This window comes from Methylobacterium ajmalii (assembly GCF_016613415.1).
Classification (GTDB): Bacteria; Pseudomonadota; Alphaproteobacteria; order Rhizobiales; family Beijerinckiaceae; genus Methylobacterium; species Methylobacterium ajmalii.
Window position 1 is genome coordinate 1 of the sequence record NZ_JACWCT010000027.1, and the last position, 55715, is coordinate 55715.

The 55715-nt window shown below is 72.8% G+C and carries 53 protein-coding genes (1 of these 53 running past the window's edge); 25 read left to right on the top strand and 28 right to left on the bottom strand.

From position 1 onward, the window contains the following. Nucleotides 1–47: 47 nt before the first annotated feature. Genes HPY23_RS05090 through HPY23_RS05100 form a run of 3 tightly spaced genes read right to left on the bottom strand, consistent with a single transcriptional unit; the run spans nt 48 to nt 1923 of the window. On the bottom strand, nt 48–974 hold the full coding sequence (locus HPY23_RS05090; protein WP_236012973.1) for a GGDEF domain-containing protein: 927 nt from the start codon (nt 972–974) through the stop codon (nt 48–50). Beyond that, complete coding sequence (locus tag HPY23_RS05095) at nt 971–1357, bottom strand: DUF1987 domain-containing protein (protein WP_060849936.1); 387 nt, start codon at nt 1355–1357, stop codon at nt 971–973. The genes HPY23_RS05090 and HPY23_RS05095 overlap by 4 nt, the downstream gene beginning before the upstream one ends. A gap of 11 nt (nt 1358–1368) precedes the next feature. Then, on the bottom strand, nt 1369–1923 hold the full coding sequence (locus HPY23_RS05100) for a SiaB family protein kinase (protein WP_060849937.1): 555 nt from the start codon (nt 1921–1923) through the stop codon (nt 1369–1371). A gap of 462 nt (nt 1924–2385) precedes the next feature. On the opposite strand from HPY23_RS05100, the gene HPY23_RS05105 reads away from it, so the two are divergent. The 11 genes from HPY23_RS05105 (at nt 2386) to HPY23_RS05155 (ending at nt 12584) form a co-directional block, all read left to right on the top strand. Then, the gene (locus HPY23_RS05105) at nt 2386–2889 is read left to right on the top strand and encodes a universal stress protein (RefSeq protein ID WP_060849938.1); all 504 of its coding nucleotides are present in this window, start codon (nt 2386–2388) and stop codon (nt 2887–2889) included. Nucleotides 2890–3014: 125 nt separating this feature from the next. Further along, a complete protein-coding gene (locus HPY23_RS05110) occupies nt 3015–3581 on the top strand; it encodes a NifU family protein (protein ID WP_060849939.1) in 567 nt (188 codons plus the stop codon). A 270-nt stretch (nt 3582–3851) separates the two neighbouring features. Continuing rightward, nucleotides 3852–4550, top strand: coding sequence for a tRNA (adenosine(37)-N6)-threonylcarbamoyltransferase complex dimerization subunit type 1 TsaB (gene tsaB / locus HPY23_RS05115; protein WP_060849940.1), 699 nt, complete (start codon nt 3852–3854; stop codon nt 4548–4550). A gap of 13 nt (nt 4551–4563) precedes the next feature. Continuing rightward, nucleotides 4564–5046: a GNAT family N-acetyltransferase gene (locus tag HPY23_RS05120; protein ID WP_060849941.1), complete on the top strand. Its 483-nt coding sequence runs from the start codon at nt 4564–4566 to the stop codon at nt 5044–5046. A 356-nt stretch (nt 5047–5402) separates the two neighbouring features. Next, on the top strand, nt 5403–6275 hold the full coding sequence (locus HPY23_RS05125) for a lysophospholipid acyltransferase family protein (RefSeq protein WP_060849942.1): 873 nt from the start codon (nt 5403–5405) through the stop codon (nt 6273–6275). 77 nt (nt 6276–6352) lie between these two features. Further along, nucleotides 6353–7705 carry a tRNA (N6-isopentenyl adenosine(37)-C2)-methylthiotransferase MiaB gene (gene miaB / locus HPY23_RS05130; protein WP_091887861.1) on the top strand — a complete coding sequence of 451 codons (1353 nt, stop codon included), beginning with the start codon at nt 6353–6355 and terminating at the stop codon, nt 7703–7705. A gap of 11 nt (nt 7706–7716) precedes the next feature. Beyond that, nucleotides 7717–8847 (top strand): PhoH family protein, encoded by a 1131-nt coding sequence (locus HPY23_RS05135; RefSeq protein WP_091887860.1) that lies wholly within the window; start codon nt 7717–7719, stop codon nt 8845–8847. Continuing rightward, on the top strand, nt 8844–9326 hold the full coding sequence (gene ybeY / locus HPY23_RS05140) for an rRNA maturation RNase YbeY (protein WP_060849945.1): 483 nt from the start codon (nt 8844–8846) through the stop codon (nt 9324–9326). Before HPY23_RS05135 ends, ybeY begins: the two co-directional genes overlap by 4 nt. 30 nt (nt 9327–9356) lie before the next feature. Next, entirely contained in the window at nt 9357–10397 is a 1041-nt protein-coding gene (locus HPY23_RS05145) for a hemolysin family protein (protein WP_091887858.1), read from the top strand. Between the two features lie 52 nt (nt 10398–10449). Next, nucleotides 10450–12162: an apolipoprotein N-acyltransferase gene (lnt, locus tag HPY23_RS05150; RefSeq protein ID WP_200602097.1), complete on the top strand. Its 1713-nt coding sequence runs from the start codon at nt 10450–10452 to the stop codon at nt 12160–12162. Next, complete coding sequence (locus tag HPY23_RS05155; protein ID WP_060849948.1) at nt 12159–12584, top strand: helix-turn-helix domain-containing protein; 426 nt, start codon at nt 12159–12161, stop codon at nt 12582–12584. Before lnt ends, HPY23_RS05155 begins: the two co-directional genes overlap by 4 nt. 72 nt (nt 12585–12656) lie before the next feature. Here HPY23_RS05155 and HPY23_RS05160 read toward each other — a convergent pair whose 3' ends face one another. The 6 genes from HPY23_RS05160 to HPY23_RS05185 form a co-directional block, all read right to left on the bottom strand. Beyond that, entirely contained in the window at nt 12657–13625 is a 969-nt protein-coding gene (locus tag HPY23_RS05160) for an alpha/beta hydrolase (RefSeq protein ID WP_091887854.1), read from the bottom strand. A gap of 75 nt (nt 13626–13700) precedes the next feature. After that, complete coding sequence (locus HPY23_RS05165) at nt 13701–14912, bottom strand: acyl-CoA dehydrogenase family protein (protein ID WP_060849950.1); 1212 nt, start codon at nt 14910–14912, stop codon at nt 13701–13703. A 384-nt stretch (nt 14913–15296) separates the two neighbouring features. After that, a complete protein-coding gene (locus tag HPY23_RS05170) occupies nt 15297–15803 on the bottom strand; it encodes a hypothetical protein (protein WP_060849951.1) in 507 nt (168 codons plus the stop codon). Next, nucleotides 15800–17602, bottom strand: a complete 1803-nt coding sequence (locus tag HPY23_RS05175) for a PQQ-dependent dehydrogenase, methanol/ethanol family (protein WP_091887852.1) — start codon at nt 17600–17602, stop codon at nt 15800–15802. The genes HPY23_RS05170 and HPY23_RS05175 overlap by 4 nt, the downstream gene beginning before the upstream one ends. 221 nt (nt 17603–17823) lie before the next feature. Next, complete coding sequence (locus HPY23_RS05180) at nt 17824–18393, bottom strand: QcrA and Rieske domain-containing protein (RefSeq protein ID WP_063920147.1); 570 nt, start codon at nt 18391–18393, stop codon at nt 17824–17826. 168 nt (nt 18394–18561) lie between these two features. Continuing rightward, nucleotides 18562–19143: an SCO family protein gene (locus tag HPY23_RS05185; protein ID WP_175539994.1), complete on the bottom strand. Its 582-nt coding sequence runs from the start codon at nt 19141–19143 to the stop codon at nt 18562–18564. A gap of 281 nt (nt 19144–19424) precedes the next feature. On the opposite strand from HPY23_RS05185, the gene HPY23_RS05190 reads away from it, so the two are divergent. Continuing rightward, a complete protein-coding gene (locus tag HPY23_RS05190) occupies nt 19425–19904 on the top strand; it encodes a cupin domain-containing protein (RefSeq protein WP_091887848.1) in 480 nt (159 codons plus the stop codon). Between the two features lie 303 nt (nt 19905–20207). On the opposite strand, the gene HPY23_RS05195 is transcribed toward HPY23_RS05190, so the two are convergent. The 4 genes from HPY23_RS05195 to hisC form a co-directional block, all read right to left on the bottom strand. Next, nucleotides 20208–20936 (bottom strand): SDR family oxidoreductase, encoded by a 729-nt coding sequence (locus tag HPY23_RS05195; RefSeq protein ID WP_091887846.1) that lies wholly within the window; start codon nt 20934–20936, stop codon nt 20208–20210. 23 nt (nt 20937–20959) lie between these two features. Then, nucleotides 20960–22156 (bottom strand): patatin-like phospholipase family protein, encoded by a 1197-nt coding sequence (locus tag HPY23_RS05200; RefSeq protein ID WP_175539993.1) that lies wholly within the window; start codon nt 22154–22156, stop codon nt 20960–20962. A gap of 107 nt (nt 22157–22263) precedes the next feature. Beyond that, nucleotides 22264–23196, bottom strand: coding sequence for a prephenate/arogenate dehydrogenase family protein (locus HPY23_RS05205; RefSeq protein WP_060849955.1), 933 nt, complete (start codon nt 23194–23196; stop codon nt 22264–22266). Further along, on the bottom strand, nt 23189–24301 hold the full coding sequence (gene hisC / locus HPY23_RS05210) for a histidinol-phosphate transaminase (RefSeq protein ID WP_091887844.1): 1113 nt from the start codon (nt 24299–24301) through the stop codon (nt 23189–23191). Before hisC ends, HPY23_RS05205 begins: the two co-directional genes overlap by 8 nt. A 281-nt stretch (nt 24302–24582) precedes the next feature. Between hisC and HPY23_RS05215 the strand changes: the two genes are divergently transcribed. Continuing rightward, the gene (locus tag HPY23_RS05215; protein ID WP_091887842.1) at nt 24583–25362 is read left to right on the top strand and encodes a DUF1499 domain-containing protein; all 780 of its coding nucleotides are present in this window, start codon (nt 24583–24585) and stop codon (nt 25360–25362) included. A gap of 14 nt (nt 25363–25376) precedes the next feature. Here the strand turns inward: HPY23_RS05215 and HPY23_RS05220 are convergent, their stop codons facing one another. Next, complete coding sequence (locus HPY23_RS05220; protein ID WP_091887840.1) at nt 25377–26369, bottom strand: aldo/keto reductase; 993 nt, start codon at nt 26367–26369, stop codon at nt 25377–25379. Nucleotides 26370–26465: 96 nt separating this feature from the next. On the opposite strand from HPY23_RS05220, the gene HPY23_RS05225 reads away from it, so the two are divergent. Continuing rightward, nucleotides 26466–27359: a LysR family transcriptional regulator gene (locus HPY23_RS05225; protein ID WP_060849959.1), complete on the top strand. Its 894-nt coding sequence runs from the start codon at nt 26466–26468 to the stop codon at nt 27357–27359. A 22-nt stretch (nt 27360–27381) separates the two neighbouring features. Here HPY23_RS05225 and HPY23_RS05230 read toward each other — a convergent pair whose 3' ends face one another. Both HPY23_RS05230 and HPY23_RS05235 read right to left on the bottom strand, forming a co-directional pair. Further along, the gene (locus HPY23_RS05230; RefSeq protein ID WP_091887838.1) at nt 27382–27642 is read right to left on the bottom strand and encodes a hypothetical protein; all 261 of its coding nucleotides are present in this window, start codon (nt 27640–27642) and stop codon (nt 27382–27384) included. Between the two features lie 273 nt (nt 27643–27915). After that, nucleotides 27916–28119, bottom strand: coding sequence for a hypothetical protein (locus HPY23_RS05235; protein ID WP_048426219.1), 204 nt, complete (start codon nt 28117–28119; stop codon nt 27916–27918). 249 nt (nt 28120–28368) lie between these two features. On the opposite strand from HPY23_RS05235, the gene HPY23_RS05240 reads away from it, so the two are divergent. Then, the gene (locus HPY23_RS05240; RefSeq protein ID WP_060849961.1) at nt 28369–29043 is read left to right on the top strand and encodes a spermidine synthase; all 675 of its coding nucleotides are present in this window, start codon (nt 28369–28371) and stop codon (nt 29041–29043) included. Between the two features lie 98 nt (nt 29044–29141). On the opposite strand, the gene HPY23_RS05245 is transcribed toward HPY23_RS05240, so the two are convergent. Next, on the bottom strand, nt 29142–30125 hold the full coding sequence (locus HPY23_RS05245; protein ID WP_091887836.1) for a Hint domain-containing protein: 984 nt from the start codon (nt 30123–30125) through the stop codon (nt 29142–29144). 593 nt (nt 30126–30718) lie between these two features. Then, nucleotides 30719–36031, bottom strand: coding sequence for an alpha-2-macroglobulin family protein (locus HPY23_RS05250; protein WP_091887834.1), 5313 nt, complete (start codon nt 36029–36031; stop codon nt 30719–30721). Between the two features lie 237 nt (nt 36032–36268). On the opposite strand from HPY23_RS05250, the gene HPY23_RS05255 reads away from it, so the two are divergent. After that, the gene (locus tag HPY23_RS05255) at nt 36269–37738 is read left to right on the top strand and encodes a peptidoglycan-binding domain-containing protein (protein ID WP_091887832.1); all 1470 of its coding nucleotides are present in this window, start codon (nt 36269–36271) and stop codon (nt 37736–37738) included. Nucleotides 37739–37750: 12 nt separating this feature from the next. Here HPY23_RS05255 and HPY23_RS05260 read toward each other — a convergent pair whose 3' ends face one another. After that, nucleotides 37751–38545: a glycosyltransferase family 2 protein gene (locus HPY23_RS05260; protein ID WP_091887830.1), complete on the bottom strand. Its 795-nt coding sequence runs from the start codon at nt 38543–38545 to the stop codon at nt 37751–37753. A gap of 291 nt (nt 38546–38836) precedes the next feature. Here HPY23_RS05260 and HPY23_RS05265 point away from each other — a divergent pair, with 291 nt between their 5' ends. Both HPY23_RS05265 and HPY23_RS05270 read left to right on the top strand, forming a co-directional pair. Beyond that, nucleotides 38837–40120, top strand: a complete 1284-nt coding sequence (locus tag HPY23_RS05265) for an alpha/beta hydrolase (protein WP_091887828.1) — start codon at nt 38837–38839, stop codon at nt 40118–40120. Nucleotides 40121–40227: 107 nt separating this feature from the next. Beyond that, a complete protein-coding gene (locus tag HPY23_RS05270; RefSeq protein WP_091887826.1) occupies nt 40228–41235 on the top strand; it encodes a TRAP transporter substrate-binding protein in 1008 nt (335 codons plus the stop codon). 11 nt (nt 41236–41246) lie between these two features. Here HPY23_RS05270 and HPY23_RS05275 read toward each other — a convergent pair whose 3' ends face one another. From HPY23_RS05275 to HPY23_RS05285, 3 genes are all read right to left on the bottom strand, one after another. After that, nucleotides 41247–41738, bottom strand: a complete 492-nt coding sequence (locus HPY23_RS05275) for a GNAT family N-acetyltransferase (RefSeq protein WP_244537612.1) — start codon at nt 41736–41738, stop codon at nt 41247–41249. Further along, nucleotides 41735–42904: a mandelate racemase/muconate lactonizing enzyme family protein gene (locus HPY23_RS05280; RefSeq protein ID WP_091887824.1), complete on the bottom strand. Its 1170-nt coding sequence runs from the start codon at nt 42902–42904 to the stop codon at nt 41735–41737. The genes HPY23_RS05275 and HPY23_RS05280 overlap by 4 nt, the downstream gene beginning before the upstream one ends. Before the next feature lie 80 nt (nt 42905–42984). Continuing rightward, nucleotides 42985–43296 (bottom strand): hypothetical protein, encoded by a 312-nt coding sequence (locus tag HPY23_RS05285; RefSeq protein ID WP_060849969.1) that lies wholly within the window; start codon nt 43294–43296, stop codon nt 42985–42987. A gap of 507 nt (nt 43297–43803) precedes the next feature. Between HPY23_RS05285 and HPY23_RS05290 the strand changes: the two genes are divergently transcribed. After that, complete coding sequence (locus HPY23_RS05290) at nt 43804–44091, top strand: hypothetical protein (RefSeq protein WP_091887821.1); 288 nt, start codon at nt 43804–43806, stop codon at nt 44089–44091. A gap of 18 nt (nt 44092–44109) precedes the next feature. On the opposite strand, the gene HPY23_RS05295 is transcribed toward HPY23_RS05290, so the two are convergent. The 3 genes from HPY23_RS05295 to HPY23_RS05305 form a co-directional block, all read right to left on the bottom strand. Beyond that, the gene (locus HPY23_RS05295) at nt 44110–44769 is read right to left on the bottom strand and encodes a sigma-70 family RNA polymerase sigma factor (protein ID WP_091887819.1); all 660 of its coding nucleotides are present in this window, start codon (nt 44767–44769) and stop codon (nt 44110–44112) included. A gap of 109 nt (nt 44770–44878) precedes the next feature. Then, the gene (locus tag HPY23_RS05300) at nt 44879–45697 is read right to left on the bottom strand and encodes a polyamine aminopropyltransferase (protein WP_175539992.1); all 819 of its coding nucleotides are present in this window, start codon (nt 45695–45697) and stop codon (nt 44879–44881) included. 71 nt (nt 45698–45768) lie between these two features. Further along, nucleotides 45769–46938, bottom strand: a complete 1170-nt coding sequence (locus tag HPY23_RS05305) for an MFS transporter (protein ID WP_200649565.1) — start codon at nt 46936–46938, stop codon at nt 45769–45771. Nucleotides 46939–47236: 298 nt separating this feature from the next. Here HPY23_RS05305 and HPY23_RS05310 point away from each other — a divergent pair, with 298 nt between their 5' ends. From HPY23_RS05310 to HPY23_RS05320, 3 genes are all read left to right on the top strand, one after another. After that, on the top strand, nt 47237–48256 hold the full coding sequence (locus HPY23_RS05310; protein WP_091887814.1) for an aldo/keto reductase: 1020 nt from the start codon (nt 47237–47239) through the stop codon (nt 48254–48256). Nucleotides 48257–48424: 168 nt separating this feature from the next. After that, complete coding sequence (locus HPY23_RS05315; RefSeq protein WP_060849975.1) at nt 48425–48841, top strand: SWIB/MDM2 domain-containing protein; 417 nt, start codon at nt 48425–48427, stop codon at nt 48839–48841. 109 nt (nt 48842–48950) lie between these two features. After that, nucleotides 48951–49124 (top strand): hypothetical protein, encoded by a 174-nt coding sequence (locus tag HPY23_RS05320; protein WP_175539991.1) that lies wholly within the window; start codon nt 48951–48953, stop codon nt 49122–49124. Nucleotides 49125–49300: 176 nt separating this feature from the next. Here HPY23_RS05320 and HPY23_RS05325 read toward each other — a convergent pair whose 3' ends face one another. Then, nucleotides 49301–49681: a hypothetical protein gene (locus tag HPY23_RS05325; RefSeq protein ID WP_139234985.1), complete on the bottom strand. Its 381-nt coding sequence runs from the start codon at nt 49679–49681 to the stop codon at nt 49301–49303. 371 nt (nt 49682–50052) lie between these two features. Between HPY23_RS05325 and HPY23_RS05330 the strand changes: the two genes are divergently transcribed. Together HPY23_RS05330 and HPY23_RS05335 are read left to right on the top strand one after the other, a co-directional pair. Then, nucleotides 50053–50364 (top strand): chorismate mutase, encoded by a 312-nt coding sequence (locus HPY23_RS05330; protein ID WP_091887810.1) that lies wholly within the window; start codon nt 50053–50055, stop codon nt 50362–50364. A 236-nt stretch (nt 50365–50600) separates the two neighbouring features. Next, complete coding sequence (locus tag HPY23_RS05335) at nt 50601–51917, top strand: MFS transporter (protein ID WP_091887808.1); 1317 nt, start codon at nt 50601–50603, stop codon at nt 51915–51917. Between the two features lie 77 nt (nt 51918–51994). Here HPY23_RS05335 and HPY23_RS05340 read toward each other — a convergent pair whose 3' ends face one another. Next, nucleotides 51995–53644 carry an OFA family MFS transporter gene (locus HPY23_RS05340; protein ID WP_091887806.1) on the bottom strand — a complete coding sequence of 550 codons (1650 nt, stop codon included), beginning with the start codon at nt 53642–53644 and terminating at the stop codon, nt 51995–51997. Between the two features lie 163 nt (nt 53645–53807). Next, nucleotides 53808–55181 carry an MFS transporter gene (locus tag HPY23_RS05345; RefSeq protein WP_091887805.1) on the bottom strand — a complete coding sequence of 458 codons (1374 nt, stop codon included), beginning with the start codon at nt 55179–55181 and terminating at the stop codon, nt 53808–53810. Nucleotides 55182–55543: 362 nt separating this feature from the next. On the opposite strand from HPY23_RS05345, the gene HPY23_RS05350 reads away from it, so the two are divergent. Then, nucleotides 55544–55715, top strand: the 5' portion of a protein-coding gene (locus HPY23_RS05350) for a hypothetical protein (RefSeq protein WP_091887803.1). The gene runs 29 nt beyond the window's last position; only the first 172 of its 201 coding nucleotides appear in the window; it begins with the start codon at nt 55544–55546; its stop codon lies beyond the right edge, outside the window.

The window sequence follows — 55715 nt, forward strand, 5'->3', positions numbered from 1 at the left end:
GCCGCGGCGGGGGCTGCCCGGAGCGGCCGCGTCGAGGGTCTCGCCGCTCACCGGGCGGTCGCCGCCGTGACCGCTGGGGCCAGCTCCACCCGGTTGCGGCCGCCGTGCTTGGCGGCGTACAGCGCCGCGTCGGCCCGGCGCATCGCGTCCTGCAGGGTCTCCCCGGGCCCGGCGGCGGCGAGCCCGATGCTGACCGTGATGCCGATCGGCCCGGCCTCGGCCGCGACCGGCATCGCCGCCACGGCGGCGCGGATCCGCTCGGCCACCGCCGCCCCGTCCTCGATCCCCGTCCCGACGAGCAGCACCGCGAATTCCTCGCCGCCGAGCCGCCCGATCGTGTCGAGGGAGCGCAGGGCCGAGCGGCAGGCGGTGACGAAGGCGATCAGCGCCGCGTCGCCCGCGGCGTGGCCGTGGCTGTCGTTGACGAGCTTGAACCGGTCGAGGTCGAGCATCAGCAGGCAGGCCGCCTGGTCGTCGCGCCGCCGCCAGTCCCGGGCGCAGACCTCGAGGAAGCGCCGGCGGGCCAGGGCCCCGGTCAGCGGGTCGGTATCGGCGAGGCGGCGCAGCTCCGCCTCCAGGCGGGCGCTGGTCTCGATCTCGCCCGACAGCGCGGCGTTCAGGGATTGCAGGTCGCGCTGCTGCTCGGCCAGGCGCTTGTTGGCGTTCTGCAGGTCGGCCTGCATCCGGTCGCTCAGGCGCACCAGCCGGCGCTGCTCGCGGTAGCCCCGGCGATAGGCCTCGGCCAGCACCTTGACCCCGTCCGCCACCGCGGCGAGCTGGGTCAGCATCACCTCGGTCCGGTCGAGGACGGCCTCCTCGTTGTCGAACAGGCTGAAGACGTTGCCGGCGCGCTTGCGCCCGCGCGGCTCGTCGCGCCCGCCCTCCGGGGGATGCGCCTCGGGCTCCGGGGGGACGTCGCCGTCCGTCATCGCCGCGGGCTCGGGAGCCGGCCTGCCCGTCACGCCTTTGGTCATGCCGCCGTCTCCTGCACCATCTCGAACCGGGCGTGCGAGAAGTCGGCGGCGAAATCCTCGCCGGCCTCCGCGATGGTGTCGTCGCCCTCGGCGTAGAGCCAGCGGACCGTCACGTCGCGGCCCTCCTCGGCGGCGTCCTCGAGCGGCATGAACAGGTTCATCAAGGCCTTGGCGCTCGACGAGTTGAAGTACGACAGGGCGACCTCGAAGGTCAGCGGGCCGTCGCCGTCCTCCAGATGGCCGCGCAGGGCCTGGAGCAGCGGGCCGTAGAAGGCGGCGGCGTCCTCGGGATAGGATTCGCCGCGCAAGGTCAGGCGGCCGGCGGGGAAGTCGAAGTCGACCAGCGGCGAGCGGCTGGTGGCGGGGATCTGGATCCGGTCCATCGTCGGGTGCTTCAGATGAAGGCTTTGAGGCAGAAGAAGCTGCGGTCGTCGCCGCGGGCCTGGAAGTCGTACTCGACCGGGGCGCTCGAGCGCCGGGCGATCTCGATCAGCCCGATGCTGCCGCCGAGGCTGCCCTCGTCGGCGGGCTGGCGCAGCCGCTCGCGGTAGTAGTGCTTCAGCTCCTCGCCCGACAGCCCGACGATGTGGTCGAGCCGGGCGCGCAGGGCCGGGACGTGCTCGCCCGGCACCTCGTTGCCGCAGGCGACGAAGAAGCGCCCGCCTTCGACGCCGACCACGATCAGGCCGGCGCTCACCATCCCGCCCTGGGGGGCGCCCGGCGGCACGAGCTTGTCGGCGGAGTAGCGGATCACGTTCTGGGCCTGCTCGACGAAGATCGAGAAGACCCGCTTCGACACCGTGGCGTCGGCGGCGCCCTGCTGCATGCGCAGCTTCAGCACCTCGCCGAGGGAGAACAGGACGTTCTCGGACAGGTCGCCGCCGAACGACAGGATGATGCCGTTGCGGCGGGACGCCTCGTGGAAGGCCATGAAGTCTTGAGCAAGCACCAATCTCTCCCGCCCGGGCACCGCCGGCCTAGGCCATTCGTCCAACGTCATGGGTCCGGCAGCAGGCCGGTCGGACGATAGGCTACGACACCGAAGCTCACCAGAGCGTTACATCGTTCTTCGGCGGAAGTCTCTTGCAACCGTGAGTAAAAATCAGCCTCTGGTTCCGCGGGCGACGAATTGACATCGAAGTCGTGCCGAAAATGCTCGCGGGATGCCTGCCCCATGTGCAATCGATCACGCGAACGGGTGCGATCTGTCTCTCGGACAATTCAATCGCGTCGGCATCGTGTCCGAAATGGTTCCGGGGCCTGCCTGCGGTATCGCGTCGCATTCGGATGGTTCGGTCGGGTGCGCGCATCCCGGGTCGCACCGGGCCCCGGTTCGCCGGGCGTCCGCGCGGGGCGGCTTGCGGCCGGCGCACGGCGCGGGCAGCATCGGTCGGTGGGAGCGCGTCCGGACATGGTCGAGATCAAGCGGCGGCAATCCTTCGAGGCCGGGCATCGGCTCAAGTTCATGGTGCTGGTCGACGAGACGCCGGAATGCGACCGGGCGGTGCATTTCGCGGTGCGGCGGGCCGCCCGGCTCGGCGCCCGGGTGGTGATGCTGGCGGTGGCCGAGCCGCCCGAGACGATGGAGTGGCTCGGGGTCGGCGACGCGATGCGGGCCGAGGCCGAGGCCGAGACCCGGGCCCGTCTGGAGGTCCTGGCGGCCTCGGCGCGCCAGGCCGCGGGCGTCGATCCCGAACTCGTGGTGCGCACCGGCGAGCGCGCGGACGCGATCCTGCGACAGATCGAGGCCGACGAGGACATCGCCTTCCTGGTGCTGGGTGCCGCCGCCGGCACCGACGGGCCGGGCCCGCTGGTCACCTCGATCGCCGGGCGCAGCGCCGGCAGCTTCCCGGTGCCGGTGGTGATCGTGCCGGGCGCGCTCAGCGAGGCGGAAATCACGGCGCTCGCCGGATGAGGCCCCTCCATTGAGCTTTGGCGCGTTCGGGTCCACATCTGCCGGCAGGCGAGGGGGCGCCCGACCGCCCCGCGCCGTTCCCGGCCGGCCTTGAACCGGCGCAGAGAACTTTTCGAGGATCACCGATGTTCATCCAGACCGAAGCCACCCCCAACCCCGCCACCCTGAAGTTCCTGCCCGGCAAGGTCGTGCTGCAAGAGGGGACCTTCGAGGCCCGGGACGAGGGTGCCGCGGCCCGCTCGCCCCTCGCCCGCGCGCTGTTCGGCGTCGAGGGCGTGTCCGGCGTCTATCTCGGCCACGACTTCATCTCGGTGACGAAGGCCGAGGGCGAGCCCGGCTGGCCGCAGGTCAAGCCCGCGGTGCTCGGCGCCATCATGGAGCACTTCATGTCGGGCGCTCCGGTCATGGAGGCCGGCCACGCCCCCGAGGAGGCGGCGGAGGAGTTCTACGACGAGGCCGACGCCGACACGGTCGTGACCATCAAGGACCTGCTCGAGACCCGGGTGCGCCCGGCGGTGGCGGGCGACGGCGGCGACATCACCTTCCGGGGCTTTCGCGACGGCGTGGTCTACCTTGAGATGAAGGGCGCATGCTCGGGCTGCCCGTCCTCCACCGCCACCCTGCGCCAGGGCGTGCAGAACCTCTTCCGCCACTTCCTGCCCGACGTGCGCGAGGTTCAGGCCGTCTCCTGAAGCGGGTGCGGTCCGCCGGGGGAGGCGAGGGTATCTCCGCGCGGCGCATTTGCGCCGCCCGGACGGTTCCTCGGGCCCCCCGGATGATCTAAAGGCTGAACCGGACCGGGCCGCCCCGCCTGACGCGGGGCGGTCCTTCTTGTGTTAACCTGTCCGTGCCAGGCTGGGACTGAAGCGGCGGGCCGACGACCGGCCCGGCGCGGCCGGCGGTACGGGCCCGGCCGCGACGACGGAACCGCGGGCGGGAACGAGGGCGGAGCCTGAAGAGACGTGCGGATCCTGGCGATCGATACGGCGCTCGAGCGCTGCGCCGCCTGCATCATGGCGGACGACGCTCCCGAGCCCCTGGCCCAGGAGAGCATGGATCTCGCGCGCGGCCATGCTGAGGCGCTCCTGCCCCTGGTCGAGCGGGTGACGGCCCGGGTCGAGGGCGGGTTCGAGAGCCTGGACCGGGTCGCCGTCACGGTGGGCCCTGGCTCCTATACCGGCCTGCGCGTCGGCCTGTCGGCGGCGCGCGCCGTGGGGCTGGCCTGCGGCATCCCGGTCGTCGGCGTCACCACCCTGTCGGCGCTGCTGGCGCCGCTGCTCGCCGCGGACGAGGATTACCTCGGCCGGGGCTACCTGCTCGCCGCCGCCATCGATGCGCGGCACGGCCACGTCTATTTCCAGGCTCTGAGCCAGGACGGCGGCATCGCGGTGCCTCCGAGCCTGCTGCCGCTGTCCGAGGCGCTGCGCCTCCTCGGATCCGGTCCCGCGGCGCTCGCCGGCTCGGCCGGCCCGGCGCTCGCGGCCGCCGCCGCCGCGCAGGGTCAGCGCGCCGTCGTGCCCGAGGGCCACACCGCCCCGCAGATCGCCTGGGTGGCGTCGCTGGGCCTCGTCGCCGACCCTGCCCACGCCCTTGCCCGCCCCCTCTACCTGCGGGGGCCGGACGCCCAGCCCCAGGACCACATGCGGCTTCCCCGCCGCTGACGGAGTTTTTCCGATGAAGTGGATGCCGTTCCGCTCCCCCCCGACCGCCCATGTCGCGCCCCTGACTTCGGCCGACCGGGCCGGGGAGCTGGCGGCGCTCCACGCCACCGCCTTCGCGCGGCCCTGGGAGGCGGACGAGTTCGAGCGCATGCTGTGCGAGCGCGGCCACGTCGCCCACGCCCTGATGCTCGGCACGGTGCTCGGCGGCTTCGTCCTCTCGCGCCAGGTGCTCGACGAGGCCGAGATCCTCACCGTCGTCCTCGGGCCGGCCTCCCGCGGCGCCGGCCTGAGCCGCCAGCTCCTGCGCGCCCACCTCGTCGCCCTGGAGGATTTGGGCGTGCGCCGGGTCCACCTCGAGGTCGACGACGGCAACGCCCCGGCGCTCGCCCTCTACCGCCGCCACGGCTTTGCCGAGACCGGCCGCCGGGCGAGCTACTACGCCCGGCCCGACGGCGGGCGCGCCAACGCGATCATGATGCAGGCGGCGCTGGGGTAGGGGCTGCGGGTCGACGCGCGATCCGGGAAAAGAATGGCGCGGGTTTTCCCTCTGCCCGCGGGCGGCTATCCGGATACACGCATCTCCTCGGAGCCAACCCTTCGTGAATGTTCGCGCCTTCCCCTCCCCACAAGGGGGAGGGGCGGGACCTCCGACGGGGGCATCGCTCGGACCGAGACCTGTGGATGCGATAGCCGTGGGCGGGGAGAGGGAATACCCGCGCCATCTCCTTCCCCGGTCAGCCCTGCCGGCGGCGGAGCAGCCCGGGCGGTGGACGCTCCCGGCCGGACTTGATATGCGGCTCGAACCTCACCGCAAGACGTTTCCCCCGTGCCGAGCGCCCCGCCGTCGAACCCATGACGTATCTCGTCGCCGGCCTGCGGCTCCTCGCCTACGCCCTCGTCTTCGCGCTCCTCGCCGGGCCGCACTGGCTGGCCCTGAAGCTCGGGCGGGGGCGGTTCGCCGGCCACGCACCGGTCTGGCTGCACCGGGCCTTCCTCCGCCTGTTCCAGGTGCGCCTGACCGTGACCGGCACGCCGCCGGCGCCGGGCGAGGCGGCGCTCGTCATCGCCAACCACATCTCCTGGCTCGACATTCCGGTGCTCGGGGCGGTGCGGCCGCTCTCCTTCGTGGCGAAGTCCGAGATCGCCGGCTGGCCGGTGATCGGCACGCTCGCCCGGCTGCAGCGCACGGTGTTCATCGATCGCGCCCGCAAGCGCCATACGGCGGTGGTCAACACCGAGATGAGCCGGCGGCTGCGCGCCGGCGACCTGATCGTCCTGTTTGCCGAGGGCACCACCGGCGACGGCACACGGCTCCTGCCGTTCCGCACCTCGCTCGTCGGCGCGGCGCGGGCGGCGATCACCGAGGGCGGCCTCGACCGGGTGCGGCTCCAGCCCCTGTGCATCGCCTATACGCGCCGCCACGGCCTGCCGCTGACCCGGGCCGAGCGGCCGGACATCGCCTGGTACGGCGACATGGAGCTCGGCCCCAGCGTCAAGCTGTTCTTCGAACGCGGCCCGATCGACGTGTCGGTCACCTGGGGCGAGCCGGTCGCGTTCGCGGCCGGCACCGACCGCAAGGCCGCGACGGCGCTCGCCGAGGCCTCGGTGCGACGCGCCCTCCAGGAGGCGGTGACCGGCCGCCCGCCGGTTCCAGAAACTCCGCGCGCCGATGCCCCGCCCGTCGCGGCCGCGCCGCCTATTCTCATTCCGGCCGCGACGGCTTAAATGACGGAGGACGGCCCGCAGTGGGCGGCCGCCGCGTCCGATCATCCACTCGATCTTTTCCTGGCAGGGCCGGTTCGTTGAAGAAAGCGTTCGTCAAATCCTACGGCTGCCAGATGAACGTCTACGACGCCTCGCGGATGGTCGACCTGCTCGGCCGCGAGGGCTTCGTCGAGACCGGCACCGTCGAGGAGGCCGACGTCGTCGTCCTCAACACCTGCCACATCCGCGAGAAGGCGGCGGAGAAGGTCTATTCCGAGCTCGGCCGCCTGCGGGTGCTGAAGGGCGAGCGGGCGGAGGCCGGCCAGGACACCACGGTGGTGGTGGCGGGCTGCGTCGCGCAGGCCGAGGGGCGCGAGATCCTGAACCGCGCGCCCGGCGTCGACGTGGTGGTGGGCCCCCAGAGCTACCACCGCCTGCCGCAACTGCTCGCCGCCTCGAAGGCCAGCCGCGTCGTCGACACCGAATTCCCGGTCGAGGACAAGTTCGACCATCTGCCGGCGCGCCGCACCCCCGGCGTCTCGGCCTTCCTCACGGTGCAGGAGGGCTGCGACAAGTTCTGCGCCTTCTGCGTCGTGCCCTATACCCGCGGGGCCGAGGTCTCGCGCGCGGTCGACAAGATCGTGGCCGAGGCCGAGCGGCTGGCGGCGGCGGGCGCCCGCGAGCTGACCCTGATCGGCCAGAACGTCAACGCCTTCCACGGGCCGGGGCCCGACGGGCGCGACTGGACGCTCGGCGAGTTGCTCCGCCGCGTCGCCGCGATTCCCGGCGTCCTGCGCCTGCGCTACACCACGAGCCATCCGCGCGACATGGACGAGGCGCTGATCGCGGCCCATCGCGACCTGCCGGCCCTGATGCCCTACCTGCACCTGCCGGTGCAGTCGGGCTCCGACCGGATCCTCGCGGCGATGAACCGCAAGCACGACGCCGACACCTACCGCCGCCTGATAGACCGGGTGCGGACGGCGCGGCCCGACATCGCGCTCTCCTCCGACTTCATCGTCGGCTTCCCGGGCGAGACCGATGCCGACCACGCCGAGACGATGCGGCTCATCGCCGATATCGGTTTCGCCAGCGCCTTCTCGTTCAAGTACAGCCCGCGCCCCGGCACGCCGGCGGCCGAGAGCGAGGACGCGGTGCCGGAGGCGGTGAAGAGCGAGCGCCTGGCCGAGCTGCAGGCCTTGCTCGAGCGCCAGCGCCAGGACTTCAACCACGCCACGGTGGGCCGGACCGTGCCGGTGCTGCTCGAGAAGCCCGGGCGCCATCCGGGCCAGGTCGCCGGCAAGTCGCCCTACCTCCAGGCGGTGCAGATCGACGGCGACGTCGCGGCGATCGGCACGGTGGTGCCGGTGCGGATCACCCGGGCCGGCTCGAACAGCCTGTTCGGCGAGGCGATCGGCGAAGCTGCCGCGGCCGCGACGGCCGCCGCGTGAGGAACGACAGAATGGCGACCGGAGAGGCGGGCGGGCGCGGCCCGAAGGGGCGCGATCCCGCGCGCGAGCGCGAGATCCCCCCGCGGGCGGTGGCGGGCCTGAGCGAGGCGGCCGAGATCGCCCTGACCTTCGACGACAACCGCCTGGCGAGCCTGGTCTTCGGCCAGTTCGACCAGAACGTCGCCCATCTGGAGCGGCGCCTCGGCGTGGTGGCGACCGCGCTCGGCAACCACGTCGTGGTCAAGGGCCCGCCGGATTCGGCCGAGCGCGCGCGCCGGGTGCTGGAACTGCTCTACGCCCGCGTCCGCGACGGAGGCGGGGCGCCGCTCAGCCTCGGCGACGTCGACGGGGTGATCCAGGAATCCTCGCTCCAGGGCAACCTGTTCTCGCCCGCCGAGGCGCCGGCGAACGGCGAGCGCCCGTCCTTCGACCAGATCGCCACCCGCCGCCGCGGCGGCGTGCGGGCCCGCAACGCCGCGCAGGACGCCTACATCAAGGCGTTGCGCGCCCACGAGCTGGTCTTCGCGGAAGGCCCGGCCGGCACCGGCAAGACCTGGCTCGCGGTCGGCTACGCGGTCTCGCTCCTCGAGCAGGGCCATGCCGAGCGGCTGATCCTGTCGCGCCCTGCGGTCGAGGCCGGCGAGCGGCTGGGCTTCCTGCCCGGCGACATGCGCGAGAAGGTCGATCCCTACTTGCGGCCGATCTACGACGCCCTCTACGACTTCATGGAGGCGCGCCACGTCGATCGCGGCTTGCAGACCGGCATGATCGAGATCGCGCCGCTCGCCTTCATGCGCGGGCGGACCCTCACCAACGCGGTGGTGCTCCTCGACGAGGCGCAGAACACCACCTCGATGCAGATGAAGATGTTCCTGACCCGGCTCGGCGAGAATTCCCGGATGATCGTCACCGGCGATCCGAGCCAGATCGACCTGCCGCCGGGCCAGAAATCCGGCCTCGTCGAGGCGGTGCGGATCCTCGACGGCGTCGAGGGCGTCGGCCGGGTCACCTTCCGCGACGTCGACGTGGTGCGGCACGACCTCGTGCGCCGGATCGTCACGGCCTACGAGACCGATGCCCGGGAGAACCCGGAGGTCGCGCCCCAGCGGCCGAGCCCCTCGCGCCGGGGGCCGCTGCCGTGAGCGACAACGAAATCGACGTCTCGGTCGAGGACGAGCGCTGGGAGGCCGTCGCGCCCGATCTCGAGGCCTTCATCGCCCGTGCGGTGGAAGCGGCGCTCGCCGTCGTGCCGCCCGGCGGCCCGATCGAGATCAGCCTCGTGCTCACCGACGACCCCTCGGTGCAGGAGCTGAACCGCGCCTGGCGGGGCAAGGACAAGCCGACCAACGTGCTGTCCTTCCCCAACGAGCAGCCGCATGGCGGCGGCCCGCGCCTCCTCGGCGACGTGGTTCTTGCGTATGACACAATGCTGCGCGAGAGTGGGGAGCAGTCGAAGCCCCTCGGCCACCACCTCGCCCACCTCGTGGTTCATGGCACGCTGCACCTCCTCGGTCACGACCACGAGCTCGGCGATGCCGAGGCCGACGCCATGGAGGCGTTGGAGGTCGAGGCCCTGCGGCGCCTCGGCGTGCCGGACCCGTACGGCGATGCGGCCGAGTGAGCCGCCGCTCCCATCCCAGACGCGAGAGACATGAGCAACGATCGAAGTCGCAGCGCCGCCGCGACCGCGCAGGCGATCCCGGAGGATGACAGTCCGGGGCGCGAACCCTGGTATGATCGCCTCCTCAACATCTTCCACCTGAAGGCCCGCGACGCCCAGCGCGACGGCCTCTCGGACGCCCTCGACGAGGTGCGGAACGGCGACCACGCCGTCTCCCCGGTCGAGCAGGCGATGCTCAAGAACGTGCTGAGCCTCCACCGGGTGCGGGTCGACGACGTGATGATCCCCCGGTCCGAGGTGGTGGCGGTCTCGATCGACACCGCGCTCGGCACCCTGCTCAAGGTGTTCCGCTCGGCCGGCCATTCCCGCCTGCCGGTCTACGGCGAGAGCATGGACGACCCCCGCGGCATGGTCCACATCCGAGACTTCGTCGACTACATGGCGAGCCGGGCCGAAGCCGAGGGCGACCGCCTGCCCGACCTCGCCGGGGTCGACCTCGCGGCGACGCTCGCCACCACCCGCATCCTGCGCCCGGTGCTGTTCGTGCCGCCGTCCATGCCGGCGATCGACCTGCTCGCCCGGATGCAGGCGAGCCGCACCCACATGGCGCTCGTCATCGACGAGTACGGCGGCACCGACGGCCTGATCTCGATCGAGGACCTGATCGAGGTCGTGGTCGGCGACATCGAGGACGAGCACGACGTCGCCGAGGGCCACCGCGTCCTCAAGGTCGACGGCGAGAGCGAGATCTTCGTCGCCGACGCCCGCGCCAGCCTCGACGACGTCGCCGAGGCGACCGGCGTCGACCTCGCGGCGGCGGTGGGCGAGGCGGCCGACGAGGTCGATACGCTGGGCGGCCTGATCGTCACCCTGGCGGGCCGCGTGCCCGCGAGGGGCGAGGTCATCGCCATGCCGGGCGATTTCGAGGTCGAGGTGCTGGACGCCGACCCGCGGCGGATCAAGCGCCTGCGCATGCATCGCGGCCTCGCCCGGCTCGAGGGACCGGAGGCGCCGCTCGCCCTGCCGCCCCCCGGCGCCGAGGCCGGCCTCCGGGCGGATTCCGCCGCCTGACCCTCTCCCGCGGCGCCCGTGCGGCGCCGCGCGCGCCCTCGCGAGCCCGCCGATGCAGCACACCGACACGAACGGGGCGGCCCGCGCCGTCCCGGCGACGCCCTTCGGCCTCACGCCGCTCGCCCACCGCGTCGCCCTGACCTCCGGCTGGGTGCGGCTCGGCCTCGCCTGGCTCGCGGGGGCCTGCGGCGCCCTGGCGATGCCGCCCTTCGGGTTCCTGCCCGCCCTCTGCCTCGCGCTCGTCCCGGCGGTCTGGCTCCTCGACGGAGCCGCCACCGCCTCCTCGCGCCTCGGCAGGCGGGCTGGCACGGCGCTCGCCGCGGGCGTGATCGGCTGGGCCTGGGGCTTCGGCTACCTCACGGCCGGGCTGTGGTGGCTCGGCGCCGCCTTCCTGGTCGAGGCCGACCAGTTCGCCTACCTGATGCCGCTCGGCGTGCTCGGCCTGCCGGCGGCGCTGGGACTGTTCTACGGCGCGGGGTTCGCCGTCGCGCGCCTGCTCTGGTCGCCGGGGCCCGCCCGCATCGCCGCGCTCGCCTTCGGCATCGGTGGCGCCGAGTGGCTGCGCGGGCACCTGTTCACCGGGTTTCCGTGGAACACCCTCGGCATGGCGCTCGGCCAGAACCTCTGGCTGATGCAGGCCGCCTCGGTCGTCGGCCTCTACGGGCTCACCGTTCTGGCGGTGCTGATCTGCGCCGCGCCCGCCACGCTGGCCGATCCGGGCGGTCCGGGGCGCGCGGCGCTGCGGCGGCTCGGGCCGCCCGGCGCCGCGCTCCTGCTGCTCGCAGGCCTCGCCCTCGGGGGCGCGCTGCGGCTGCCCTCCGGCCCGATGCCGGAGGTGCCTGGCGTGCGCCTGCGCCTCGTCCAGGCCGCCATCCCGCAGGATGCCCGCTTCAACCCGCGCAACCGCGAGGGCATCCTCGAGCGCTATCTGGGCTTGAGCGACAGCGCCACCGCGCCGGACCGCCAGGGCCTGCGCGACGTCACCCACGTGATCTGGCCCGAATCCTCGTTCCCGTTCCTGATCCAGCGCGATCCCCAGGCGCTGCGCCGGATCGGGAGCGCGCTGCCGCCCGGGACGCTCCTCGTCACCGGCGCGGCCCGGGCCGACGAGCCGCTGCCGGGCGAACGCCTGCGCTTCTACAACTCCATCCTGATGATCGGGCAGGACGGGATCGTCGGCGGGGGCTACGACAAGCTCCACCTCGTGCCCTTCGGCGAGTATCTGCCGGACCCGGTCGACGGCCTGTTGCGGGCTTTGGGCCTCAAGCAGTTCGTCGCGGTGCCGGGCGGCTTCACCCCGGGCGAGGCGCAGGAGCGCCTCCCCCTCGCCGTGCCGGGGCTGCCGCCGGTGGCGCCCTCGATCTGCTACGAGGCGATCTTTCCCGGAGCGGTCGCGCCGCACCGCGAGCGTCCGGGGTTGCTCCTCAACGTCACCAATGACGGCTGGTTCGGCGACACGCCGGGTCCGCGCCAGCACTTCGCCCAGGCGCGGCTGCGCGCGGTAGAGGAGGGTATTCCTCTCGTGCGGGCCGCGAACACCGGCATCAGCGCGGTCGTGGACCCGTATGGCCGGGTGACCGGCATGTTGTCGGTCGGGACCGAGGGCGTGCTCGACCGGCCGCTGCCCAGGAACCTTAGGGAAAGCCCGCCATACGGACGATTCGGTGATGTTCTTTTCTGTGCCATGCTCCTAGGGTGCCTGTCGCTGGCCGTCGTGGCGCGGGTCCGCCGCGCATCCGGCCAGTCCCGCGGAGCGTTATTGTGAAGAAGGCACCGGATCCGGTCGATCGGCATGTCGGGCATCGTGTACGTGTTCGGCGGCTCCTGATTGGCGTGAGCCAGGAACGGCTCGGCGACGCCCTCGGGGTGACGTTCCAGCAGATCCAGAAATACGAGAAGGGCGCCAACCGTATCAGCGCCAGCCGGTTGAACCAGATCTCCGAGATGCTGGGCGTGCCGGTGAGCTTCTTCTACGAGGGCGCGCCGCGCCAGGACGGCATGCGGAGCGAGGAGGGCGGGGCCGAGGCCGCGGCCGATCCCGTCGCCCACGACGTGCTCTGGACCAGCCAGGACCTGCAGCTCGTGCGCGCCTTCCAGCGCATCGGCGACAACCAGGTCCGCCGCCGCATCATCAGCCTGGTCGAGGCGATCGGCGCCGGCGAGGCGCCGCCCGACGACGCGCCGTGACCATCCCGACGCCCGGCCGGTGATCCGGCCGGCGGGCGGGCCCTGCCTGTGCGGGCCGCGGGTGCGCGCCCGTCAGCGCGCCCCGCGGCCGCCCTCCAGGCTCCAGCGCTCCAGCAGGGCCTCGGCCACGAAGCTCAGGATCGTCGCCGAGGTCCGCACCAGCCGGCTCATGGTCAGGATGCCGTGGGTCTGGTCGGAGAGGTGCAGCGCCGTGACCGGCACGCCGTCGCGCTCGAGGCGGTGGGCGTAGGCCCGCGCCTCCTCGCAGAGCGGGTCGTGGCCGCAGGTCAGCACCAGGGCCGGCGCCGTCCCGGCGAGGCTGGCGGCGCGGGCCGGCGAGGCGCGCCAGTCGGTGCGGTCGCGGATCTCCGGCACGTAATGGTCGACGAAGTAGCGCATCGTGCCGGCCGTCAGGGGCTGGCCCGCGACGATGCGCTCGTAGCCCTCGCTGGTCATCGCGAGATCGACGGCGGGGTAGAGCAGCACCTGCATCGCGGTGCGCGGCAGGGCGCCGTCGCGGCCCATCAGGGCCAGCACCGCCGCGAGGTTGCCCCCGGCGCTGTCGCCGCCCACCGCCAGCCGGGCCGGATCGACGCCGAGCCCCTCCGCCCGCTCGACCACGAAGGCGAGCGCCGCCGCCGCGTCCTCGACCGCCGCCGGGAAGGGATGCTCGGGGGCGAGCCGGTAATCGACCGAGATCACGCTGGCGCGCGTCAGGTTGGCGAGCCGCCGGCAGACCCAGTCGTGCGATTCGACGTTGCCGAGCACCCAGCCGCCGCCGTGCAGGTAGACGAGGCAGGGCAGCCGCTCCTCCGGCGCCGTGCCCTCGCCGCGATAGAGCCGCAGCGGCACCGGCCCGGCCGGGGAGGGCGCGGCGAGGTCGCGGATCTGCGCCACCTCGTCCGGTGGCGGCTGCAGGGCCCGGCGCCCGGCGAGATAGCTGCGCCGCGCCGCCTCGGGTGGCAGCGATTCGAGGGGCTGCGCGTCGGCAGCGCGCAGCATCGCCAGCAGGGCCTGGACGTCGGGATGGAGGGCGGGCATCGGGCGGCTCGAACGGGACCGGGGGCGGAGACCCTTAGCAGACCTCCGCCCGAAGGGAGTCTCAGACCTTGGACCTCACGCCTCCCCAGTCGGCCAGGCGAAGAAGCCGCGGCCCTCCGATTCGAGGTGCCGGTTCAGCACCATGCGGTGGACCTCGTCGGCGCCGTCCACCAGCCGGGCCTGGCGGGCGTAGCGGTAGATCCACTCCAGCACCGTGTCCTTCGAGTAGCCGCGGGCGCCGTTGATCTGGATGCCGATATCGGCCGCCCGGTGCAGGGTGTTGGCGACGTGCACCTTCGCCATCGACACCTCTTTGCGGGCGAACCGGCCCTGGTCGAGCTCCCAGGCGGCGCGCATCACCAGGAGCCGGCCGATCTCGATATCCATGGCGAGGCCGCCGAGCATCAGCTGCACGCTCTCGCGCTCGGCGAGGCGCACGCCGAAGCCCTCGCGGGTGGCGGCATATTCTTGCGCGATCTCGACGCAGCGGCCGGCGAGCCCGAGCCAGCGCATGCAGTGGGTGAGGCGGGCGGGCCCCAAGCGGACCTGCGTCACCTTCAGGCCCTTGCCCTCGCCGCCGAGCACGTCCTCGGGCTTGATGGTCAAGCCGTCGAAGGCGAGCTCGCAATGGCCGCCATGCTCCTCCGGCCCCATGATCGGGATGCGGCGGACGATCTCCCAGCCCGGCTGGTCGCGGTGGAACAGGAAGGCGGTGAGCCCGTAGCGCGGATCGTCGGAGGTCCGGGCGATCAGGATGAAGTGGGCCGCGTCCTCGGCGCCGGTGATGTACCACTTGCGGCCCGAGATCCGCCACGAGCCGTCCGGCTGGCGCTCGGCGCGGGTCTTGATCATCGACGGGTCGGAGCCGCCGCCGGGATGCGGCTCGGTCATCGCGAAGGCCGAGCGCACCTCCCCGGAGACGATGGGCGCGAGCCAGCGCGCCTTCTGCTCGGGCGTGCCCAGCGCTTCCAGCACCATCATGTTGCCGTCGTCGGGGGCGGCGGAGTTGAACACCACAGGCCCGAAGATCGAGCGGTTCATCTCGGTGTAGCAGGCCGCCATGCCGACCTTGCCGAGCCCCTGGCCGCCGGTCTCGGGCTTGAGCTGCAGGCACCACAGGCCGGCGGCCTTGGCCTTGGCGCGTAAACGCGCCAGGGCCTCGGGTCCGATATTCTCGTGCTCGTCCCAGGTGCTCCGGTCGGCCTCGACGGGCAGGATCTCGCTCTCGACGAAGGCCGCGATGCGGGCGCGGTACTCCTCGATGCGGGGAGAGAGCGTGAAGTCCATGGCCGAATCCCTCGGGCGGTGGAATTATAATTCCAAACGCTTGCGCCACCCGGGGGCTGGGGTCAAGCGTGGACATTTTCCGGGCAGCCCGGAGCATGCGTTTGAAGGCACGCTGCACGACAGGAGCGCGAAAATCGCGGTGATGGTTGTCCCACCTGCGGCCTCATCCTGAGGTGCTGCCGCTTGCGGCAGCCTCGAAGGAGGGTTCCAGGTCTCGCCGAGACTTCTGGAGCCCTCCTTCAAGGTCAGTCGATCTTCAATCGACTGACACCTCAGGATGAGGTCGGGAGTGGGAAGCGCCGCACGTGAAATGTCATGCCGTGTGCTCTGCGGCCTGTAAGATCATTTGCCCAAGATCATTTGCCCAAGATCATTTGCCCAAGATCATTTGCCCCTCGGCGGCCCGGTCGGAACCAGGAGGGCGATCCGGTAGGTCCCGCCCTCGCGGCCGACCAGGAACACGCTGGTGGGGGCGGCGTCGCCCTCGACCGGCGGCTCGTCGAACACCACCCGCAGCCGCTCGGTCACGGGCATGTTGGCCTTGAGCGTGCCGCGGGCGGTCGCCTCGGCGAGGCCGTCCTCCGGCATCGGCTCCAGGGCCGCGGCCTTGATCGGCCGGCCGAAGCCGGAGCGGATCTGGTAGAGCGTCAGGCGCTTGCGCTGCGCCCTTGTGCCGGTCCAGTTCACCAGCCGCTCGAAGGCGGCGATGTCGTGGTCGGTCATGGCCTTCGTCACGTAGGCGACGAGGGCGTCGGGTCGGGCGGGGAGGGGAGCGCCGCTCCCGGCCGTCGCCTCCGGTGCGGGCTGCGCCGCGGCCGGCCCCGCGAAGAGGCCGGCCACGAGCGCCAGGGCGGCGAGACGCAGCCCCGGCTTCGCCGAGCGGCGGGTCACTTGGCCGTCGCCTCCTCGCCCATCACCCGGAAGACCCAGATCACCCCGCCCTGCGGCAGGACGCTGACCCGGCGCTCCTCGGGGATGAGCGCGTTGATGCCGGTCAGCATCCGCTCGGCGTCGACGCCCCAGCCGGCCTGGACCGCGACGTACTGGATCCCGTCGACCATGTAGCTCGACGGCACGCCGGTGACTCCGGAATTGAGCCGCGTCTCCCACAGCACCTTGCCGGTGGTGCCGTCGAGCGCCCGGAACTTCCGGTCGCTGGTGCCGCCGGCGAAGATCAGCCCGCTGCCGGTGGTGAGCAGCGGCCCCCAGTTCGCCGAATCCTGGAAGTCGTGCTGCCAGGCCTTCTTGCCGGTCTTCGGATCCCAGGCCTGGATCGCCCCGATGGCGAAGGGCTTCGACTTGTCGACCCCGTCGCGCAGGCGCAGCGAGTTCAGCACCTCGTCGATCGGGATGCCGATATAAAGTTCGCCCGGCTTGCGTGTGCCGGCCTGGGCGCCGGCCAGCTCCGAGCACAGGTTGTCGTTGGACGGGATGTAGAACAGCCCGGTCTTCGGGTTGTAGGCCTCCGGTGGCCAGTCCTTCCCGCCCCACAGGCCGGGGCAGAAGGCGGCGCGCCGGTTGATGCCCGGGATCTTGGACTGGTCGTAGGTCGGCCGGCCGGTCTTCGGATCGAGCGAGGCGAAGACGTCCTGGTGCACGAACGGCTTGCCGTCGACGAAGCTCAACGGCCCGTCCTTGCTGCGCTCGAGCGTCCAGAGGTAGCCGTTGCGGCCGGCATGGATCGCGGCGGGGATCTTCCTGCCGTCGCGCTCGATGTCGATCAGCACCGGCGCCGAGACCTCGTCCCAGTCCCAGGCGTCGTTCCAGTGATACTGGTGGTGGCCCTTGATCTTGCCGCTGTCGAGGTCGAGCGCGACGACCGACGAGGTGTAGAGGTTGTCGCCCGGCCGCGCGTCCGGCGTCCAGGGCCCGCCGTTGCCGGTGCCGAAATAGGCGAGGTTGGCGGCCGGGTCGTAGCTGCCCTGGATCCAGACCGAGCCGCCGCCGGTCTTCCAGGAATCGCCCTTCCAGGTGTCGGCCGCCGGGTCGCCGGGGCCGGCGACCGTGTAGGTCTTCCAGGCCTCGTGGCCGGTCTCGGCGTCGAGCGCCGTGATGAAGCCGCGCACGCCGTACTCGCCGCCGGAGACGCCGACGACGACCTTGCCCTTGGCCACCAGCGGCGAGAGCGTCATGTAGTAGCCGTCCTGCCAGGGGGCGACGCACTTCTCCCACTTCACCTTGCCGGTGGTGGCGCCGAGCGCGACCACGCAGGCATCGGTGGTGGTCATGTAGACGCTGTCGCCGTAGAGCCCGACGCCGCGGTTGGTCGGATGGAGCTGGGACAGCTCCGGCGGCAGCTCCTTCTGGTAGCGCCACAGGATCTCGCCGGTGCGGGCGTTGATCGCCATCACCTGGGCCTGCGGGGTTGTGACGAACATCACCCCGTTGTTGACGATCGGCGGGGCCTGGTGGCCTTCGCTGACGCCGGTCGACAGGCTCCAGGCCGGGACGAGCTTGGTGACGTTCTTGGCGGTGATCTGGTCGAGCGGGGAATAGCCCCAGCTCTGGTAGTTGCCTCGGTATTGCAGCCAGTTCTCCGGCTCGGGATTCGCGAGCCGCTGGTCGGTGACCGGCTTGTAGTCGACCTTGTCGGCCGGGCCGGCCTTGGCCGGCGCACCGGCGAGCGCGAGGGCCACCGCACAGGGCGCGACCGCGGTGAGCCAGTGCCTGGCCCGAACGAGACGTGACATGCTGCTCTCCTGACAGACGGGGACGGGCAGGGGCCGGCCCGGCATTTCCTCGATCTCGGTGCTTTTGCCCGATTGATTGTCCGGACCCGCGTCGTTGCTGCGCGAGCCCCGGTCTCTCCTCGGCGAGGACCGACAGGGTTGCCGTCCTCGTCTAGGGTCGGACAGCGCGGCGGCGCTGCCGTTCTCATCGCGAGGCGGCGCGGGCGCCGCCTCGAACCCGCTCAGGCGGCGCCCGGCCCCGGCTTGCCGATGAAGCCGCCGGCCACCATGAGCGCGCCGCCCTCGCCCCTGGCCAGCGGCAGGACCGGCAGGCGCTTGCGCGCCGGCCCCTTGGCGACCCGTCCGCCCTCGGCGGGCAGGAACTCGGAATGGTGGCAGAAGCAGCTCAGGCGCTTCGTCTCGTGGTTCCAGCCCGAGATGGTGCAGCCCTGGTGCGTGCAGACGCCAGAGAGCGCCACGACGCCCTCGACCGCGTGGGCGCGCTGGTCCTCGGCGACCTGATCGGGGGCGACCCGCACCAGGATGATCTTGGAAAAGCGCGAGCCCTCGCGCCGGACGCCCTGCGGATCGACCGCCACCGCCTCGATGAGTTCGCCGCCGACCGGCAGGCCGTCGAGCGTCACGGCCTGCCCCGCCTTCGCCCCGTCGGCCAGCACCAGCCGGTCGCCCTTCTGCGGCAGCGTGTCCTCCGGCCCCGCGAAGGCGGCGCCCCCGGCCGCGCAGCAGGCAACGGCTCCCATCACGACGCTGCGCCGGTCGAGACCGGGCGCGCGCTGCCCCTCACGAGCCATCTTTCCTCCCGTTACACGTTCTTATGTTTTTCTAATTTCACCTATGAGTAGCCGACAGGGTGCGGGCGTCAACCCGCTTCGTGTCGGGATGTCGTCGTTTCGACGTGGCGCGACGCACGCTCTACTTGGTGCGACGCGAGAGCGACTTGTGCAATGCAATAGAGCGCGTCAGCGGGCCAGGGCCGCCCGGAGCGTCGCGGCCAGGGCGTCCGGGTCGATCCCGTTCGGCAGCCGCGCCATCACGTCGCCCGCCGGGCCGACGAGGAAGAGGTCGCCCGGATGGTCCACCACCCCGTCGTGACGCCGGATCGGGGCCGCGACCGCGGCCGCGAGGGCGTCGATCACCGCGACAGGGCCGGTCACCGCCACGATGGCGGGATGGAAGGTGTCGAGGTAGCGGGCGAGCGCCGCGGGACCGTCGCGCTCGGGATCGGCCGCGACCAGCACCGGCACCAACCGGGCCAGCAGGGCGGGGGGCAACTCGTCGAGGGCCTGGGTCACGGTCATCAGCGCGGTCGGGCACAGGTCCGGGCAGCGCGTGTAGCCGAAATAGACCAGGCGCAGGCGCCCGGCGAAGCGGGCCTCGTCGAGCACGGCGCCGGTCTGGTCGACGAGACCGTGCCCGGCCGGCCAGGCCAGGGAGCCGGAGGCGGGACGCGCGGCGGGCGCGCCGACGGCCCCGCCCGCAAGGAGCAGCGCCAGCGAGAGCACCCGGGCCACCGGCCGCACCCTTGCCGAGACGGAAAACATGGCTTCGACCCTGCACCCCGCCATGACTTAAAGCGTCTCCGCGGGCCGGCGCCAGCGACCGGCAGACGATGTCGCGGGGTTATTCCCGCACCTCGCAGGGTCGTGATGGCGCGATGTGAGCCGGGAGACGACACGCGATGCCACGCTGATCGCGAAAGGACTTCCTTAACCGCTCCATGCCGCCCCGGCGGCATTCGGGCGGATTCGCACGATCGTCGCAGGTCGCCGTTAAGGCTGCCTGGCCCAATGTTGCTGGAGCGGAAACAATCGGCGGCGAGGCCATGGCGATCATCAAGCAGCTCATCACCACCTCCGGGCCGCTCCTGGCCTATCTCGGTGCGATGCCGCTCGCGCGGATGATCCCGTTCCGATCGCGCTCCGCCCCGCCGCTCCTCGACGGCCCGGTGCAGCGCACCGTCGACTTCCCGGCGGTGCAGCCGCCGGCCGAGCCCTATGCCTGGCCGCGCTCGCACATCCTGTCGGGCGATCCGGTCCAGACCGCGACCTATATCTACACCAGCCCCGACGGCCTGTTCGCCGCCGGCATCTGGACCTGCGCGATCGGCAAGTTCCGCATCGATTTCGGCCGGGCCGAGTTCATCCAGATCCTGGAGGGCGAGGTGATCGTCACCGACGCCGAGGGCACCGCCCGCACCTACCGGGCCGGCGACGCCTTCGTCACGCCGAAGGGCTTCTCCGGAACCTGGGACGTGATCGCACCGATCAAGAAGCACTTCACCTGGTACGGCTCTGGGGAGTGAGTCAGCGTTGCCGGACGGGCGCGATACCGCTTCGGGAGACAAACGGCCGATCCGGTTCGGCATCCCAGGGTGAGGCTGCCGAATGGGTATAACGTTCCGGCGATGAGAAAAATATCAGAGCCTGTTTGAGAAAAAATTGATGTAACTGAGACTATCCTACCCTGCCACCTCAGGATGAGGTGATAGGGTAGGATATCTGAAGATCGCTGTCGGCGTTGGCCAGTCACAATCAAACAGACAGGCTCGCAGCTGACTAGCTTCGCACAGCAATCGGCAAGTGCGGCCCCAACCCCGGGGCGGCGATCACAGATCGAAGTTCGTCGGCAGCATCACCACGTCGCGGATGGTCATGCCGCGCGGGCGCGTCAGCATGAACATCACCACGTTCGCCACCTCCTCTGGCTCAAGCAGGCTGCCGGAGGCGCGGGCCTCCGCCAGCTTCTCGGGCGGCCAGTCGGCGAGGAGCGCGGTGACGACCGGGCCGGGCGAGATCGCGCCGACGCGGATGCCGTGCTTGAACACCTGCCGGCGGGTCGTCTGGACGAAGCAGTTGATCGCCCATTTCGACGAGGCGTAGACCGGCTCCCACGGCGTCGGGTAGTGGGCGGCGAGCGAACTCGTCAAGATGATGTCGCCCGAGCCGCGCGCGATCATGTGCGGCAGCACGTCGTGGACGTTCTTCATCACGACGTTGACGTTGAGATTCAGCATCCGGTCGATCGCCGCCGACTCGTTGTCCACGAGGTCGCCGCCGACGTACGTGCCCGCGTTGGCGTGCAGGATGTCGAGCCGGCCGGCGGCGTCCAGGATCCGCGGCAGCAGACCGGCGCAGGCGGCGGGATCGAGGAGGTCGAGGGGCAGCGCGAGCGCCGCCGCGCCGTGCCGGGCGCACAGGCCGGCGAGCGCCGCCTCGTCCCGGTCGACGAGGACCACGCGGGCACCCGCCGCCAGCATCGCCTCGGCGCTCGCGAGCCCGATGCCCGACGCCGCGCCGGTGACCGCCGCGACCTTGCCGTCCAGTTCGCCCGCCACGGTAACTCCCCCCGTCGTTCGCGTTACCGCAGCGCCAGCGCGGGCACCGCCGGCTCGCCGTCGCGCGGCAGGTTCGTCTGCCACACCGTGCCGCTGCTGCCCTTCTGGTATCCGTCGTCGTAGAGCTTGCGCATGTAGGCGGTGTCGAAGCCCTGCGAGGCCGGGACCTCCGGAATGCGCCGGTCGATGTAGGTCAGGTTGAAGCCCATGCCGTTGCGGCGGGCGAAGGCGTAGGTGCTGGCGAGTGTGGCCCGTGCGCGGGAGCGCCCGACGGTCGAGAGCGAGCGCACGGCGATCGGCAGGGTGCCGTTCTGGACGAGGTCGAAGCTCGGCTCGATGCGGCCGTTGATGACGACGTAGATGTTGGGCTTGCCGCGGCTCTCGGCGATGCGCCCATCCTGGGTCAGGAAGGCCTCCGGCAGGGTGAAGACCGGGGTCACCACCGAGCCGTCGACATGCATCTCCTGGAAGGCGTGGTTGCCGGCCTGGGCGTCGATCAGCATCGGCGGGAAGACCGCCGGCACGCTGGCCGAGGCGGTCAGCACGTCGCGGAAGAGGTCGCGGGCGTTGGGCTGGCCGCTCGCCGCGATGGCGCCCATGTCCCAGATCACGGCGCGCTGCGAATCGAGGTTGGTGGTGACGACGAGGAGGCGCCGTCCCTTGTTATGCTCCTCGGCCACCGCCGCGATCAGGTCCGGGGTGACGTAGCGCCCGACGAGGTCGCGCAGGCGCGCGTCGCCGAACAGGCCGTCGCCGGTCAGCACGTTGAGGGGGTTGGGCGAGCGAACGAGCGTAGCGGCCTCGCCGCTGGTGTAGATCTCGCGCAGGTACCCGTCATAGGCGGGGCCCAGGAAGGCGAAGGGCGCGATGAGCGCGCCGGTCGAGACGCCCGAGACCATGGTGAAGTTCGGCCGCCGGCCGGTCTGGCTCCAGCCGTTGAGCACGCCGGCGCCGTAGGCCCCGTCGCCGCCGCCGCCCGAGAGGGCGAGGTAGCTGAACGGCTCGCGCGAGCCCTTCACCTGGTCGGCGACCGCGGCGAAGCTGCGGGCCGAGCCGTCGGCCCAGAACCGCACCTCGGGGGCCTGGCCCGGCACGGTGGCGATGGCGGCCTCCGCGGCCGTGTAGGGCGCGCGCGGCAGCGACGCGCAGGCGGCGGCCTGCGCCCCGATCAGGGCGACCGCGAGGCCGCGCATCCAGGTCGATCGATGGGACACGATCATTGCACCACGAGTTTCACCACGCCGCCCTCGCCGGGGAGTATCCGACGAAGACGACGAAACGGCAACGCTTATGGCAAAGCTCGAGCGGTGGAACGGTTCCGCCGTCTCTATTCCGCCGCCTTGGGTCCACCGCCGCGGCGGCCGAAATCCGGCTCGGCGGTCTCCTGGCCCATGGCGACGATGCCGCGGCGGATGGCGCGGGTGCGGGTGAACAGGGCGTGCAGCGCCTCGCCGTCGTCCCAGCGGATGGCGCGGGCGAGCGCCGACAGGTCCTCGTTGAAGCGTCCCAGCATCTCCAGCACCGCCTCCTTGTTGGTGAGGAAGATGTCGCGCCACATCGTCGGGTCGGAGGCGGCGATGCGGGTGAAGTCGCGAAAGCCGCCGGCCGAGAACTTGATCACCTCGGACTGGGTCACGGTCTCGAGGTCGGCGGCGGTACCGACGATGTTGTAGGCGATGAGGTGCGGGACGTGGCTGGTGATCGCCAGCACCAGGTCGTGATGGGCCGGCGTCATCGTCTCGACGACCGAACCCAGCCCCTCCCAGAAGCCGCGCACTCGCGCCACCGCCGCCGGGTCCGTGCCCTCCGGCGGGGTGAGGATGCACCAGCGGCCGTGGAACAGGGCGGCGAAGCCCGCATCCGGCCCCGAATGCTCGGTGCCGGCGACCGGGTGGGCGGGCACGAAGCTCACGCCCTCGGGCAGATGCGGGGTGGCGGCCGCCACCACCGCGGCCTTGACCGAGCCGACGTCGGACAGGATCGCGCCGGGCGCGAGCGCCCCGGCGATCTCGGCGGCCACCGCCCCGATGGCGCCGACCGGCACGCACAGGATCACGAGGTCGGCCCCCGCCACCCCGGCGGCGAGGTCGGTCGTCACGGTGTCGGCGAGGCCGAGCGCCCGCACGCGGTCGATCACGCCCTCGTCGCGGTCGACCGCGACGATCTCGCGGGCGAGCCCGCCCGCCCGGGCGCCCCGGGCGAGCGAGGAGCCGATCAGCCCGAGGCCGACGAGCGCCAGGCGCCGGAACGGCTCAGCCACGCGGCTCGCCCTTCATGAAGGCGGTGAGGGCCGCCACCAGGGCCTCGTTGGATTCGGCGGCGCCGATCGTCAGGCGCAGCGCGTTCGGCAGGCCGTAGGCCGCCACCCGGCGCAGGATCATCCCGCGGGCGGTGAGGTAGGCGTCGGCGTCGGCCGCGGTGCGGCCGGCCTCCTCGGGGAAGTGGATCAGCACGAAGTTGCCGACGCTTGGCGTCACGGTCAGGCCGAGGCCTTCCAGCGCCTGCGTCACCTTCGGCAGCCAGGCGTCGTTGTGGGCGACCGCGGCGGCGATGTGAGCGTCGTCGGCCATCGCGGCGGCGCCGGCGGTGATCGCCGCGGCGCCGAGGTTGAACGGGCCGCGGATGCGGTTGACCGCGTCGACGATGGCGGCGGGCGCCACCATCCAGCCGATGCGGAGCGCGGCGAGCCCGTACGCCTTCGAGAAGGTGCGGGTCATCACGACGTTCTCGGATTCGGAGACCAGCTCCAGGCCGGCCGCGTAGTCGTTGCGCCGGACGTACTCGGCATAGGCCGCGTCGAGCACCAGCAGCACCGACTTCGGCAGGCCGGCATGGAGGCGGCGCACTTCGTCGAACGGCAGGTAGGTGCCGGTCGGGTTGTTGGGGTTGGCGAGGTAGACGATGCGGGTCTTGTCGGTCACCGCCGCCAGGATCGCGTCGACGTCGGCCGTATGGTCGCGCTCGGGCACCACCACCGGCGTGCCGCCCGCCGCCAGGATGGCGATGCGGTACACCAGGAAGCCGTACTGCGAATAAACGCCCTCGTCGCCCGGGCCCATATAGGCGTAGGTCAGGAGAGACAGCAGCTCGTCCGAGCCGGCGCCGCAGACGATGCGCTCCGGATCGAGGCCGTATTTCTGGGCGATGGCCTGGCGCAGCTTGGTCGCCGAGCCGTCGGGATAGAGCTCCAGGTGCCCGGCCGTCTCCTGCATCGCCGCGATCGCCGCCGGGCTCGGGCCCATCGGGTTCTCGTTCGAGGACAGCTTGTGGAGCTTCACGCCGGCCGGCGCCGCGCTCTTGCCCGGGACATAGGCCTCGATCGCGAGGACACCGGGGCGCGGGACGGGGCGAAGGGCGGCGGACATGGGCGGACCTGGGTTCGGGGGAGGATGGGGAACCTGAAGCCGTCTAGAACAAGTCGGCGGTTTGGGAAACGGCGCCGGAGCGGGGGAGGGCTGCATGCGCGCACGCTTCCGCGGACGGGGCTGTGCGCTCCCGCCCGTTTCGCCGGCCAGCCGCCGGGCGCCCGGTAGCGCGGGCGGCCGGGGAGCGATAAACCGGGCCTCAGCGATGCCGCCCGCCCCGGCGCGGCCGAGACCCGCCGGATCATGCGCCGCCAGCCCCCCCGCTCCCTCCGCTATCCGACATGCGCCGCCTGATCCTCGAGGAGCCCGTCACCCGGGCGGCGCCGTGGTCGCTGCGCCTCGCCTGGTTCTCCCTCGCGGTAGTCGCCATCGCCCTCGTGCTGGTGCGCGACCCGCGGGCCGAGACCGACGCGGCGATGACGGTGCTGGTCTCCGGGGTCGGGCTCGCGGCGCTCGCGGTCCTGCTCGCGCTGGCGGCCTTCGTGCGGATCTGGCGCGAGGGCGCGCAGGGCCTGCGCACCGCGGTGGGCGGGCTGCTGCTCGCCGCCCTGGTCCTGGCCTATCCGGCCTACATGACCGCGCGCGGCGTGATGCTGCCCCCGCTCACCGATGTCTCGACCGACATCGAGAATCCTCCGGCCTTCTCGCGTTCGCGCGCCGCCTGGGAGGCCCGGAACTGGCGCCTGCCGCGGGATTCGAGCCCCGCCGCCCGTGCGCTCCAGCGCGAGGCCTACCCGCAGATCGCCCCCCTGACCCTCGATCTCGGCCCCGACGAGGCCTTCGCGCTCGCCCTCAAGGCGGCGCAGAACCGCAAGTGGCAGGTGGTGGAATCCTACCGGCCCGGCGGCCGGGTGGGGAACGGCCGCATCGAGGCGGTGGTGCGCTCGCGCCTGCTCGGCCTGCCCTACGACGTGACGGTGCGGCTGCATCCGCGGGCCGACGGCACCCGCATCGACGCGCGCTCCTCGACCCGCTTCGGCGACCGCGACTACGGCCAGAACGCCGACCACATCCGCGCCTATCTCGACGAGATCGGCAACCTCGCCCTCGCTGTGAAGTGAGGCGCCGGACCTGCCTATCCGGCCGCGCTCTCGATGCCCGCCATCCCGCCCTCGGGGTAGCGCGCCCCGGCCGCTGCACCGGGCGCGAACAGGGCGTCGAGCGCCGCGATGTCGGCCGGGGTCAGCGTCAGGTCGGCCGCGCCGGCGTTCTCGGCCAGGCGCTCGGGCCGGCGCGTGCCGGGGATCGGGATGACGTGCGGGGCCCGGGCCATCAGCCAGGCGAGCGCGACCTGGCCGGCCGTGGCGCCGTGCGCGCCGGCGAAGGCGCACAGCGCCTCGGCGAGGAGGCGGTTGCGGTCGAGCGCCTCGCCCTGGAAGCGCGGGTTGCTGCGGCGGAAATCGTCCGGCGCGAGCGCCGCGACGTCGACTTGGCCCGTCAGGAAGCCGCGGCCGAGCGGCGAATAGGCGACGAGCGCGACACCGAGCTCCCGGCAGGTCTCGATCAGGCCGCATTCCGGCTCCCGGCTCCACAGCGAGTATTCGGTCTGCACCGCGGCGATCGGGTGGACCGCGTGGGCGGCCCGCAGGGTCTCGGGCGAGACCTCCGACAGGCCGAGCGCCCGCACCTTTCCGGCCTCGACGAGGCGCGCCATGGTGCCGATCATCTCGGCCACCGGCACCGCCGGGTCGCGGCGGTGGCAGTAGTAGAGGTCGATGATCTCGACGCCGAGGCGGCGCAGGGATCCCTTGCAGGCCGCCGTGAGGTAGGCCGGGCTGTTGTCGATCCGTCGCGCGCCCGAGCCCGGCTCGCGCACGATGCCGAACTTCGTCGCGACGACCACCCGGTCGCGGCGGCCCCGCAGCACGCCGCCGATCAGGGTCTCGTTGCGGCCGTGGCCGTACATGTCGGCGGTGTCGAGGAAATCGTAGCCGAGGTCGAGGGCGGCCGCGAGGGCGTCCGGCGCCGCCGCCGCGTCGGTCGGGCCGTAGAATTCCGAGAAGCCCATGCACCCGAGGCCGGGGGCGGAGACGGTGAGGCCGGAGCGGCCGAGGGAACGTCGCAGCATGAATGGATCCTCCTGTCGGACCGCCCCGATCTGGCGTTCCGGCACCCGGCGGATAAGCTGCGCCGCTCCGCATGAGCCGATGAGCCAGGCTCACCAATGGTCCGCGCCGACCTCTCCGACCTCGCGGCCTTCGCGGCGGTGGCCCATCACCGCAGCTTCCGGCGTGCGGCGGCCGCGCTCGGCCTGTCGCCCTCGGCCCTGAGCCACGCCCTGCGGGGCCTGGAGGAGCGGATGGGCGTGCGCCTCCTCAACCGGACCACCCGCAGCCTCGCCCCGACCGAGGCCGGCGCCGCCCTGCTGGCGCGGCTCGGTCCCGCCCTCGACGAGATCGCGCAGGCGGTTGCGGCGGCCTCCGCGTCGGCCGGGCGGCCCGCCGGGACCCTGCGGCTCAACGCGCCGCACAGCGCCTGCCGGCTGGTGCTGCGGCCGCTGCTCGCTCGCTTTCTCGCGGCGCATCCGGATGTCCGGGTCGAGATGGCGAGCGACGACGCGCTCAGCGACATCGTCGGGGAGGGGTTCGATGCCGGGGTGCGGTTCGGCGAGTGCCTGGCCCTCGACATGGTGGCGGTGCCGCTCGGCGGGCCGCAGCGCTTCGCCGTCGTCGCGGCGCCGGCCTACCTGGCGGCACGCGGCACGCCGCGGGAGCCGGAGGACCTCGCCGGCCATGCCTGCCTGCGCCAGCGTTTTCCCGGCGGCGGCCTGTTCGCGTGGGAGCTGGAGCGCGACGGCGTCGTGCCGGTGCTCGACCTCGACGGACCGCTGATCCTCGGGAGCCAAGACCTCATCCGGCTCGCTGCCCTCGACGGGATCGGCAACGGGTTCGTCTTCGAGGCCGAGGTCGCCGCCGACCTCGCAGCCGGCCGCCTGGTGCAACTCCTGGAAGCGTGGTGTCCGCCCTTTCCGGGCTTCCACCTCTACTATCCGGGGCGCCGGCAGGTGCCGGCGCCGCTCAGGGCTTTCCTCGACCTGGTGCGGCGGGCGGAGCCGTGACGGACGCGCCCGCGCGCAGGATCTAGTCGGCGTCCTTCTCGGCGTTCTCCGCGCCCTCGCCCTCGGCGGAGGCCTCCGAGGTGTCGTCCGTCTCGGACGGCTCCTGCGCGTCGGCCGTGTCCTGGGGGAACGACTTGCCGAAGCCGGGCTTGGCGGGGCGGTTCTTGCGGGCATTGGCCGGCGAGGCGGTGTGGGCCGGCATCGCCGAGAGCCGCGCGATCCGCGCCTTGAACTCCTCGGTCGAGGGGCTCTGGGCGGAGCCGGTGATGAACATCTTGGCCACGGTGGGTCCTCCGGTGGCGGAAATGCGGACCCGCCCGGGGGCGCTCTGCCCGCGATCGGTGCCGCTGGACAGATTTCGCGATCACGTCGGAAGGATGTTTCGGAGCAGGCGCCCCGTCGTCGGGGCGATGAGATCCAAGAAAACCCGGACACGTATCGTCAGGTTGATCATGACCGATGTCATGATCATTGACAAGGTGAAACTCTTTGTCTCGCGAGCGGCGGGTCCGGCCGCGCGGCTCGCCCTCCTCGCGCGGCGAGCGTGCGCGCGGCCTCAGCGGCGGCGCGGATCGGCCGGCCGGAAGGCGCGCTCCACGGCGGCGGTGGCGCTGGCATAGGCCCGCTCCTCGCTGTCGTGCGGGCGGTCGGACCGCTCCAGCAGCTTGCCGTGCTTGCGGATCGCCCAGCCGAACTTTCCTTTCGGGCTGGTCAGCGGGGCCACCTCGATGGTGAAGGGATAGAATTCGTTCTCGCTCATCTCGCGGTTTATGGCACGGAACCGCGGCCGAGGACACACCTTCGCGGGACAGAATGCGGGAGGAACCCGCCGCTCGACGGGGCGGGGCGCGCCGTGCGATAGCCGGCCCGGTCCCGCTGCTCCGCCCGCACTGCGTTGGCGGCCGTGAGCCGACGATCCGGCGCGGCTGCCCGCGCGGTTCTTCTCCACGTTTCCCCGCCTTTACCGCCGCCCGATCGCCCCCCTGCGCGGTCCCGATGGAGTCCGACCTTGATTCCCTGGGTTCACCTCGACACCAGCCCGATCCCCGGCGAGACCGCATCGCTGCGCCTGATGCGGCGCGGCGACGAGTTCGCGATCGTGGTCGATTCGATCGAGCTGATGAACAGCCGCCGCAGCGGCTCGGAGCGGGCGCTCGCCTCCCTGGCCTGCGGGCGCCTGCGCGAGTGCCGGCGTCCCCGGGTGCTGATCGGGGGGCTCGGCATGGGCTTCACCCTGCGGGCGGCGCTGGACGAACTGGCTCCGGACGCGGAGGTCGTCGTCGCCGAGCTGGTCCCCGCCGTCGTCGCCTGGGCGCGGGGCCCGCTCGCGCATCTCTTCGCCGGCAGCCTCGACGATCCCCGCGTCACCCTGCGGGAGACCGACGTCCACCACGTGATCGATCGCGGACCGGGCGCCTACGACGCCATCCTGCTCGACGTGGACAACGGTCCCGAGGGGCTGGTGCAGCAGACCAACGACCGCCTCTACGACGTCGCCGGCCTCGGCCGGGCGCACCGGGCCCTCAAGCCGGGTGGCCTCCTCGGAGTCTGGTCGGAGCGCCCCGACCGCAAGTTCAAGTCCCGGCTCCAGCGCGGCGGCTTCACGGTCGAGGAGCACAAGGTCCGCTCGGCCGGCAGCGGCGGCCGGCACGTGGTCTGGATCGGCGAGAAGACAGCCGCGTAGCGATAGGGAATGAGACCCGGCGCGTCCAAGCGCGCCGGGACCTCCAATTCCGGCGGACGGGGCCGGGCCGCGAGCGACCGGCTTCGTCCCGACAGCCGTCAGGCGGCGATCCAGGCGAAGCGCTCGGCCTCGTCCCAGGCACAAGCCTCGCCGAGGCTGTGGGCGAACACCCCCGAGAGCCGCGCCCGCTCGGCCTCGACCACCGGCCCATCGACCGCGACCGGACGGCAGCGGGCGGAGAGCCCCGGCACGACGAAGTCGGGATTGTGCAGGGCGTGGTCGGAGCCTTCCGTGAAGAACGGCCGGTCGCCCCAGTCGAGGTAGCTCTCGGCCGCCAGGCCCTCGGCGAGCAGGATGTCGTGGGCGTCGAGCTCGACGTGCCAGTAGGTCACGGAAGCGGCCGGCTCGCGCGCGATGGTGGTGCCGTTGATCAGGCACATCACCGGGACGAGGTGACCGCCCGCGCCGTTCGCGTCGGCACCGACCAGCACCGGGTGGCCGGGCGAGAGCGAGAGGTCGCGGGTGGGCAGCCCGCCGCCGAAGGCGCCGGCGCGGATGCGGACGGGCTGCTGGTCGTGGGGCAGGCTCCCGCCCGCGCCGTCGAGGGTGCGGTGCCCGATCCAGATCACCGGTCGCAGGGCGCCGGAGGCGGTCACTGCCCGATCGCCGACCTGCAAATCCTCGACCGCGACCTCGCCGCGATCCGTGCGGATCAGCGTGCCGGTGGTGAAGCAGACCGGCGCGTAGTCGGTCGGGGTGTTGTTGCCGTCGAAGGTGACGCGCTGGCGCGGCGCGAGCGTGGTGTTCGACAGGACGTAGCGGGTGGTCGGGTTGGCCGGATCGTTCGTGAACTGGATCATGTTCGACGAGTCGTACTGCGTCGCGTACAGCGTCTTCGTCGTGGAGGCCGTCTCGGCCGGGAAGATGCCCGTGGCCTGGACCGTGTCGCCGACCTTGTTGACCGTGCCGGTCACCGTGATGCTCGACGTCGAGACGTCGTCGATGCCGAAGCCCGCCGACGGGGCGCCGTCGTCCGAGCCGACGAAACCGGCGCCGTACACTGTATTGTTGAAGGTCGGCATGGCAGTGCGCTCCCCGTTTTATTGGTATGGTCGAAATCGATCTCAGGCATCGCGAAGGGGCGCGCATCCGCGGGGCGGTGCGTGGTCCCTCTCTCTCTCTGCATCGTGGCAGCCGTGGCGGCGACGGGAGCAGGATATGCACGCCGCATGGCGTCGCGACAGCCGGTCGTGAGAACAATCCCGGCGTATTTGCGGGCGATGTTGCTTTGCGATGACAGGATCTTGGCATCCTGTCGGCCAGGTACCATCGCTTTCTCGGGGTTAGGAAGGGATTTTGCCTGATTATCCCGAAGGGGATTGCCTATTTTTCCCGTCTCTTCGTCTTTCGATGCCCGATCAGGCGTATCGCGGCAGCGTCGGGAGAGCGTCGGCAGGATCTGGTGGGGGCGCTTGCCCGATGGCAAGCATCGGCTTCTTCATCGCCCATCGGACGGGCCGCCATCGCTCGACAGGGGATCGCGGAGCGACGCCGGAACCGGCGTCGCTCCCGCATCCGGGGCATCTCTCGCCGCTCCGGCCTCCGCCCCGCCGCGGCAGGTCTGCCACCTTGGGAGGAATGAGAACCGCGCTCCATCCCGGACACGCCCGCCGGCCTACCGCGCCGCGCCGACCTCCAGCGTCCCGAAGGCCGTGCGGCCGTAGCGCTCGGGCCGGTACATGTCCTCGATCGTCGCCGCCGGGTGGACGTAGCGGCCCGGCGTCACCGCCCGCACCGTGTAGGCGACGCTGAAGAACGCGGACTGGCTCGGGTCGCGGTCGTAGGCCGCGACGAAGCGGTCGTCGCGGAACTCGGTGTGGGTGGGCTTCACGTCGGATTTCGCCCAGGCGAGGCCGGCGGTGGCGTCGGCGTCGAGGAGCTTCGGGTTGTCGATCTCGAGGCCCGCCGGCAGGCGGTCGACGAGGAGGAGGCGCCCGGCGCTGGCCTTGGCCTCGGTCACCTTCAGCACCACCACCAGCCGGTCGTTCTGGCGCAGCTGGGCGAGGTCGGCCGGGCTGCCGTCGAGGCGGTGGTAGCTGCGCTCGACCGTGTAGCCCTTGGCGGCAGCGGGCTCCGGTACCGCCGGATTGCCGGAAATGCCGAGGCTGATCGGAACCGGGGTGCTGCCGCGGTTCGTCACCGTCACGGGCCTGGTGTCCAGCGCCGCCCCCGGGAAGGTGCGGTAGAGCGCGCCCGCCACCGGCGCGCCGTCGAGGGCGAGGGCGGGTGTCTCCTTCGCGTCCGTCGCCGTGTCCTTGGCGAGCTCGGCGGCTGCCAGCACCATCCAGGCCTGTTCCTGGGTGCTGGTCGCCCGGCCGGAAGTCCGCTCCTCGCCGACCACGGTGCCGAGCGGCCCGATCGCGTCGCGGGCGATGCCGGTCTCGGCGGCGAGCGCGATCAGCCCGGCGCCGTCGCGCAGGCGCGAGCCGTAATCGGCCCGGTAGGTGCCGGCATCGCGCTCGGCCTTGAGCGCCGCCACAGCGGCCTCGAAGGCGGTGCGGGCCCGGGTCCGGTCGCCGAGCAGCGCCAGCGCCGCGGCGATCTGGCCGCGGGCGAGCGGGGTCGAGAAGGCGGCGAGCTTGGTGTCGGCGAGGTAGCGCAGGTCCCCCATCACCGGGCGGCCGTTGCGGGCGAGCACGTAGGCCGCGTAGGCGAGATCGAGGCCGCCCTCGGTGACGTCGTTGGCGTTCGCCACCGTGTTGCGCAGCCGGTCGAGCGCGAGGATCAGCGCCGGCGGCGGCACCGCGAAACCCTTCTCCTTCGCCCGGGTCAGGAAGTCGGTGGCGTAGGCGGTGAGCCAGAGGTCCTCGGCATTCCCCGCCGACCACAGCCCGAAGGCGCCGCTCGCATCCTGGCGCGACAGCACCCGGTCGATCGCGCTCCGCACCCGCTCGTCGGCGGTGCCGTCGAGGCCGAGTTGCGAGAGCGCCGCCAGGCGGTTGACCGAGAGGAGCGGCAGGGCCCGGCTCACCACCTGCTCGGTGCAGCCGTAGGGGTAGCGGTCGAGGGCCAGGAGCAGGGCCGGTACGTCGATGCCCGACAGGGGCGAGGCGGCGAGCGTCACCGCGCCGGTGCCGGGGATCACCTCGGCGAGGAGGTCGCCCGAGAGGGTCAGGCTGGCGCCGGGCTCCAGGGTGCGGACCTCCCGGCGCAGCAGCGTCCCGGTCCCGGGCTGGATCGCGAGGGTGAAGCTCTGGCCGGCGGGTTCGGTCAGCCCCGGTCCGGTCAGCCGCAGGTCGACCCGGGCGAGGCCCGGCCCGGCGGCGGTGAGCGGGATCTCGACGCTGGTGCGCCCGCCCGCCGCGAGGGGCAGGGAGCGGGTCAGCGCGCCTGCCGGCGCGATGGCCGGGCCGGCGAGGTCGACGTCGACCGCGTAGTCGCCCGCCGCCCCCTCGACGTTGTCGAGGGCGACGTGGAGGCGCGAGCGGTCGCCGACGGCGAGGAAGCGCGGCAGGGTGCCGCTCGCCACCACGGGATCGCGGATCACCACGTCGGCGGAGGCCGCGCCGACGCGCGCGGCGCTCCAGGCCGTCGCCATCACCCGGGCGGTGCCGTTGAAGGCCGGCAGGGGGAAGCTCACCTCGGCCCGCCCGTCCGGGCCGACCGTGACGACGCCCGAGTAGCGGGCGAGCGGCGCCTGGGCGGGCGGCGCGCCGTCGAGCTCGGCGCCGCCGGCATCGCCGCCGGAGCGGATCGCGCCGAGCGTGCCCTGCATCCCGTCGATCAGGTAGCCGTAGAGGTCGCGGATCTCGGCCGAGAGCGCCTTCTGGCCGAAGAAGAACCCGAACGGGTCGGGGGTCGCGTAGCGGGTGAGGTTGAGGATGCCGACATCGACCGCCGCCACGACCACCCGGGCCTCCTCGCCGGCTTTCAGTCCGGTGAGCCGGATCGGCAGGCGCAGCTCGCCCCGGGGCCGCACCTTCTCGGGCGCTTCGAGGGCCACCCCGAGGGTGCGGGCGTCCCGGTCGATCCCGAACCAGGCCAGTCCCATCGCCCGGCCGGGCAGGCGCTTGGCCGCCTGGTCGAGGGGCCGGTAGGCGGTGGCGACGAGGTAGGCGCCCGCGCCCCATTCGGGCTTCACCGGAATCTCGACGGTGGCGCCGGTGGCCGGCAGGTCGAGGGTGCGGATCTCCTGCACCTTGTCGCTCACCACCGCGACGGTGGCGGTGCCGGCAAAGCGCGGCCGCAGCTGCGCCTTCAGGGTGGTGCCGGAGGCGTAGGACTCGCTGTCGAGGGTGAGGTCGAGGAGGTCGGGCGCGTCGGCGCTCTCGCCCCCGCTCCAGCCGACGCCGAACGACAGGCTTGCAGCCTCGAATCCGGGCGCCCGCACCTCCAGCCGGTAGGTGCCGAGATCGACCGGCATCGCGAGCTTTGCCGGCGTGCCGCTCTCCAGGGCCGCGCGGCCGCTGGCGACCTTGGTGGTGGTCTTCACCGGCTCGTAGGCCCAGCGCCCGTCGGCCCGGTACCATTGGTAGCGCCGCTCGACCCGCAGCAGGGTCCAGGTCGCCTCGGCCTGGAGCCGGGTCCCGTCGGGCCGGGCGGCGGCGACCTCGAAGGTCGCGCTCGCGCCCTCCCGCAAGGCGCCGAAGGTCTTCCTGATGCCGAGCACCGGGCCCGCCGGCAGGATCGGCAGGGTCACGCTGCGCTGCACCGCCCGGCCGCCGGGCTCGCCGACCTGGAGCGATACCTTGGCCTCGAACGGCCGCGGCCCGCCGATTGCCGGCACCGGCGCCCGCACGGTGGCGCGCCCCTGCGGGTCGGTGGCGACGGGCGCGTCGAGCTCCGCCGTCACCGGCTCGATGCGCTCGTCGTCGAGGCCGGTCGAGAAATCCTCGAAGCCCTTGATGCCGGTGCGGGCGGCCGGCTGTACCGCGACCGCGCCGGTGACGGAGAGGCCGGCCCCGGGCGCGCCGTAGAGGTAGCGCGCGCTCACCGCCACCGTCGCGGGCTCGCCCGGGCGCAGCGCCGCCTCGGCGGGGGTGAGCGTCACGTCGAGGCGCTCGGGCACGTAATCCTCGACCAGGAAGCTCGCCTCGCCGACCGGCGCCGCCTTCGGGTCGGTATAGGCCGCGACCCGCCAGGTGCCGGCCTGCGCCCCGGGGAGCAGCGGCAACGAGACCGCGCGGCCGCCCAGGCCGCCATCCGCCGCCTGGACCCGGCGGTACTCGACCCCGTCCGGGCGCTTGGCCACCAGGGTGAGCGGCAGGGCCGGGATCGCCGCGCCCTTGGCGTCGCGCAAGAGCGCGGTGAGCTGCACCGTCTCGCCGGAGCGGTAGACCCCGCGCTCGGGGTAGAGGTAGGCCTCGGCCGCGCCCGGCGCCGGCCGGCCCTTCACGCCGCGATCGGCGAGGTCGAAGGCGCTCAGCGACAGATCGAGGAAGCCGTAATCCTCGCCGAGCCGCGCCACGACGAGGCTCGGACTGGCCCCGCCCTCGCCGCGGGACAGCCCCGGATCGAAGGCGGCATGGCCTTGCGCGTCGGTCGCGCGGGTCGCCAGCACCTCGTTGTTGCGGGCGACGAGGCGGATCTCGGCCCCCTTCAGCACCCCGGCCGAGGCCAGCGAGCGGGCGAGCACATGGATCCCGTCCGGGCCCTTGAAGGCGGTGAGGCCGAGATCCGAGACCACGAACCACTGCGTCGCCTCGGTCTCGTAGCCGCCCTCCTCGTCGGCGAGCGCCGCGGTGCCGCTCGGGCGCGCCGACATCACGTAGAGGCCGGGCTCGATCCTGCCGACCGCCTGCAGGACCGGGAAGGCGGTCACCGCCTCGCGGTTCACCTCCGCGGGCGCGGTGTCGAGCGTGCCCTTCCAGACCCGCTGGCCACGCTCGCGGGCGATGGTGCGCAGGCCGCTGCCCGAGAGCTGCGATAAAAATTCGTCGGTGCGAAGCGCCGGCAGGAGGCCGCGGTCGCCTATCCGCACCACCTCGACGTCGAGCTTCGGCGCGTTGACCGAGATGAGTGGCACCCCGGCCTGGCCGGTGCGGGGCAGCACGTAGTTGCGCCCGGTGAAGCGGGCCTGCGGGCTGCGGTCGCGGACGTAGAGGTCGTAATCGGCGGCCTTGCGCAGGCTCTCGCCGACGCTCGACGGCAGGCCCTGGCGCAGCACCACCCCGTAGCGCTCGCCGTGGCGCAAGCCGTCGACGCAGACTTGCTGCCCCTGCGCCGTCACGGCGGCGTCGCCGGTTCCCGACACGGCGACGAAGGGGGCGATCTCGGTCTTCGGGTCGAGGGCCTCCGAGAAGGTGAAGCAGGCCCGCGGCGCGGCGGCGTCGGAATCGACCTTGTAGTCGAGCACCCGGAAGCCGTGGGCGTCGCGCAGGGCCTCGTAGGTCTTGGCGGTCTCCGCGTCGCGGGCGAGCGCCAGGCTCGCCGCATAGGCCTCGAGCGCCGGACGCCAGCTCTCCTGCTTGGCCTGGGCGGCGCCGAGCAGAGCGAGCGCCCTGGCCTCGTCGGCCGGCGAGGTCGCGCGCTGGTAGGCCAGGTAGGCGCCGGCCCGGGCCTCGGTCTTCAGCGTCTGGTTGGTCTCGTAATCGTCGTTCTCGGCGCCGTTGGCGGCCTCCGCGAGGGCGTACCAGTTGCGCCAGTCGGCCGGCTCGGCCACGGCGGCGCGGCGGAAGGCGACGAGCGCCCCGTCGAGGTCGTCCTTGGTGCGCGCGGTCTCCGCCTCGCGGCGCCACTGCGCCGCGGTCTTGGCCCCCGCTCCGCCCTCGCCCTGCAGCCGGGCTTCGAGGCGAACCGCGTCGCTGGCGAGGGCGGGGCGGACGTAGCTCTTGGGGACCTGGCTCTTGGGCGCCGACTGGACCAGGGCGGCGCGGCGGGGGGCCGGGCCCGCCGGCTGCTGGGCCGCGGCCGGACCGAACGCCAGGACCGTGGCCGAGAGACCCGCCAGGAAGCCGGCGACGTGCCCGACCCGGGTGATGATCGTCATGACCGGCCTGTCCCCATTTCCTCGCCCGGCCGGAGCCTAGTGCAGCGTGCGGCCGCGGTGCAATCCGACCTCGCGCCGGTTCGGATGGAATTCGCGGGCTTTCGCGGTGGCGCGAGATCTTGCGCCGACCACGCTTTGCTTTTCTCGAGCCTGCCGGCCGGTCCGCGACGCCGGCGGGACCCTGGAAGTCCGGCGCCGCCTCTGCCAAGGTCGGGCATCGATCTTCCGGAGAGCCCGATGCCGCGCCCCGCCCGCCTGCTCGCCGCCGGTCTGCTGCCGCTCCTCGCCGGCGGGATCTCCATCGCCCACGCGCAGGCGCCGCTACCGGGCGGCGCGCCCGCCGCGACTGTACCCGCCGCGGGTGCGCCCGCCGCCAAGGCCCCTGCGCCGCGTCCCGCCGGGCCGACGGCGCCCGATCCGGCCTTCGAGGCGGCCCGCGCCGCCTTCGAGGCCCGGCCCGAGGCCGAGCGGCGGGCGGTGCAGGACGCCCTGGTCTGGGCCGGCAGCTACAACAGCGTCGTCACCGGCACCTTCGGCCGGCGCACCTACGAGGCGATCGGGGCCTGGCAGTCCCGGGGCGGCGCTGCCTCTGCGACCGGCGTCTTGGACGAGGCTGGCCGCGGAGCCCTGCTGGCGGCCGGGGAGGCCGCCCGCAAGGCGGCGCGCTTCACCGTCGCGGCCGATCCCGCGACCGGCCTCGTCCTCGGGATACCGGAGCGGCTGCTGTCGAAGCGCAGCCGCATCGCCGGCGGCACCCGCTGGCAGAGCCCGGACGGGCGCGTCACCCTCGACACCCGGGCCTACGCTCCCGGCGAGGCCGACCTCGACACCCTCCACGCCCAGGCCGCCGCGGCGACGCCCGAGCGCAAGGTGACCTACAGCCTCAAGCGCCCGGACTTCACCGTGGTCACCGGCGAGACGCCGACGGGCAAGTTCTACATCCGCACCGCCGCCGGGGCCGCCGGCCTGCGCGGCTTCACCCTCTCGTACGACAAGGGCTCGGCCCGGGAGATGGACCGGCTGGTGATCGCCATCGCCAACAGCTTCGTGCCGTTTCCGGGCGAGTCCGCGCCGCCCCCGCCGCGCCCGATGGCCGCCACGGCGCCGGATCCTGGCGCCAAGGGGCCGGCACCGGCCGGCCTAGCCGCACCCGTAGCCGGGCCTGTCGCCGCCACCGGGATCGTCGTCGGCCCCCGCCGGGTCGTCGCGGTGCTGCCGGCCGCCTGTTCGGCGCCGCGGATCGCCGGCGAGCCGGCCCGGATCCTGCGGCGCGACGAGGCCGCCGGCCTCGTGCTCCTCGAAGGACAAGCTCCGGCGGGCGCCGCCCTCGCCCTCGCGGCCGCGCCGCCGAGGCCCGAGGAGGCCGTGGTCGTGGTCGCCGCGGGGGCGGAGGGACCGACCGTGACGACCGGAGAGATCGCGGCCGGCGGCGTGCTCGCCCCGCTCCAGCCGGGGGCGGCCGGCGCGCCGGTCCTCGACCGGGCGGGACGCCTCCTCGGCCTCGTCGCCCGCCTGCCGGCCCAGCCGCGCCTCGTCGCCGGCATCGTGCCGCCGCTCACCCATCCGCTCGTCGGGGCGGCGGCGCTGAAGGCGCTGCTCGGCGCGGAGGCCCCGGCCTCGCCCGCGAGCGAGGCAAAGCCGCTCACCGCCGGGGCGATCGCGGGCCGCGTCGCCGGGGCGGTGGTGGCCCTGCGCTGCGGGCCGTGAGCCCGTTCGCGGTCAGCCGGCGCGCCTGTCCCGGGCGCGGGCGACGATCCGGCGCTCGTAGTGCTTGGCGACCCGCAGGTGGCGCGAGATCGCGTAGTTCATCGCCAGCAGGAAGCCGTAGGCGCCGCGCAGGCAGTGGCGTCGGCCGAGATAGGCCTTGAGGAAGTTGCCCGGCAATTCGACGAAGAGCCGCCAGGTCGGCAGGCGCACGCCGCGGGCCTCGAGGTCGTCGGCCTGCTGGTCGGAATAGCGGTTGAGCTTGGCGAGCTGGTCGCCGAGCGAGCGGACCGAGAAGTGGTGGATCACCCCGCGCAGCCGCCCGGTCGTGACGCCCGCCTCGAGGTCGACCCGGTCGTGCACCGGCGAGGGCGAGTAGCGGCCGCGATCCCGGCGGTAGAGCCGCACCGGCCACAGCGTGTAGGCGAAGCGGTGTGGCCTGACCTCGCCGGGAAACACCTCGGCGATGCCGACCGCGTAGGCCGGATGCGGCGGCTCGCCCGCGGCGAAGAGCCGGCGGATCTCGGCGCCGAGTTCGGGCGGCACCACCTCGTCGGCGTCGAGGTTCAGCATCCAGACGTGGCGGCACTGCTCCTCGGCGAAGCGCTTCTGCGGCCCGTAGCCGGGCCAGTCGCGGGCGATCACCCGGGCGCCGTAGGAGGCGGCCAGCGCCTGCGTGCCGTCGGTCGAGCCCGAATCGACCACGATCAGGTCGTCGGTCAGGTCGCGCACCGCCGCCAGGGTGGCGCCGAGGCGGTCGGCCTCGTTGCGGGCGATGAGGAAGATCGAGAGGGGGAGGGGGGCGACCATGGACCGATGCGGGGAGGGCCCGTCCTCGCGGGAAGCGCCGGGGAGCCGTCGCCGGCTCTAGAGCACATCGCGGCGCTTCGGATAAGCGGTCCGGGACCCGAGCCCGGCCGGCCGCTGCGCATCCCGCCTGTACCGTGCCCTGGCGGCAACGGGTGGGACACAATCGGCCGGTTGCGCCCGGTGCCGCATTGGCGCCGCACGGAATTGGCTCATCCTTAAGAAGCGCCCGCGAGAATCGGGCACGAGCGAATCGGCCGGGGGTTCCGGCGGGCGGGGGAGCGGGTCGTGGTGATGGGGGTTCTCGTGCGGGGCCGGGTCGTGGCCGGCCTGCTCGTCCTCGCGGCCGGGCTCGGCGCCTGCGCGGGCGCGCCGAAGGGCGTACTGGCGCCGGTCGCCGCCACGGTGCCGGGCGCCTCGACCGTCGACATGCTGGTCGCCACCACCCGCAAGACCGCCGCCAACCCGGGCGAGATGTATTCCGGCGACCGCGGGCCGGAGCTGTCCTACGCCGACATCACCGTCTCGATCCCGCCGGACGCGGTGCGCACCCCCGGCACCGTGCAGTGGCCCAAGGAACTGCCCGGCAACCCCGCCACCGATTTCGTGACCCTCAAGGCCGAGACCCTGGACCGGCCCGAGGCGGCGGCGCGCCTGCGCCGCAACGCGGCCCGCACGGGCAAGCGCAACGTGCTGGTGTTCGTCCACGGCTTCAACAACCGCTTCGAGGACGCGGTCTACCGCTTCGCCCAGATCGTGCACGACACCCGGGCCGACGTGGTGCCGGTGCTGTTCACCTGGCCGTCCCGCGGCAGCGTGCTCGCCTACGGCTACGACCGGGAGAGCACCAACTATTCCCGCAACGCGCTCGAGGGCGTGCTGCGCCGCCTCGCCCAGAACCCGGAGGTCGGCGAGGTCACGGTGCTGGCCCACTCGATGGGCAACTGGCTGGTGCTCGAATCCCTGCGACAGATGGCGATCCGCGACGGGCGGGTGGCCCCGAAGATCCGCGACGTGGTGCTGGCCGCCCCCGATGTCGACGTCGATCTCGCCCGCGAGGCGTTCCGCGACATGGGCCCGGGCCGGCCGCGCCTGAGCCTGTTCGTGTCGCAGGACGACAACGCGCTCGCGGTCTCGCGCCTGGTCTGGGGCGGGGCCGGCGCGCGGCTCGGGGCCATCGACCCGACGGCCGAGCCCTACCGCACCGAGCTCGCCCGCGAGAACATCGCGGTCCTCAACCTCACCGCGATGAAGGGCAGCGATGCCCTCAACCACGGCAAGTTCGCCGGCAGCCCGCAGCTCGTGGCGCTCCTCGGCAACCGCCTGGCGCAGGGGCAGACGATCACCGATTCCCGCGTCGGCCTCTCCGACCGCATCGTCCAGATCACCGCGGGCGCCGCCGCCACGGTCGGCACCGCCGCGGGCCTCGCGGTCTCGGCCCCGGTCGCGGTGGTGGACGCCCAGAGCCGCGAGACCTACGGCGAGCACCTGCGCTCCCTCGGCCAGGGCCTCGGCGACACCGCGGAGGGCGCGGTGGACCTCGCGACGGCGCCGGCCCGGGCGCTCGGGGGGCGGTGAGGGCGGTGGCAGCCCGCGCCGACTCGGCGTAACCAGGGCGGCAGACGAGATCCGGCCCTCCGGCGCACCCGCGCCGGGGCAGCCGGACACCCGGGAGGCCGACCCCCATGCTTCATCTCACGCGCCGCAGCCTCATGGCGGGCGCCGCCGCCACGGTCGTCGCGGCACCCCACGTTCGGGCGCAGGGCGGAGGCTTGCGGCTCAAATGCGGGGTCGTCACGCCCGACGCCCATCCGGCGACGATCCGCCTGCGCGAGGCGGCCGAGAAGGTCGCCAAGGAGACGAGCGGCGCCGTCGAGGTCGCGATCTTCCCCAACGGGCAGCTCGGCTCGGATGCCGACATGCTGAGCCAGCTGCGTTCCGGCGCGCTGGAGATGTTCGCGCAATCCTCCTCCAACCTCGCGACGCTGGTGCCCCGCGCCTCGCTCATCAATGTCGCCTTCGCGTGGAGCGGCTACGACAAGGTCTGGCCGGCCCTCGACGGCGAACTCGGCGCCTACATCCGGGGCGAGATCGCCAAGGCCAGCCTCGTGCCGTTCGAGCGGATGTGGGACAACGGCTTCCGCCAGACAACGACCAGCACCCGGCCGATCGCGAGCCCGGCCGATTTCGACGGCCTGAAGCTCCGGGTGCCGAACAGCGCGCTGTTCACCTCGGCGTTCCGGGCGCTCGGCGCCGCGCCGGTGGCGCTGAACTTCTCGGAGGCCTACTCGGCGCTCCAGACCAAGGTGGTGGACGGGCAGGAGAACCCGCTCGCCATCATCACGAGCTTCAAGCTCGCCGAGGTGCAGAAGTACCTCTCCTTCACCAACCACATCTGGGACGGGTTCTGGCTGATGTCCGGCCAGCGGACCTGGTCGCGCCTGCCCGGCGACGTGAAGGTGGTGCTGGCCCGCCACTTCGACGCCGCCGCCCTCGACCAGCGCCGCGACATCGCGAGCCAGGGCGACACCATGCGCGCGGCACTCGGCAAGGCGGGTTTCGCGATCAACGACGCTCCGCCCGCGCCCTTCCAGGACCGGCTGCGGGCTGCCGGGTTCTACGCCGAGTGGAAGGGGAAGTACGGGGCCGAGGCCTGGGGCCACCTGGAGAAGTTCGCCGGGGCGGTGTCGTAGCAGGCGCGCGATCAGGAGGCCGGGTCGTCCGGGCGCATCGCCACGTAGGCCGTCCGGCGGCCCGGCACGAAGCCGACCCCCTCGTAGAACGCGTGGACCCGCGGGTCGGCGCGCCCGCTCTGCATCAGGACGTGGTGGCAGCCCCGCGCCCAGGCCTCGGCGAGGGCTGCCCGGACAACGGCCCGGTCGTGCCCGCGCCCGCGATGCGCGGGGTGGGTCACGACGTTCTCCAGGAAGCCGTGGGCGCGTCCGCCGCGCAGGAGATTCGGTGCGCTGACGAACATGCAGGTCGCCGCGAGACCTCCGCCGGTGTCCGCGTCGGAGACGAAGATCGCGACGCCGGGATGCGTTAGGCTTTCCCGCCACAGGCGTCCGGCCGATTCCGCGGGCGCGGCGGCGCTGACCTCGGACGCGGCAAACAGTGCCAGGAGCGCCGGCAGGTCAGCCAGGCGGGCGGGCCGGGCGGCGATCGTCCTCGCGCGCCCGGACCCACCCGGCGTCACGCCCGCTCCAGCGGCCGCATCACCGCGTAGAGCGCGTTCTTCGCCTCGAAGCCGATGCCGGGCACGTCCGGCATCGCGACCCGGCTGTCCTCGACCGGCACCGCGTCGGCGAAGCCCCCGAAGGGCGCGAAGACGTCCGGGTAGCTCTCGTTGCCGCCGAGCCCGAGGCCCACCGCGATGTTGAGGGCGAACTGGTGCCCGCCATGCGGCACGCAGCGGCGCGGCGACCAGCCGTGGGCGCGCAGCACGTCGAGGGTGCGCAGGTACTCGACGAGGCCGTAGGACAGGGCGGGATCGAATTGCAGGATGTCGCGGTCGGGACGCAGGCCGCCGTGGCGGATCAGGTTGCGGGCGTCCTGGTGCGAAAACAGGTTCTCGCCGGTGGCGAGCGGCCCGTCATAGGTCGTGGCGAGCGCCGCGTGGGCGAGGTAGTCGAGGGGATCGACCGGCTCCTCGTACCAGCGCAGGCCGTAGGGCGCGACCGCGCGGCCGAAGCGGATCGCCTCCTCGAGGGTGAAGCGGCCGTTGACGTCGACGCAGAGGCGCGAGCCGTCGCCGCCCAGCACCGCGAGCACCGCCTCGATCCGGGCGACGTCCTCCGCGAGCGGCACCAGCCCGACCTTCATCTTCACCGTACTGTAGCCGCGGTCGAGGTAGGAGCGCATCTCGTCCTGAAGCGCGTCGAGGCCCTTGCCCGGATAGTAGTAGCCGCCCGCGGCGTAGACCCAGGCGGTCGGATCGGCCTCGCCGCCGCGGTAGCGGTCGGCGAGCAGCCGCCAGAGCGGCACGCCCTTGGCCTTGGCGAGCGCATCCCACAAGGCCATGTCGAGCACGCCCACCGCCACCGAGCGCTCGCCGTGGCCGCCGGGCTTCTCGTTCTTCATCATCGCCGCCCAGGCCCGGTGCGGGTCGAGGACCCCGTCCTCGTCCTGGAGCTCCTCGGGCGCGGCCGCGAGCAGGCGCGGGATGAAGCGCTCGCGCAGGAGACCCTGCGGGGCGTAGCGGCCGTTCGAGTTGAAGCCGAAGCCGACGACCGGGCGGCCGTCGACCACCGCGTCGGTCACCACCGCGACCACGCTCGCCGTCATGGTCGAGAAGTCGATCCAGGCGTTGGCGATGTCCGACTTGATCGGCGCGACGATGTCGCGGATGGCGGTGATGCGCATGGGTGGTCCCCTACGAGGTCGCTGTTGCGTCTCGTAGGGGGCCGCGCGGGCGCTGACAAATGCGCCGGGCGCGTGGACCGTCAGCGCGCGGTGCCGTTCTTCTGCGAGCCCGGGCCGGTGCCGGGCGCGCCGCTGCCGGTCGGGCCCTCGCGCGTCACCGTGGGACCGGGGCCCATGTTGCCGCCGCTCGACCCCTGCGCGCCGGTCGAGCCCATGCTGCCCGGGTTGTTGCCGCCGATGCCGGTGCCCGGCGGCTGGCTCGACATGCCCGAGCCGGTATTGCCGGTCGAGGGCTTGGCCGTGCCGGCGCCGTTGTCGATGCCCTGGGCGGCGGCGGAGCCCGCCAGCCCTGCGACGAGGGCGGCGGCGAGGAGGGGGGTGCGGAGCGGCATGGAGGGGTCCGGTCTGTCGGGTGCGTCGGACCGGGGCAACGGCAGGACCCGCGCGGCGTTCCCGGCGCGGCGACCGGACCCGGCCGATCGTCCGATCGAGAATCCTGAACGAATCTCGTGCGACGCGAGCCCCCCTGGCATCGCGGCAGGGTTGCAGGCAGAGTGCGACGTCTGTCGTCCCTTCGTCATGGGGCGGGAGCTATGGCCACCCGGCAGAAGGTGGCGCGGATCTTGTTAGGGAGCGTGCGGGGTTCGGTCGCGAGCCGTCCTGCGCGAAGGAGTTGATATGCAGGTTTTCCTGATCGCCCTGGGGCTCGTCGCCGTCCTGGTCGCCGTCGGCGTGTTCGGTCACCATCCCGATCACCGCGACGAGGCCCCGGTCCGCCGGCCGCGCGCCTGAGGCGCGAACAACCCGGTGCAACGGCGCCTGACCTGCCGCGTTGAGAGGCGTGTGCGGCCCGTCCGGGGCCGCCGGACCCCGGATGCCCAACGCGACAGGAGCCGGTCATGCCCGCATCGCGCGCGTTCACCCGTCGATGGCTCGCCGGGACGGTGCTGGCGGGCGCGCTCGCCGCGTCCGGGGCCGCGCAGTCCCGCGACCTGCCCGACGAGACCGGCACCGGAGGCGGGCCGCGCTCAACCGTCACGGCACCCAACACCAGCGCGGTCGGCCGGGTGATGCCGCATCCGGGCGGGGCCGATGCGCGGCTGGAACGACGGATCGACGCGCGCACCCGCCTGGAGCGGGCCGAAGACCGGATCGAGGACGGAATCTGCGTCGGCTGCGGCCGGTGAGGGTGGCGTCCGCCGGGGTCAGCCCAGCATCTCCGCCAGCCGGGCCCGGGCACGGTTGATCCGGCTCTTCACGGTGCCGACCCGGCACTCCATCGCGACGGCGATGTCCTCGTAGGACAGGTCGTGCACCGCCGAGAGCAGCAGCGCCTCGCGCTGGTCCGGCACCAGGCGGTCGAGGGCGGATTGGACGTCGCGCAGATCGAGGTTGCCGTGCTGGGCCGGCAGGGAGACGAGGCGCCCGGCGAAGACCCCGTCGGGATCGCCGATCTCGCGGGCGCGCTTCTGGTGCTCGGAGTAGAAGCTGTTGCGCAGGATGGTGTAGAGCCAGGCGCCGAGCTGCGTGCCGGGGGTGAACCGGTCCTGCGCCGCCCAGGCCTTGAGCAGGGTCTCCTGCACCAGGTCGTCGGCGCGGGTGCGGTCGTTGCACAGGGTCACGGCGCGGCGCCGCAGCCGGGGCACCTCCGCCAGCATGTCGCGCCGGAACGCCTCCGCGGGCGCGGCGTCGAGGCCGGCGAGCGCCGCGGCGAGGCGGGCGACCAGGGCCTCCAACCGGTCGCAGGGCGGGGCCGCGACGTCGTCGTAGGCGGCGCGCAGGGCGGCCCCGAGATGGGCCTGGATGCCCGCCGGCAAAGCCGGCGCCTCGGCGGAATCCGGATCGGTCGTGGTCGGCGGCGGCATCGAGGGTCTCCGGCGGCCGCCGCTTAAGCCATGCTCTCACGTACCATTACAATGGTCCTGGCGTACTAGTTCGAACGACCGGTCCGACGAGGTTCGACGGGGCGTCGCGTCAGGATGCGGCCGCCACCGGAGCGGGACCGGCCGTGCCCGGCAGCCAGCGGCCGCGCATGTGCCGCGTCGTCGCCTGGCGGATCTTCTCGGGGTAATCGGGGAGCGCCGGCCCGACCAGGGGCAACTCGAAGGCCGCGATCGTGTCGCGGATGCCGCCCTCGTCGAGGGCGCGTCCCGCCGCCGCGGCGTGGCGGGCGATCTCGAGCTCCTGGCCCCAGAAATAGAGGTTCGCGGCCTGGACGTTCGCCTGCATGCGGCGCACCTCCGCCACCCGGTCGTCGGAGACCAGCGGCAACCAGATGTCCGGCATCAGCAGGTCGACGGGCTGTTCGGGGCGCCACGCCATGGCGTCGCCCTCGACGATGCGGATCTTGGCGCGGGCCTCCGGCGGCAGCTGGGCGGCGAGGTCGAGCTCCCGGTGCAGCGCGATCACCTCGGGATCGATCTCGACCACGGTGACGGCGGTGACCTCCGGCCGCAGGGCGCTCGCCACCGCCGACCAGCCCATCCCGAGGCCGAACACCACGACGTGGCCGGCGGACAGGCGTACGCCGATCTCCTGGCTCTCCAGCTCGATCGGCGTCGTCGACATCCAGGTGTGGTCGCCGCGGACCAGGGCGGTGACGCGCGGCACCAGCCGCGCCGGGCTCCAGTAGCCCTGGGCGAGCAGGTTCCGCCCGTGATGGATGCGCCAGGCGCCCGATTGCAGCGGCCGGTACTCCGGCACGAACAGGTCGAAGACGAACGGGTCCAGCCCCGGGGGGATCGCGGTGAGCGGGAGCGCCCCGGGCGGACAGGCCGTGGAAGAGAGCGTCATGCCGTCATCCTCGCGGCAGGGGGAGCGGCGCGATTGGCGCCGATTCGCGCGGCGCGTGCAAGCGGCTTCGGCTAGGCTGTATCCTGCCGTGCGACGGTTCGTGTGCCCACGCCCCGCACCAGCGGCAGCGCCGCCGCGCACAGCGCCGCCATGACCCAGAAGGCGCCGGGGCCCAGCCGGGCCCAGAGCGGCCCGGCCGCGAGGGTCGCCAGGGTGGTGGCGAGCCCGAGGCCGAGGGTGCCGTAGAGGGTCTGGGCCGTCGCCGCGAGGGCGGGCGGCACCGTCCGGGCGAGGACCTGCATCGCCGCGAGGTGCAGGAGCGCGAAGGTCAGCCCGTGCAGGGCCTGGATCGCCGCGAGCGCCGGCAGCGCGACGGTGAGCGCCGCCACCGACCAGCGCAGGATCCCCGCCCCGGCCGCGAGCGCCAGCGCCCCGCCGGGTCCGAGGCGGCCGAGCAGCCGGGGGCCGACCACCAGGAAGACCAGCACCTCGGCGCCCACCGCCTCGGCCCAGAGCAGGCTCGCGGTGCCGGGAGACAGGCCGGCCTCGCCCCAGCGGATCACCGCGAAGGCGTCGTGCACCGCGTGGCTGGCGATCACCAGGGCGGCGACCGCGAGGAGGCGGCGGAAGGCGGGGGCGCCCAGGAAAGCTCGCAGCTCGGCGAGGCCGGGTCGCGCGGTCCGCGTTTCCGGGCCGGCGGGACCGGCCGGCAGGGCGAGCGTCGCGGCGGCGAGCAGCGCGAAAGCGGCGGCGCCCGCCACCGGCAGGGCCGACAGGCCGAGAAGCCCCGTCAGCTGGCCGGCGACCAGCGTACCGGCGATGAAGGCGGCCGAGCCGGCGCCCCGCACGGTGCCGTAGGCGAAGCGGGAGGCCGCGGCGGCCGGCAGCGCCAGGGCGTCGGCGAGCGGAGCGAGCGGCGCCGTCGCGGCGGCATGCGCCAGGCCGGCGAGCATCAGCCCGGCAAAGCCGTGGCCGGCGAGGACGAGGAGGGCGCTCGACCCCGCGAGGAGCCCGCAGGCGGCGAGCACGCCGCGGCCGGCGTGCAGCCGGTCGGCGATCGCGCCCGCCAGCGGGCCGGCGGCGAGCCGGATCGCGGTGCCGGCGGCGAGCACCAGTCCGACCTGCGTCGGCGACAGCCCGCGCTCTGACAGGAGCGCGGGCAGGAACGGCGTAGTCAGGCCGTAACCGGCATAGAGCGCGGCGTAGACGAGGACGAAGCGTGGCAGCGCGCCTGCGGGCATCGGACCGGGCCCGCGGGCGCGCCGCCCTCAGATCAGGCCGGCGCCGTGGGGATGGTCCCGCGGCGGCTCGACGGTGACGATGGTCCCCAGACCGAGGACGAGGGCGCCGGCGGCGCAGAAGGCGAGGGAGAGGGCTGCGATGATCATGGGCGAAAGCTTTGCGGTCCCGTGCTTAACGCGACCTTGCCGAACGGGATGAAGAAGGGGAAAACCCCAGCATCCACAACGCGGATGCGGGCCGGCGCGAAGACGCAGCCGGCGCCACGCAAACGCCATTTTCGGGATCGGGGAACGCCCAATGGAGTACCGCACGCTCGGCCGGTCCGGCCTGAAGGTCTCGCCGCTCTGCCTCGGCACGATGATGTTCGGCGGACCCACCCCCGACGACGAGGCGATCCGCATCGTGGCGGATGCCCGCGCGCAGGGGATCAACTTCATCGATACGGCGAACGCCTACACCGAGGGGCGCTCCGAGGAGGTGGTCGGCCGGGCCATCGCGCAGGACCGCGACGCCTGGGTGCTCGCCACCAAGGTGGCGAACCCGATGGGGAAGGGCCCGAACGACCGCGGCCTGTCGCGCGCCCACATCGTCCAGGCCTGCGAGGCCAGCCTCAAGCGGCTCAACACCGACCGGATCGACCTCTACTACCTCCACAAGGAGGATCACGACACGCCGCTGTCCGAGACCGTGCGGGCGATGGCCGACCTGATCCGGGCCGGCAAGGTGCGCTACTTCGGGGTGTCGAACCACCGGGCCTGGCGGGTCGCCGAGATCTGCCGGCTGTGCGACGAGCACGGCATCGACCGGCCCGCGGCGAGCCAGCCCTACTACAACGCCCTCAACCGGATGCCGGAGGTCGAGCACCTGCCGGCCTGCGCCCATTACGGGCTCGGCGTCGTGCCCTACTCGCCGCTCGCCCGCGGCGTGCTGACCGCCAAGTACCGCCCCGGCGAGGCGCCGCCCGAGGGCACCCGCGCCGGGCGCGGCGACACCCGGATGATGCAGACCGAGTGGCGGCCCGAGAGCCTGCGCATCGCCGAGGAGCTCAAACGCCATGCGGAGGGCAAGGGCGCCACGGTGATCGACTTCGCGGTGGGCTGGGTGCTCAACAACCGCGCCGTCACCGCGGTGATCGCCGGGCCGCGGACCTTCGAGCAGTGGCGCTCCTACGCCAAGGCCCTCGACTATCGCTTTACCCCGGAGGACGAGGCCCTGGTCGACGGCCTGGTGCCGGCCGGTCATCCCTCGACCCCGGGCTACACCGATCCGGCCTATCCGCTCGAGGGGCGGACCACCTGGACGGAGGCTCGCACCTGAGCCCCGCTCCCCCACGGCGGGCTCGCGGCGTGATCCGATGTGGATGACTCCGGTTCGACGGCGATTTCCTCTTGGAACGCGCCGACCACGGCTTAGTTGTTGACGCTATGTGCCCAGGCATGTCCACTCTTCGACCCTGGGAGACGGGTTGCAGACCGGAGGAGACCGATGGCGATCAAGACCACCAAGAAGGCCGAGACCAAGGCCGAACCCGAAGCCGCCCCGAAGGCCGCTCCCAAGGCCACGAAGGCGGCCGCCAAGGACACGGCGAAGGACGACGCCGCCGACGAGGCGAAGGGTGCGGCCAAGGGCAAGAAGGTCGCGGCGCCGAAATCCGGCGACAAGCCCAACGCCCTGCAGAAGCCCCTGCAGCCGACGCCCGAGCTCGCCGCCATCGTCGGCGACAGCCCGATCCCGCGCGGCGAGGTGGTGAGCAAGGTGTGGGAGTACATCCGCAAGCACTCGCTCCAGAACCCCGAGAACAAGCGCGAGATCCTCGCTGACGACAAGCTGAAGAAGGTCTTTGGCAAGGACAAGGCGACGATGTTCGAGATGAACAAGTACTTCTCGCAGCACCTGAAGTAGTATTGCCCGGCCGCCGGCTTCCTCCGGTCCGTCGCTCCTCCCGGATGGCCGCTCAAAGCGGCCATCCGCGCTTCCGGCCGGCCGATCGCCCGGGCCCGCGCGCGCGCCGATGATTAGGCCTCCCGATCCCGGCCGCGGCCGCGCCCTCGCCGCCCTCGTCTTCCTGGCCGCCCTCGTGGTCGCCTGCGTCTGGCTCGCCGGCGTCCTGCGCCGGGAATCGATCCGCGAGGACTGCATGGCGAGCGGCCGGCGCGATTGCGAGGCCGCTACATCCTCTCCCTGATCCGCCACGGCCTTCCGCGCGATGGTGAGCGCTGCCGACAGGTGACGGACATAGGCATCGAGTGGTCCTTCGCGCCGCCCGGATGAATTCTCAGGGATGTTCGTCCACGGCCGGTCGGGGAGCCCGATACGAGACTATCCCTCGATCCATTCCACCCGCCCACTCTCCCTGCGCCTTCAGGCGGCGAGGGCCGAGACCGGATACGGCCCGGCGATGCTGCCACCCCGCTGCTCGAAGCCGGCGCGCTCGTTCCGCGGATTGTCCCTGCACGGCCCGATCGGACGGAAACCCTCGGTGCTCAAACCCGCCGCAACGGTATTCGCGTCACTTCCTCTGGGGAAGGCGGCGTTCAGGCGGGCGGTGAACTCGGGCGATGCGGCCTCGCGCCCGGAGATGGGCGTCGTCGGTCGCGGCGTGGCCGACACGAGGGGCACGCCACGCGAGACCGCGACGTGCCAGGCATAGAACGGCCCGCCGACGAGAGCCGCCAGCGTCAACAGGATGCCTCCGCCGAGCAGGAGCACGATCGTTCGACCGGTCATGTCGGCAGCATGCAACCGTTCTCGCCGTGGTGCCAGCGGCTTTCGCCTTATCCGAGATAGGACCGGGCGAGACGCTCACGACCTCTCGATCGGTATCGGAACGGCTTGATACCGGCGGAGACGGCGTCGGGCTCTGCCCGTGATGCATCGACGACGGTCGCGAGGCGAGTCGAGGTTCCCCAGGCGTCGTGCAACGAGCCGGATCGTGCCATGCGGCTTTTCCTCGGGGGAGGCGCACAGCCTGCACCGGGGCTTCGAGGCCGTCCACCCTAGGCCGCCCCTCGCGCAGGTCGCGCCGCCCCGCTGGCGCCGAGCCTTGGATTGTGCTCGATTGCCGAACCTTGGGTCATGAGTAGCCAATGGCGCGTGCACGCACAGGAAATACGATGAAATTGGCAGACGAAGTGGTGGACACCCTGAATGATCTGAGGCAAAGCATAGACAATATCGATTCCGCCATGATTCATATGTTGTCTGAGCGATTTCGCTGCACCAAGCGCGTCGGAACCTTGAAGGCGGCACACGGCCTTCCTCCAGCCGACCCCGACCGCGAGGCGTACCAAATTGACCGGCTGCGGAAACTCGCGGACCAAGCCCGGCTCGATCCCGATTTTGCCGAAAAATATCTCGCGTTCATCGTTCGCGAGGTCATCCGCCACCACGAGGCCGTCGGGCGATCGACCGCCATCCAGGGGTGACGGCAGCATCCGCGACCTGATCGAGTGAAGACGCCTGCAGACGATCGATTGCCGACCGACTGCAGTGTCCTCCAGCCCGAATGCCGCGTGAGGGACGAGATGCCGGGTGGGTGCGCACATCCGTGCTGCGCCGCGCGGCTAATACCCAGGAGGATTACTCCTTCATGATATCACCATCCCCGATGCCGGATCCTTCCGGGCCCGACGGCATACCGCCCGCCCAGCGGCGGGGCGCCATGGCGGCCATCCTCGCGGGCATCGGGCTCGCCTGTCTCGACACGGCGATCGCCAACACGGCGCTGCCCACCATCGCGGCCGATCTCGGAATCGATTCCGCGGCCTCGATCTGGATTGTCAGCGCCTATCAGCTCGCCGTGGTGGCGACGCTGCTGCCGGTCGCAGCGCTCGGCGAGATCGTCGGGCAGCAGCGGGTGTTCACGGCCGGCATCGCCCTGTTCACCGGGTCCTCTCTCGCCTGCGCGCTCGCCTGGTCTCTTCCGGCGCTCATCGCTGCGCGCCTGCTCCAGGGCATCGGTGCCGGCGCGGTGATGTCGGTCAACATCGCGCTCGTCCGCTTCATCACCCCCGCCGACCGGCTCGGACGCGGCGTCGGGCTCAACGCCTTCGTCGGCAGCGTCTGCTTCGTGGCGGGGCCGCCGGTCGCCTCGCTGATCCTGCTCGTCCTGCCGTGGCCGTGGCTGTTCGCGCTCAACCTGCCGATCGGGCTTGCCGCCTTGGTGCTGGCCCTCGCCGCCCTGCCCGACACCGGGCGCGCCGCGCACGCCTTCGACGGGCCCGGAGCGGTCCTCGCCGTCGTCGCCGTCGCCCTTCTCGTGCTGGGGCTCGGCGAGATCGCCCACGAGGGGCCGGGCTGGCGCAACGGTGCCGAACTCGGCGGCGCGGTGGTCCTCGGCCTTCTGCTCCTGCGGCGGCAGGCCGGCCATCCGGCGCCGATGCTGCCCGTCGACCTGCTGACGCGCCCGCTCTTCGCTCTCTCGGCGGCCGCCGCCGCGGGTGCCTTCGTGGCGCAGGGCCTCGCTTTCGTGTCCCTGCCGTTCCTGTTTCAGCAGGCGCTCGGGCGCTCCCAGTTCGAGGCCGGCTTCCTGATGGTACCCTGGACCATCGCGGTCGCCCTCGTGGCGCCCCTGGCCGGGCGCCTGTCGGACCGCTACCCCTCGGGCCTGCTCGGCGGGATCGGGCTCATGGGGCTCGGTCTCGGCCTGGGTCTGGTCGCCGCGCTTCCGTCCAACCCGAGCCTCGGCGACGTCGCGTGGCGGATGGCGGCGTGCGGAGCCGGCTTCGGCGTCTTCCAGGCGCCCAACCTTCGCGCGCTCATGACGAGCGCGCCACCCGCGCGCGCGGGTGGCGCGAGCGCCATGGCGGCCACCGCCCGGCTGCTCGGCCAGACCATCGGCGCTGCCCTGGTGGCAGCCTGCTTCGCCCTGGCGAATGGCCGGGGCCCCACGCTCGCCCTGGGACTCGGCAGCATCGTCGCGGGGGCGGCCAGCCTCGTGAGCTTTGCGCGCCTCGCCGTCCGGGCCGAGCGCCTGTGACGAGCGGGGCCCGGCCCCCGCGCGAGTCGCCGCACGTTCGTCGCGCCGCCGCGCCTCACGCGTGGCGGGCCGCTCCGTCAGCGAAACAGGATCAGCGCCTTCGACAGGGTGATCCACACGCCCCAGAGAATCGGCAGGCCGACGGCCGCCCAGGCGAGGAGGGCTACCGGCGTCGGGCCGCCGCGGCCGATCCCGAACGAGCCGGATGGATCGGCCGCGACCGCGCCGCCGGACCGGGCGTCCGCCGGGCGCATGAACCAGCGCTCGGCGAGCGGCCGCACCAGGAGGTTCGCCACGAACCCGGCCGCCAGGAAGCCCGCGAGGATCAGGAGCGTGCGGCCGTAGAGGGCGCCGCCCTGCACGCCGGCATCGACCTGTGCCTGCCGGATCGCCGTGACCACGAACGGGCCGACGACGCCCGCCGTCGACCAGGCGGTGAGGAGCCTGCCGTGGATCGCGCCGACGAACTGGGTGCCGAACACGTCGGCGAGGTAGGCGGGGATCGTCGCGAAGCCGCCGCCGTACATCGACAGGATCACGCAGAAGAACAGCACGAACAGGGCCTGCGAGCCGATGCCGGCGGCCCAGGGCGCGGCGGCGTAGAGGACGCAGCCGAGCGCGAAGAAGGTGGCGTAGGTCAGCTTGCGGCCGATGCGGTCGGACAGCGTGGCCCAGAAGAACCGGCCCAGGATGTTGAACAGCGAGAGCAGGCCGACGAAGCCGGCCGCGATGGCGGCGACCTGGGCCTTCTGGCCGGCATCGAGCTGCGCCAGGCCGAGGTCGGGCCGGCCGATCAGCGCGCCGCCGAAGATCTCCTGGAGCATCGGCGAGGCGAGTGCCAGCACGCCGATCCCGGCCGAGACGTTCAGGCACAGCATCGCCCAGAGCAGCCAGAACTGCGCGGTCTTGTGGGCGTCGCGCAGGTGGACGTGGCCGCTGGTGATCATCCGGTTGCCCGCCGCCGGCGGGGTCCAGCCGTCCGGCCGCCAGCCGGCGGGCGGCACCCGGTAGCCGAAGGCGACGCAGAGCATCACCACGAGGTAGCCCGCGCCCATCAGCGCAAGGGTCTGCCACACGCCGGCGCCGTCCGGGCCCTTGAAGCGGGTGATGAGCATGTCGGCGAGGGGGGAACCGATCATCGCGCCGCCGCCGAACCCCATGATCGCCATGCCGGTCGCCATGCCGCGCCGGTCCGGGAACCACTTCACCAGGGTCGAGACCGGCGAGATGTAGCCGAGCCCGAGCCCGATGCCGCCGATCAGCCCCATGCCGAGCCAGATCAGCCAGAGCTGGTGCAGGAAGACGCCGAGCGCCGCGACGAGGAAGCCGCCGCCCCAGCACAAGGCGGCGGCGAGCCCGGCCTTGCGCGGGCCGGCGCGCTCGAGCCAGCCGCCGAACAGGGCCGCCGAGAGGCCGAGCATCACGATGCCGATCGAGAAGGTCAGGACGAGGTCGCTGACGCGCCAGTCGCAGGTCGTGGTGACGAGCGCGGTCAGGAAACCCATCTCCGGGCAGGCCGCCGGGGCCGGCTGGCCGAGGCTGAGGGCCCGCGACAGCGGCAGCCAGAACACCGACAGGCCGTAGGACATGCCGATGCACAGGTGAATCGCGAGCGCCGCCGGCGGCACGAGCCAGCGGTTGAATCCCGCGCGGGCGACGATGCGTTCGCGGTCGAGGAGGCCGGGCGCGCCCGGCGAGCGATCGACGACGCGTGCATCCATGACCATCCTCCCGTTCCGGCCCCGTGTCGGGCCGTTGGCGTTGCACGTTTAGGACAGGATCTTCATCCCGGATAGTCGTTGCGTCCGGCGCGGCGCGTCCGCCCACATCGTTGCGTCGTCTGTGCGGAGGGACGGGATTGCGATCGGGCGGTGCGCGACGACGCTGGTCTCAGCGCCGGATTCGCAATCCGCTGGCGAGCGCGCCGGTGAGCGCGAGCGCGCTCGACAGCCACAGCACCGTCGCGGTGCCGCCGGCATGCAGGTGCCCGAAGATCACCGCGACGACCGCGGCGCCGAGGGACTGGCCGAGCAGCCGGGCGGTCGATTGCATCCCGCTCGCGCCGCCGCTGCGTTCGCGCGGTGCGCTGGTGATGATCACCTTGTTGTTGGGCGACTGAAACAGCCCGAAGCCCAGGCCGCACAGCGTCAGCCGCCAGGCGATCGCGAGCGGCGAGGCGTCGGCCGGCAGGGCGGCCATCAGGGCGAGCCCCGCCGAGAGGGCGACGAGTCCGATGGCGCCGAGAAGGCCCGGCGGGTAGCGGTCGGCGAGCCGGCCGGCGAAGGGGGCGATCACCGCGATGGCGATCGGCCAGGGCGTCATCAGCAGACCGGTCTGGGTGCTCGAGAGATGGAGCACGTCCTGGAAGTAGAAGGGCAGGGCGACATAGGCCATCATCTGGGCCGAGAACGAGCAGACCGAGCTCACCATCGACAGCGCGAAGACCGGGATGCGCAGGAGGTCGATCGGCAGGAGCGGGGCCGGCAGGCGGGCCTGCATCCACACGAAGGCGATCCCGACGAGGCCGGCCGCCGCGAGCAGGCCGAGCGCCGTGCCGCCCCGTCCCGCCTCGCCGAGCCCGTCGACGCCGGTGATCAGCAGGCAGAAGAACAGCGCGTTGAGGAGTGCGCTCAAGGCATCGAACCGGGCGCCGCTGCGGGGCGTGACCGGCAGCATCCGGGTGGCGAGCGTCAGGGCCGCGAGGCCGAGCGGCACGTTGACGAGGAAGAGCCAGGGCCAGCTCGTCAGCGACAGTACGGCCGCCGCCACGCTCGGGCCCGCCGCCGAGGCGATCGCCACGATGAGCGCCATGGTGCCGACGCCGCGCCCGATCATCCGGTGAGGGTAGACGAAGCGCACGAGCGCGATGTTGACGCTCATGATGCCGGCCGCGCCCAGCCCCTGGACGATGCGGGCGGCGACGAGCACCGGCAGCGAGCCGGCGAGCGCGCAGGCGAGCGAGGCCGCGGTGAACAGCGCGAGGCCGGTGCAGTAGACGCGCTTGTAGCCGAGGATGTCGCCGAGCGAGGCCAGCGGCAGCAGGGCGGCGGTGACCGCGAGCTGGTAGCCGTTGGTGATGAAGATCGCGGCGCCCGGCGAGACCTGCAGGTCCTTGGCCATCACCGGCAGGGCGACGTTGACGATGGCGCCGTCGAGCACCGCCATCGACATGGCGATGCCGATCGCCAGCATCGCCCACAGCCTCGCCCGGGTCGGCAGGCCGTCGGCCACCTCCGCCGTCATCGGCCCCGCCGCGCCCGTCATCCGTGCCGCCTCCCTGGCGGGAGCCTCCGAGCCCCCGCCGCACCGCGCGTAGGCCTAACGCAAAGCCGGTGCCGCCGCACCACGTTCGGCCTCATCCCCGCCCTGCACGGTGGGCGGAGATGCTGCACATCGGGTGCCGGCAAACCCGTTGACACGCCGGCCCACGGGTGTAGGGAGCCCGCGTGGCGACGGGCGCGTCGTCGCCCCGCCACGCCCATCCAGGAACCATCAACCCCATGCCGAGCGACAGTCACAGTCGATCGACCGCGCCGTTCGTGCCGGCCGCTTCTCGCAGGGACGCCTGATCGGGCGCTCTCTCGTGGGCGCCGGCCGCGCGGACGGCCGCCCCCGAGAGGTGCATCATGACCACCACCATCCTGCCCTTCGCGCCGAAGGGCGCGCTTCCCATGCGCCTGCCCGCGGCTCCCGCCGTGCCGGCGAATGCCGTCCTGCGCGCCACCTGGTCCCTCGATCCCGAGACCGGCCGTCCGGTCTGCCGCTGGACCACGGACGACGAGGGGGGCCCGGCCCGCT

Coding starts and splice junctions, on each gene's coding strand:
- HPY23_RS05090 (WP_236012973.1), bottom strand. CDS start 974: ATGACCAAAGGCGTGACGGGCAGGCCGGCTCCCGAGCCCGCGGCGATG.
- HPY23_RS05095 (WP_060849936.1), bottom strand. CDS start 1,357: ATGGACCGGATCCAGATCCCCGCCACCAGCCGCTCGCCGCTGGTCGAC.
- HPY23_RS05105 (WP_060849938.1), top strand. CDS start 2,386: ATGGTCGAGATCAAGCGGCGGCAATCCTTCGAGGCCGGGCATCGGCTC.
- HPY23_RS05110 (WP_060849939.1), top strand. CDS start 3,015: ATGTTCATCCAGACCGAAGCCACCCCCAACCCCGCCACCCTGAAGTTC.
- HPY23_RS05120 (WP_060849941.1), top strand. CDS start 4,564: ATGAAGTGGATGCCGTTCCGCTCCCCCCCGACCGCCCATGTCGCGCCC.
- HPY23_RS05125 (WP_060849942.1), top strand. CDS start 5,403: ATGACGTATCTCGTCGCCGGCCTGCGGCTCCTCGCCTACGCCCTCGTC.
- HPY23_RS05135 (WP_091887860.1), top strand. CDS start 7,717: ATGGCGACCGGAGAGGCGGGCGGGCGCGGCCCGAAGGGGCGCGATCCC.
- HPY23_RS05145 (WP_091887858.1), top strand. CDS start 9,357: ATGAGCAACGATCGAAGTCGCAGCGCCGCCGCGACCGCGCAGGCGATC.
- lnt (WP_200602097.1), top strand. CDS start 10,450: ATGCAGCACACCGACACGAACGGGGCGGCCCGCGCCGTCCCGGCGACG.
- HPY23_RS05160 (WP_091887854.1), bottom strand. CDS start 13,625: ATGCCCGCCCTCCATCCCGACGTCCAGGCCCTGCTGGCGATGCTGCGC.
- HPY23_RS05165 (WP_060849950.1), bottom strand. CDS start 14,912: ATGGACTTCACGCTCTCTCCCCGCATCGAGGAGTACCGCGCCCGCATC.
- HPY23_RS05175 (WP_091887852.1), bottom strand. CDS start 17,602: ATGTCACGTCTCGTTCGGGCCAGGCACTGGCTCACCGCGGTCGCGCCC.
- HPY23_RS05180 (WP_063920147.1), bottom strand. CDS start 18,393: ATGGCTCGTGAGGGGCAGCGCGCGCCCGGTCTCGACCGGCGCAGCGTC.
- HPY23_RS05185 (WP_175539994.1), bottom strand. CDS start 19,143: ATGTTTTCCGTCTCGGCAAGGGTGCGGCCGGTGGCCCGGGTGCTCTCG.
- HPY23_RS05190 (WP_091887848.1), top strand. CDS start 19,425: ATGGCGATCATCAAGCAGCTCATCACCACCTCCGGGCCGCTCCTGGCC.
- HPY23_RS05200 (WP_175539993.1), bottom strand. CDS start 22,156: ATGATCGTGTCCCATCGATCGACCTGGATGCGCGGCCTCGCGGTCGCC.
- hisC (WP_091887844.1), bottom strand. CDS start 24,301: ATGTCCGCCGCCCTTCGCCCCGTCCCGCGCCCCGGTGTCCTCGCGATC.
- HPY23_RS05215 (WP_091887842.1), top strand. CDS start 24,583: ATGCGCCGCCTGATCCTCGAGGAGCCCGTCACCCGGGCGGCGCCGTGG.
- HPY23_RS05220 (WP_091887840.1), bottom strand. CDS start 26,369: ATGCTGCGACGTTCCCTCGGCCGCTCCGGCCTCACCGTCTCCGCCCCC.
- HPY23_RS05225 (WP_060849959.1), top strand. CDS start 26,466: ATGGTCCGCGCCGACCTCTCCGACCTCGCGGCCTTCGCGGCGGTGGCC.
- HPY23_RS05235 (WP_048426219.1), bottom strand. CDS start 28,119: ATGAGCGAGAACGAATTCTATCCCTTCACCATCGAGGTGGCCCCGCTG.
- HPY23_RS05245 (WP_091887836.1), bottom strand. CDS start 30,125: ATGCCGACCTTCAACAATACAGTGTACGGCGCCGGTTTCGTCGGCTCG.
- HPY23_RS05250 (WP_091887834.1), bottom strand. CDS start 36,031: ATGACGATCATCACCCGGGTCGGGCACGTCGCCGGCTTCCTGGCGGGT.
- HPY23_RS05255 (WP_091887832.1), top strand. CDS start 36,269: ATGCCGCGCCCCGCCCGCCTGCTCGCCGCCGGTCTGCTGCCGCTCCTC.
- HPY23_RS05260 (WP_091887830.1), bottom strand. CDS start 38,545: ATGGTCGCCCCCCTCCCCCTCTCGATCTTCCTCATCGCCCGCAACGAG.
- HPY23_RS05265 (WP_091887828.1), top strand. CDS start 38,837: ATGGGGGTTCTCGTGCGGGGCCGGGTCGTGGCCGGCCTGCTCGTCCTC.
- HPY23_RS05270 (WP_091887826.1), top strand. CDS start 40,228: ATGCTTCATCTCACGCGCCGCAGCCTCATGGCGGGCGCCGCCGCCACG.
- HPY23_RS05280 (WP_091887824.1), bottom strand. CDS start 42,904: ATGCGCATCACCGCCATCCGCGACATCGTCGCGCCGATCAAGTCGGAC.
- HPY23_RS05285 (WP_060849969.1), bottom strand. CDS start 43,296: ATGCCGCTCCGCACCCCCCTCCTCGCCGCCGCCCTCGTCGCAGGGCTG.
- HPY23_RS05290 (WP_091887821.1), top strand. CDS start 43,804: ATGCCCGCATCGCGCGCGTTCACCCGTCGATGGCTCGCCGGGACGGTG.
- HPY23_RS05295 (WP_091887819.1), bottom strand. CDS start 44,769: ATGCCGCCGCCGACCACGACCGATCCGGATTCCGCCGAGGCGCCGGCT.
- HPY23_RS05300 (WP_175539992.1), bottom strand. CDS start 45,697: ATGACGCTCTCTTCCACGGCCTGTCCGCCCGGGGCGCTCCCGCTCACC.
- HPY23_RS05305 (WP_200649565.1), bottom strand. CDS start 46,938: ATGCCCGCAGGCGCGCTGCCACGCTTCGTCCTCGTCTACGCCGCGCTC.
- HPY23_RS05310 (WP_091887814.1), top strand. CDS start 47,237: ATGGAGTACCGCACGCTCGGCCGGTCCGGCCTGAAGGTCTCGCCGCTC.
- HPY23_RS05315 (WP_060849975.1), top strand. CDS start 48,425: ATGGCGATCAAGACCACCAAGAAGGCCGAGACCAAGGCCGAACCCGAA.
- HPY23_RS05320 (WP_175539991.1), top strand. CDS start 48,951: ATGATTAGGCCTCCCGATCCCGGCCGCGGCCGCGCCCTCGCCGCCCTC.
- HPY23_RS05330 (WP_091887810.1), top strand. CDS start 50,053: ATGAAATTGGCAGACGAAGTGGTGGACACCCTGAATGATCTGAGGCAA.
- HPY23_RS05335 (WP_091887808.1), top strand. CDS start 50,601: ATGGCGGCCATCCTCGCGGGCATCGGGCTCGCCTGTCTCGACACGGCG.
- HPY23_RS05340 (WP_091887806.1), bottom strand. CDS start 53,644: ATGGTCATGGATGCACGCGTCGTCGATCGCTCGCCGGGCGCGCCCGGC.
- HPY23_RS05345 (WP_091887805.1), bottom strand. CDS start 55,181: ATGACGGGCGCGGCGGGGCCGATGACGGCGGAGGTGGCCGACGGCCTG.